Origin of the sequence: Paenibacillus sp. IHBB 10380 (assembly GCF_000949425.1) — a bacterium.
Taxonomy (GTDB): Bacteria; Bacillota; Bacilli; order Paenibacillales; family Paenibacillaceae; genus Paenibacillus_AQ.
The window spans coordinates 1,730,144-1,787,814 of the sequence record NZ_CP010976.1; the positions used below are offsets into that span (position 1 = coordinate 1,730,144).

General features: G+C 42.2%; 40 protein-coding genes, 1 pseudogene and 1 riboswitch (2 of these 42 running past the window's edge). Of the genes and pseudogenes, 33 read left to right on the plus strand and 8 right to left on the minus strand.

Translation table 11 applies throughout. The annotated features are described in order from the left end of the window. From UB51_RS07445 to UB51_RS07475, 7 genes are all read left to right on the plus strand, one after another. Positions 1–3,380 carry the 3' end of a non-ribosomal peptide synthetase gene (locus UB51_RS07445; RefSeq protein WP_044876769.1) on the plus strand. It extends 4,288 nt beyond the left edge of the window, so the window shows 3,380 of its 7,668 coding nt (coding positions 4,289–7,668); the start codon falls outside the window, past its left edge; the stop codon is at positions 3,378–3,380. Between the two features lie 206 nt (positions 3,381–3,586). After that, complete coding sequence (locus UB51_RS07450) at positions 3,587–3,766, plus strand: hypothetical protein (RefSeq protein ID WP_044876770.1); 180 nt, start codon at positions 3,587–3,589, stop codon at positions 3,764–3,766. Between the two features lie 389 nt (positions 3,767–4,155). Beyond that, complete coding sequence (locus UB51_RS07455) at positions 4,156–14,751, plus strand: non-ribosomal peptide synthetase (RefSeq protein WP_052675795.1); 10,596 nt, start codon at positions 4,156–4,158, stop codon at positions 14,749–14,751. Positions 14,752–15,121: 370 nt separating this feature from the next. After that, positions 15,122–15,844, plus strand: coding sequence for an ABC transporter ATP-binding protein (locus tag UB51_RS07460; protein ID WP_044876771.1), 723 nt, complete (start codon positions 15,122–15,124; stop codon positions 15,842–15,844). Next, on the plus strand, positions 15,844–17,034 hold the full coding sequence (locus tag UB51_RS07465; RefSeq protein WP_044876772.1) for an ABC transporter permease: 1,191 nt from the start codon (positions 15,844–15,846) through the stop codon (positions 17,032–17,034). The genes UB51_RS07460 and UB51_RS07465 overlap by 1 nt, the downstream gene beginning before the upstream one ends. 160 nt (positions 17,035–17,194) lie before the next feature. Continuing rightward, the gene (gene loaP / locus UB51_RS07470) at positions 17,195–17,785 is read left to right on the plus strand and encodes an antiterminator LoaP (RefSeq protein WP_044876773.1); all 591 of its coding nucleotides are present in this window, start codon (positions 17,195–17,197) and stop codon (positions 17,783–17,785) included. 106 nt (positions 17,786–17,891) lie between these two features. Next, positions 17,892–18,542, plus strand: a complete 651-nt coding sequence (locus UB51_RS07475; protein WP_044876774.1) for a DUF6483 family protein — start codon at positions 17,892–17,894, stop codon at positions 18,540–18,542. A gap of 349 nt (positions 18,543–18,891) precedes the next feature. Here the strand turns inward: UB51_RS07475 and UB51_RS07480 are convergent. Next, positions 18,892–19,083: pseudogene (locus tag UB51_RS07480) on the minus strand (helix-turn-helix domain-containing protein); the annotation flags it as partial. Between the two features lie 477 nt (positions 19,084–19,560). Between UB51_RS07480 and UB51_RS29390 the strand changes: the two are divergent. The 5 genes from UB51_RS29390 to UB51_RS07505 all read left to right on the plus strand — a co-directional run bounded on the left by UB51_RS29390 (position 19,561) and on the right by UB51_RS07505 (position 25,676). Further along, entirely contained in the window at positions 19,561–19,875 is a 315-nt protein-coding gene (locus UB51_RS29390; RefSeq protein WP_324607752.1) for an RNA polymerase sigma factor, read from the plus strand. 4 nt (positions 19,876–19,879) lie between these two features. Beyond that, entirely contained in the window at positions 19,880–20,461 is a 582-nt protein-coding gene (locus UB51_RS26300) for a zf-HC2 domain-containing protein (protein ID WP_052675796.1), read from the plus strand. Between the two features lie 223 nt (positions 20,462–20,684). Beyond that, positions 20,685–21,251 (plus strand): sigma-70 family RNA polymerase sigma factor, encoded by a 567-nt coding sequence (locus UB51_RS07495; RefSeq protein WP_044876775.1) that lies wholly within the window; start codon positions 20,685–20,687, stop codon positions 21,249–21,251. Further along, the gene (locus tag UB51_RS07500; protein WP_044876776.1) at positions 21,248–22,357 is read left to right on the plus strand and encodes a DUF4179 domain-containing protein; all 1,110 of its coding nucleotides are present in this window, start codon (positions 21,248–21,250) and stop codon (positions 22,355–22,357) included. The genes UB51_RS07495 and UB51_RS07500 overlap by 4 nt, the downstream gene beginning before the upstream one ends. 1,072 nt (positions 22,358–23,429) lie before the next feature. Then, positions 23,430–25,676, plus strand: a complete 2,247-nt coding sequence (locus UB51_RS07505) for a DNA topoisomerase 3 (RefSeq protein WP_044879959.1) — start codon at positions 23,430–23,432, stop codon at positions 25,674–25,676. 31 nt (positions 25,677–25,707) lie between these two features. On the opposite strand, the gene UB51_RS07510 is transcribed toward UB51_RS07505, so the two are convergent. Next, positions 25,708–26,469, minus strand: coding sequence for an HAD family hydrolase (locus tag UB51_RS07510; RefSeq protein WP_044876777.1), 762 nt, complete (start codon positions 26,467–26,469; stop codon positions 25,708–25,710). An 11-nt stretch (positions 26,470–26,480) separates the two neighbouring features. Continuing rightward, positions 26,481–27,398: a winged helix-turn-helix domain-containing protein gene (locus UB51_RS07515; RefSeq protein ID WP_044876778.1), complete on the minus strand. Its 918-nt coding sequence runs from the start codon at positions 27,396–27,398 to the stop codon at positions 26,481–26,483. Between the two features lie 118 nt (positions 27,399–27,516). On the opposite strand from UB51_RS07515, the gene UB51_RS07520 reads away from it, so the two are divergent. The 5 genes from UB51_RS07520 to UB51_RS07540 all read left to right on the plus strand — a co-directional run bounded on the left by UB51_RS07520 (position 27,517) and on the right by UB51_RS07540 (position 32,947). Further along, on the plus strand, positions 27,517–28,692 hold the full coding sequence (locus UB51_RS07520; protein ID WP_044879960.1) for an MFS transporter: 1,176 nt from the start codon (positions 27,517–27,519) through the stop codon (positions 28,690–28,692). A gap of 70 nt (positions 28,693–28,762) precedes the next feature. Beyond that, positions 28,763–29,488, plus strand: a complete 726-nt coding sequence (locus tag UB51_RS07525) for a phosphonate ABC transporter ATP-binding protein (protein ID WP_044876779.1) — start codon at positions 28,763–28,765, stop codon at positions 29,486–29,488. A gap of 36 nt (positions 29,489–29,524) precedes the next feature. Continuing rightward, positions 29,525–30,826: a hypothetical protein gene (locus tag UB51_RS07530; protein ID WP_044876780.1), complete on the plus strand. Its 1,302-nt coding sequence runs from the start codon at positions 29,525–29,527 to the stop codon at positions 30,824–30,826. Continuing rightward, positions 30,819–31,517: a response regulator transcription factor gene (locus UB51_RS07535; RefSeq protein WP_044876781.1), complete on the plus strand. Its 699-nt coding sequence runs from the start codon at positions 30,819–30,821 to the stop codon at positions 31,515–31,517. Before UB51_RS07530 ends, UB51_RS07535 begins: the two co-directional genes overlap by 8 nt. Beyond that, positions 31,514–32,947, plus strand: a complete 1,434-nt coding sequence (locus tag UB51_RS07540; protein WP_044876782.1) for a sensor histidine kinase — start codon at positions 31,514–31,516, stop codon at positions 32,945–32,947. The genes UB51_RS07535 and UB51_RS07540 overlap by 4 nt, the downstream gene beginning before the upstream one ends. Before the next feature lie 77 nt (positions 32,948–33,024). Here the strand turns inward: UB51_RS07540 and UB51_RS07545 are convergent, their stop codons facing one another. Beyond that, positions 33,025–34,248: a glucose-1-phosphate adenylyltransferase gene (locus UB51_RS07545; protein ID WP_044876783.1), complete on the minus strand. Its 1,224-nt coding sequence runs from the start codon at positions 34,246–34,248 to the stop codon at positions 33,025–33,027. A 216-nt stretch (positions 34,249–34,464) separates the two neighbouring features. Between UB51_RS07545 and glgB the strand changes: the two genes are divergently transcribed. Both glgB and glgA read left to right on the plus strand, forming a co-directional pair. Next, on the plus strand, positions 34,465–36,381 hold the full coding sequence (gene glgB / locus UB51_RS07550) for a 1,4-alpha-glucan branching protein GlgB (RefSeq protein WP_044876784.1): 1,917 nt from the start codon (positions 34,465–34,467) through the stop codon (positions 36,379–36,381). Positions 36,382–36,393: 12 nt separating this feature from the next. Beyond that, entirely contained in the window at positions 36,394–37,821 is a 1,428-nt protein-coding gene (glgA, locus tag UB51_RS07555; RefSeq protein ID WP_044876785.1) for a glycogen synthase GlgA, read from the plus strand. Between the two features lie 178 nt (positions 37,822–37,999). Here glgA and UB51_RS07560 read toward each other — a convergent pair whose 3' ends face one another. Together UB51_RS07560 and UB51_RS07565 are read right to left on the minus strand one after the other, a co-directional pair. Beyond that, positions 38,000–39,748 (minus strand): alpha-glycosidase, encoded by a 1,749-nt coding sequence (locus tag UB51_RS07560; RefSeq protein ID WP_044876786.1) that lies wholly within the window; start codon positions 39,746–39,748, stop codon positions 38,000–38,002. A gap of 293 nt (positions 39,749–40,041) precedes the next feature. After that, positions 40,042–41,217 (minus strand): M20 family metallopeptidase, encoded by a 1,176-nt coding sequence (locus tag UB51_RS07565; RefSeq protein ID WP_044876787.1) that lies wholly within the window; start codon positions 41,215–41,217, stop codon positions 40,042–40,044. Between the two features lie 201 nt (positions 41,218–41,418). Between UB51_RS07565 and UB51_RS07570 the strand changes: the two genes are divergently transcribed. From UB51_RS07570 to UB51_RS07600, 8 genes are all read left to right on the plus strand, one after another. After that, positions 41,419–42,891 (plus strand): ABC transporter substrate-binding protein/permease, encoded by a 1,473-nt coding sequence (locus tag UB51_RS07570; RefSeq protein ID WP_082063067.1) that lies wholly within the window; start codon positions 41,419–41,421, stop codon positions 42,889–42,891. Further along, entirely contained in the window at positions 42,878–43,600 is a 723-nt protein-coding gene (locus UB51_RS07575; RefSeq protein ID WP_044876788.1) for an amino acid ABC transporter ATP-binding protein, read from the plus strand. Before UB51_RS07570 ends, UB51_RS07575 begins: the two co-directional genes overlap by 14 nt. Positions 43,601–44,094: 494 nt before the next feature. Continuing rightward, on the plus strand, positions 44,095–44,766 hold the full coding sequence (locus UB51_RS07580; RefSeq protein ID WP_044876789.1) for a hypothetical protein: 672 nt from the start codon (positions 44,095–44,097) through the stop codon (positions 44,764–44,766). A 419-nt stretch (positions 44,767–45,185) separates the two neighbouring features. Beyond that, entirely contained in the window at positions 45,186–46,583 is a 1,398-nt protein-coding gene (locus tag UB51_RS07585) for a helix-turn-helix domain-containing protein (RefSeq protein WP_044876790.1), read from the plus strand. Positions 46,584–46,868: 285 nt separating this feature from the next. Then, positions 46,869–47,039, plus strand: coding sequence for an aspartyl-phosphate phosphatase Spo0E family protein (locus UB51_RS26935; protein ID WP_082063068.1), 171 nt, complete (start codon positions 46,869–46,871; stop codon positions 47,037–47,039). A 197-nt stretch (positions 47,040–47,236) separates the two neighbouring features. Next, a complete protein-coding gene (locus UB51_RS07590) occupies positions 47,237–48,058 on the plus strand; it encodes a hypothetical protein (protein WP_044876791.1) in 822 nt (273 codons plus the stop codon). Between the two features lie 217 nt (positions 48,059–48,275). After that, entirely contained in the window at positions 48,276–48,635 is a 360-nt protein-coding gene (locus UB51_RS07595; RefSeq protein WP_044876792.1) for a hypothetical protein, read from the plus strand. Between the two features lie 452 nt (positions 48,636–49,087). Then, positions 49,088–50,617, plus strand: coding sequence for a Ppx/GppA phosphatase family protein (locus tag UB51_RS07600; RefSeq protein ID WP_044876793.1), 1,530 nt, complete (start codon positions 49,088–49,090; stop codon positions 50,615–50,617). Here UB51_RS07600 and ppk1 read toward each other — a convergent pair. Further along, complete coding sequence (ppk1, locus tag UB51_RS07605) at positions 50,565–52,676, minus strand: polyphosphate kinase 1 (RefSeq protein WP_044876794.1); 2,112 nt, start codon at positions 52,674–52,676, stop codon at positions 50,565–50,567. The two genes, UB51_RS07600 and ppk1, sit on opposite strands and share 53 nt — an antisense overlap. Before the next feature lie 214 nt (positions 52,677–52,890). Continuing rightward, a riboswitch (cyclic di-AMP (ydaO/yuaA leader) is annotated at positions 52,891–53,068 on the plus strand. Here ppk1 and UB51_RS07610 point away from each other — a divergent pair. Continuing rightward, complete coding sequence (locus tag UB51_RS07610; protein WP_052675798.1) at positions 53,068–53,739, plus strand: 3D domain-containing protein; 672 nt, start codon at positions 53,068–53,070, stop codon at positions 53,737–53,739. (Overlaps the previous riboswitch by 1 nt.) A 47-nt stretch (positions 53,740–53,786) precedes the next feature. Here the strand turns inward: UB51_RS07610 and UB51_RS07615 are convergent, their stop codons facing one another. Then, entirely contained in the window at positions 53,787–54,611 is an 825-nt protein-coding gene (locus UB51_RS07615) for a polysaccharide deacetylase family protein (protein WP_044876795.1), read from the minus strand. Between the two features lie 152 nt (positions 54,612–54,763). Between UB51_RS07615 and UB51_RS07620 the strand changes: the two genes are divergently transcribed. From UB51_RS07620 to UB51_RS07640, 5 genes are all read left to right on the plus strand, one after another. Beyond that, a complete protein-coding gene (locus tag UB51_RS07620) occupies positions 54,764–55,018 on the plus strand; it encodes a hypothetical protein (protein WP_044876796.1) in 255 nt (84 codons plus the stop codon). Between the two features lie 206 nt (positions 55,019–55,224). Further along, positions 55,225–55,920 (plus strand): dihydroorotate dehydrogenase electron transfer subunit, encoded by a 696-nt coding sequence (locus UB51_RS07625; RefSeq protein ID WP_044876797.1) that lies wholly within the window; start codon positions 55,225–55,227, stop codon positions 55,918–55,920. After that, positions 55,913–56,845, plus strand: a complete 933-nt coding sequence (locus tag UB51_RS07630) for a dihydroorotate dehydrogenase (RefSeq protein ID WP_044876798.1) — start codon at positions 55,913–55,915, stop codon at positions 56,843–56,845. The genes UB51_RS07625 and UB51_RS07630 overlap by 8 nt, the downstream gene beginning before the upstream one ends. A gap of 42 nt (positions 56,846–56,887) precedes the next feature. Next, entirely contained in the window at positions 56,888–57,226 is a 339-nt protein-coding gene (gene lpdD, locus UB51_RS07635) for a prenylated flavin chaperone LpdD (protein ID WP_052675799.1), read from the plus strand. 97 nt (positions 57,227–57,323) lie between these two features. Then, positions 57,324–57,671 carry the 5' portion of a PspA/IM30 family protein gene (locus tag UB51_RS07640; RefSeq protein ID WP_044876800.1) on the plus strand. The gene runs 321 nt beyond the window's last position, so the window shows 348 of its 669 coding nt (coding positions 1–348); the start codon lies at positions 57,324–57,326; the stop codon falls past the right edge of the window.

Genomic DNA, 57,671 nt, shown 5'->3' on the forward strand with positions numbered 1-57,671 from the left:
AATTTGATGTGAGCGTGCAGGCCGTCGAAGGGGAAGGGAAACTCTACTTCCAGATGGAGTACGGAAGCCGGTTGTTCCGCCAAGAAACGATGGAGAGATGGAGCAGCCATTGGCTGAAGCTGTTAGAGCAAGTAGCGGATCAGCCGGAGATTAAGCTGTCGGACATTGAACTGCTAACAGAAGAGGAACGGGAGCAGGTATTGGTAGCGTTTAACAAGGCCGAGGCACCGTACCCGAGGGAGAAGACGATTAGCGAGCTGTTCGGGGAGCAGGCGGAGAAAACTCCTGGGCAAGTGGCAGTGGTGTACGAAGAGCAGGAGTGGACGTACGAAGAGCTGAATGCAAGGTCGAACCAAGTGGCGCGCATGCTGCGTAAGCACGGGGTAGGGGCCGAGACGATTGTGGGCATCATGGTGGAACGTTCGCTGGAGATGATGGTAGGAATCCTGGGCATCCTGAAGGCAGGAGGAGCGTATTTGCCGATTGACCCGGACTATCCGGTAGAGCGGATTGCGTACATGCTGGAGGATAGCGGGACGAAGGTGTTGCTGACGCAGAAGCGGCTGACGGACCGAGTGGTGTTTGACGGAAGCATTGTGGCGTTGGATGAGGCGGGCGTATATGCAGAGGAAGAGCGCGGGAATATCGCGGGCGAGCACACGGCTGCTAGTTTGGCGTACGTGATTTATACGTCAGGGTCCACCGGGAAGCCGAAAGGGGTACTGGTAGAGCATCGATCTTTGGTGAATTTGTCACTATGGCACCAGCAACAGTATGCAGTGACAGCGAAGGATCGAAGCACGAAATTCGCAGGATTCGGGTTTGATGCGTCGGCGTGGGAAATTTTCCCGTATTTGATTAGCGGCTCCACGATCCATATCGTCAGCGAATGGATTCGCAGCGATGTGAAGCAATTGCAGCAGTATATGGAGAGTAACGGGATTACGATTAGCTTTTTACCGACGTCGATGTGTGAAAAGTTTATGGAAGAAGAAGTCGGCTCCTTACGGTTGTTGTTAACGGGGGGAGATAAGCTACATCACTATAAGAGGCAGAAGTATGAGATCGTCAATCACTATGGACCAACGGAGAATACGGTAGTAGCCACCAGCTATGTGGTGGAAGAAGGGGCAAGCAATATCCCTATCGGAAAGCCGCTGCCGAATATGCAAGTGTATGTGCTGGGTGAAGCGAACCAGTTGCAGCCTATCGGAATCGCGGGAGAGCTGTGCATAGCCGGAGACGGGCTGGCGCGAGGATATTTGAACCGTCCAGAGCTGACGAAGGAGAAATTTGTCGAGAACCCGTTTGTCCCTGGAGAGCGGATGTACCGGACGGGGGACTTGGCCAGATGGCTGCTGGATGGGAACCTGGAGTACTTGGGCCGGATTGATGAGCAGGTGAAGATCCGTGGCTTCCGGATTGAGCTGGGAGAGGTGCATGAGCAGCTCATGAAGCATGAAGCGGTGGAAGACGCGGTCGTCGTAGCGCGGAAGGGAGAAGAAGGCCAATCGTACTTGTGCGCGTACGTGGTGACGGAAGAGGAGCTGCCGGTGTCGACATGGCGCAAGCATATGGGCCAAAGCTTGCCGGAGTATATGATTCCGTCGTACTTCGTGCGAATGGAGAAGCTGCCGCTGACGCCAAACGGGAAGGTGGACCGCAAGGCGCTGCCGGCACCGGAAGGGGCGGTACACACAGGCGTGGAGTACATCGCGTCACGAAACGACATGGAGGCGAAGCTGACGGACATCTGGTCGGAGGTGCTCGGTTTAGAGCGCATAGGGGTCCGGGACAACTTCTTTGAGTTGGGAGGAGACTCGATCAAGGCGATTCAAATCAGCGCTCGTTTGCATAAACAACAGTTGAAGCTGGAGATCGCGAACTTGTTCCTGCATCCGACAATTGAAGACGTGAGTCTGTATGTACAGCAGGTGGAAATGAGCATCGATCAAGGTCAAGTGAAGGGGCAGGTAGAGCTCACCCCGATTCAGCGATGGTTTTTCGAACAAGACTTTCAAGCGAAGCATCATTGGAACCAGTCGATGATGCTATATAGGCAGGAAGGCTTCAACAACGAGGCGCTGAGGGAGGTTTTGCAGGAACTGGTGGCCCATCATGATGCGCTGCGAATGAGGTATGAGGGCGAAGGAGACAGCATCGTTCAAGTTAACGCAGGGATCGAAGGGAACGAAATCGAGCTGAGCGTCGTGGAGATCGTCGGGGATGCAGAGGAAGCGGCCAGACGGATCGAGACGGAGTCGGAGCGTCTGCAAAGCAGCCTGAACCTGCAGTCGGGCCCGCTGATGAGAGCCGGATTATTCAAGACTAGTGAGGGAGACCACTTGCTGCTGGCGGTCCATCATCTGGTGGTCGACGGAGTCTCATGGAGAATTCTGCTGGAAGATTTGGCGCTCGGGTATGAACAGCGTCTGGCGAATGAGGAAGTGAGTTTGCCGGAGAAAACGAACTCGTACCAACAGTGGTCCAAGGAACTGAACGAGTATGCCAACAGCAGGAAGCTGCTGAGGGAGAAGCCATATTGGAAAGCGGTGGAAGAGGCGGAGATTGCAAGACTGCCGAAGGACGAGGAGGTTGAAGCGAAAGGGAATACATGGGGAGAGAGCCGAATCGAAATCGTGGAGTTCACGGAAGAAGAGACGGAGAAGCTGTTGAGAAACGTGCATCAAGCGTACCATACGGAGATGAATGACATCCTGCTGACGGGATTGGCACTGGCCGTGGAAGAGTGGACGGGAGAAGAACGAGTAGGGCTGACGCTGGAAGGACACGGAAGGGAAGAGATCATCAAGGGAGTGAACGTGAGCCGGACGGTGGGTTGGTTTACGAGCATGTACCCGGTGGTGTTGGAAATCCAGGGAAGGAAAGAACTGGGGAATCAAATCAAGCAGGTGAAAGAAACGCTGAGAAGGATACCGAATAAGGGGATCGGATACGGGATTCTAAAATACGTGACGGAGAAGGAAAGAACCCAGGAGCTGGAATTCAAACAAAGACCGGAGATTAGCTTCAACTACTTGGGGCAGTTTGACGCGGAGATGGGAAGCGGCGTATTTGAAGGCTCCGGGATGCCGACGGGAAGCGCATTTCATCGAGATTCGGAACGAGTACACAGGTTGGACATAGGCGGCGCCATTATGGGAGGCAAGCTGCGGATGAGCATCCAGTATTCGGGAGGAGAGTACCGGGAAGAGACGATCAAGGGATTGCTGGAGAGTTACCGAGACCACCTGTGCCGGATTATCGAGCATTGTGTACAAAAAGAGGATGCCGAAATGACTCCTAGTGATTTGGGAATCAAAGAGTTAACGATTGATGATCTTCAAAAGATTACAGACAAAGTCAACTTGCTCATTTAGTTCAGTACTAAGTTTAGTGCTTAAATATTCAAGTATTTTGCGCATATTGGCATATTCCAATATGGGTCTTCTAATTATCTCCATATGAGGTTGGCCATCTAAAAACTGGCTGACCTCTATTTATTAATGAGATTATAAGACAGAACGTTCAAGAATTAAGGACAAAGATCCCGTTACACAAACTGTTCGCAATGGCGAGCGAAGTTATGAGTGGCAAGAAGGATTGGGATTATCGGTTTGATATAAAAGAAGAGGGTGACGATGAACCCTGTAATTGCTCTGGTCTGGATGTGTCAGAAGGTGCAAACCACGCCCAAGCCTTTCTTGAGAAGAACAAGCCGTACGGCAAAACATTCGGTTTACTCATACAATTGAAGGGTTGCTAACTCTATTAGGACATTTTGAAATCGTTAGAAGTGGAGGTGCTTTGCGTCCTGCTATTATTCTAGAGACCACTGGTCATTATCATTTTCCGATTGTGGAAGTAGCTGACAAACATAATTATAGGCTATATCTTCGTAGCGGGCAGATTGTCTAGGCAGATAATGAGATACCCTGAAATACCGTAGTTTTTGCCTATTTAACGCACTGAACCAGAACTTGTCCGATTCGTTTTGTCGATCCACATGCGGCACGGCCTTTGTTCCCATCCAAATTGATGCCAATGTACCATCAGCCGAAGGTGTGACGTATACAACGCTGCTAGTGGTGAACTAAATGTTATGCTTATGGGTCAAAAAACAGGGTCATTAATTCTTATAGAGGAGCACATTAGATGAAAAAAAACATAAAATTGATTCAAAAGTTAAGCCCCCTTCAGGAAGGAATGTTGTTCCACTACTTGTTAGATGGGAATTCAACTACTTATTTTGAACAAATCGACTTCACTTTTGCAGGTGAAATGAGAATAGATTTATTTGAGGAAAGTTTAAATATTTTATTGAAAAAATATGATGTGTTCAGAACTATATTTATGATTGAAGAATTAAAGAGACCTTTGCAAATCGTTTTAACTGAACGCCCTGCAAAAATTGATTATGAAGATATATCTAACTATGAAGAAAATGAAAAACTATCGTATATCAAAGAATTCAAGAAAAAAGACAGGGAAAAGGGATTCGATCTTAGAAAGGATCTTCTGATGAGGCTGTCGGTGATCCAAACGGGGAAGGAAACGTATAGAGTCATCTGGAGCTATCATCACATCATTATGGATGGCTGGTGCACAGGAATCGTTCTGGGAGATTTGTTCAAGTATTACGTTCAATTGAAAAGCGGTCAGCGTGTGGAGTTGGAAAAAGCGTATCCGTACAGCGATTACATCCAATGGCTGGGGGAGCAGGATCAAGAAGAGGCGTTGGAGTACTGGGAGAACTACTTGAGGGGGTACGAGCAGCAGGCAAGCGTACCGGCGCAGCGGAAAGGCGAAGGAAACAGGGAGTATCGGCAAGAGGAAATGATTGTCACCGTAGGGGAGAAGGAGAGCGGCCAATTGAACAGGCTCGCCCAAAAATACCAAGTGACGATCAACACGATGATCCAGGCGATCTGGGGGATCTTGCTGCAAAGGTACAACCAAGCGAACGACGTGGTGTTTGGTTCGGTGGTCTCAGGAAGACCTGCGGAAATTGAAGGCGTGGAGAAAATGGTCGGGTTATTCGTGAATACGATTCCCATCCGAGTACACGCAGAGCCGACGGAACGATTTGCAGACCTGGTGCAAGGGATGCAGCACAGAGCGCTAGCCTCGGAGAAATACGACTACGTATCATTAGCGGATGTGCAGGCGAGGAGCCAGGTGAAGCAAGGGTTGCTGGATCACATTATGACGTTCCAAAATTTCCCCATTGATGAAGAGCTGAGGAATCAATCGGGAGGGGAAGGGCTAGAGTTAGGCTTCAAGATAGAGGGAGTCGAAGCGTTCGAGCAAACGAACTACGACTTTAACATCACGGTTGTTCCGGGGAAACAGTTGACGTTTAAAATGAATTACAATGCAAAGGCGCACGATCAGGAGTTTATCTGGAGAATCGGGCAGCATGTGGAGAGAATCATCCAGCAGGTAGTGGAGAATCCAGGGTTGCGGATACAAGAGATTGACATCGTAACAGAAGAGGAACGGGAGCAGGTGTTGGTGTCGTTCAACGAAACCAAGGAGCCGTACCCGAGGGAGAAGACGATTAGCGAGCTGTTTGAGGAACAGGTGGAGAAAACTCCTGGGCAAGTAGCAGTGGTGTACGAAGGGCAGGAGTGGACGTACGAAGAGCTGAACGCCAGATCGAACCAAGTGGCGCGTGTGCTGCGCAAGCACGGGGTAGGGGCCGAGACGATCGTGGGCATCATGGTGGAACGTTCGCTGGAGATGATGGCAGGAATCCTGGGCATCCTGAAGGCAGGAGGAGCGTATTTGCCGATTGACCCGGATTATCCGGCAGAGCGGATTGCGTACATGCTGGAGGATAGCGGGACGAAGGTGCTGCTGACTCAGGAGCGTTTGACGGACCGGGTGGTGTTTGACGGAAGCATTGTGGCGTTGGATGAGGCGGGCGTATATGCAGAGGAAGAGCGCGGAAATATCGCGGGCGAGCATACGGCTGCTAGTTTGGCGTACGTGATTTATACGTCAGGGTCCACCGGGAAGCCGAAAGGGGTACTGGTAGAGCATCGATCTTTGGTGAATTTGTCACTATGGCACCAGCAACAGTATGCAGTGACAGCGAAGGATCGAAGCACGAAATTCGCAGGATTCGGGTTTGATGCGTCGGTGTGGGAAATTTTCCCGTATTTGATTAGCGGCTCCACGATCTATATCGTCAGCGAATGGATTCGCAGCGATGTGAAGCAATTGCAGCAGTATATGGAGAGTAACGGGATTACGATTAGCTTTTTACCGACGTCGATGTGTGAAAAGTTTATGGAAGAAGAAGTCGGCTCCTTACGGTTGTTGTTAACGGGGGGAGATAAGCTACATCAATATAAAAGGCAGAAGTATGAGATCGTCAATCACTATGGACCAACGGAGAATACGGTAGTAGCCACCAGCTATGTAGTGGAAGAAGGGGCAAGAAATATCCCTATCGGAAAGCCGCTGCCGAATATGCAAGTGTATGTGCTGGGTGAAGCGAACCAGTTGCAGCCTATCGGAATCGCGGGAGAGCTGTGCATAGCCGGAGACGGGCTGGCACGAGGATATTTGAACCGTCCAGAGCTGACGAAGGAGAAATTTGTCGAGAACCCGTTTGTGCCGGGAGAGCGGATGTACCGGACGGGGGACTTGGCCAGATGGCTGCTGGATGGGAACCTGGAGTACTTGGGCCGGATTGATGAGCAGGTGAAGATCCGTGGCTTCCGGATTGAGCTGGGAGAGGTGCATGAGCAGCTCATGAAGCATGAAGCGGTGGAAGACGCGGTCGTCATAGCCCGGAAGGGAGAAGAAGGCCAATCGTACTTGTGCGCGTACGTGGTGACGGAAGAGGAGTTACCGGTGTCGGCATGGCGCAAGCATATGGGCCAAAGCTTGCCGGAGTATATGATCCCGTCGTACTTTGTACGAATGGAGAAGCTGCCGCTGACGCCAAACGGGAAGGTGGACCGCAAGGCGCTGCCAGCCCCGGAAGGGGCGGTACACACGGGTGTGGAGTACGTCGCGCCACGAAACGACGTGGAGGCGAAGCTGGCGGACATCTGGTCGGAGGTGCTCGGTTTGGAGCGCATAGGAGTCCGGGACAACTTCTTCGAGCTTGGGGGGCACTCGCTGAAAGCGATGATGCTGGTGTCGCGAATTCACCAGGAGCTACAGGTGGAGGTGCCGCTGCGCGAAGTGTTCAGGCACGCAACGATCGAAGCGATGGCAGGCTACTTGCAGGAAGCGGAAAAGACAACGCACACCCCGATAGAGAGGGTGGAAGCGAGAGCGTTTTATCCGGTGTCGCCCGCGCAAAAACGGGTATATGTGGTCCAGCAACTGGAAGGAGCAGGAGTCAGCTACAATATGCCGATGGTGCTGAAGCTGAAAGGAAAGCTGGACCGGGGTCGTCTGGGTGCGGCCTTGCAAACGGTGGTGAACCGGAACGAGGCCTTGCGCACGTTCTTTGATATGGCTGACGGGGAACTGGTGCAGCGGGTACACGCGGAAGTAGAACTGGCCGTAGCGTACGAAGAAGCGAGCGTTGAGGAAATCGAGCGTCTGATCGAAACGTTCATCCGTCCGTTTGATTTGAGTCAAGCACCGTTACTCCGGGCAGGAATCATACAGCTAGGGAAAGAGGAGCATGTGCTGGTGGTGGACATGCATCACATTATCTCCGACGGGGTGTCGATTAACCTCTTCATGCAGGAGTTCATGCAGGCGTATGAAGGAAGAGAGCTTGGGGAGCGAGGAATCCAGTACAAGGATTATGCGGTATGGCAGCAGGAGCGAATCCAGAAGGGAGACATCGAGAAGCAGGAGCAGTACTGGCTGGGAGCGTTCGCAGGAGAAGTGCCCGTGCTGGAACTGCCGACGGATTATCCGCGTCCGGCTGTGCAGCAGTTTGAAGGTGCCAGCGTAGGCTGCGTACTAGGGGAAGAGTACAGCCAGAAGCTGGTGAAGCTGTCGCGGGAGCGAGGAGCGACGCTGTATATGACCTTATTAGCGGCGTACACCGTACTGCTGTCGAAATATACAGGGCAAGAAGACATCGTGGTGGGCACGCCGATTGCGGGAAGAGGGCATGCCGACCTGGGTGAAGTGATGGGGATGTTCGTGAATACGCTGGCGCTGCGAAACCGCCCGGAAGGGGAGAAAACGTTCGTATCGTACCTGGAGGGCGTGAAAGCGCAGGTGCTGCAGGCGTATGAGAACCAGGAGTATCCGCTGGAGGAACTGGTGGAGAAGTTGGGGGTACGGAGAGATTTGAGCCGGAATCCGCTGTTTGATACGTTGTTTACGCTGCAAAACGTAGAGATGAAGGAGTTCGGTCTGGAAGGACTGAAGGTAAGCCCGTACGGATACGAAGGAAAGATTGCGAAATTTGATGTGAGTCTGCAGGCAGTCGAAGGCGAAGGGAAGCTCTACTTCCATGTGGAGTACGGAAGCCGGCTGTTCCGCCCGGAAACGATGGAGAGATGGAGCAGCCACTGGCTGAGGCTGTTAGAGCAGGTGGCGGACCAGCCGGAGATCAGGTTGTCGGACATCGAGCTGATGACGGAAGAGGAACGGGAGCAGGTGCTGGTGTCGTTCAACGAGACGAAAGCGCCGTACCCGAGGGAGATGACGATTAGCGAGCTGTTCGAGGAACAGGTAGCAAAGACACCGAAGCAAGCAGCAGTGGTGTACGAAGGACAGGAGTGGACGTACGAAGATTTGAATGCCAGATCGAACCAAGTGGCGCGTGTGCTGCGCAAGCACGGGGTAGGGGCCGAGACGATCGTGGGCATCATGGTGGAGCGTTCGCTGGAAATGATGGCCGGGATCTTGGGCATTCTGAAGGCAGGGGGAGCGTATTTGCCGATTGACCCGGACTATCCGTCAGAGCGGATTGCGTACATGCTGGAGGATAGCGGGACGAAAATGCTGCTGACGCAGAAGCGGCTGACGGACCGAGTGGCGTTTGAAGGAAGCATCGTGGCGTTGGATGAGGCGGGCGTGTATGCAGAGGAAGAGAGTGGGAATATCGCGCGCGAGCATACGGCCGCTAGTTTGGCGTACGTGATTTATACGTCCGGGTCCACCGGGAAGCCGAAAGGGGTCATGGTGGAACAGCGCAATGTTGTCCGGTTACTGTTCAACGACAAAAACTTGTTTGACTTTGGCGATACGGACACCTGGACGTTGTTCCATTCGTTCTGCTTTGATTTTTCCGTGTGGGAAATGTATGGGGCGTTGTTGTACGGAGGGAAGCTGATCGTGGTACCTCAACAGACAGTGAAAAATCCACAACACTTCCTTCAGTTGCTGAAGGATCAACAAGTAACCATACTGAATCAAACGCCAATGTATTTCTATCAGTTGCTGCATGAAGAAGGAAGTGAGGTTGGGGAGAAGTTAGCCGTAAGGAACGTGATTTTCGGAGGAGAGGCGTTAAGTCCATCCATATTGAAAGAGTGGAAAAGGAAACACCCAGATATACGATTGATTAATATGTATGGAACAACAGAAACGACAGTGCATGTTACCTACAAAGAAATCACTGAAGTGGAGATTGCTCAAGGGAAGAGCAACATTGGGAAACCGATACCAACCTTGAGGGCTTATATACTGGATAAGCAGCAACGAATACAACCTATAGGTATACAAGGGGAGTTGTATGTTGCAGGAGAAGGAGTGGCACGAGGGTACTTGAACCGACCGGAACTGACGGAGGAGAAGTTTGTGGAGAACCCGTTTGCGCCGGGAGAGCGGATGTACCGGACAGGGGACTTGGCCAGATGGCTTCCGGACGGGAACCTGGAGTACTTGGGCCGGATCGACGAGCAGGTGAAGATCCGCGGCTTCCGGATTGAGTTGGGAGAGGTGCACGAGCAGCTCATGAAGCATGAAGCGGTGGAAGACGCGGTCGTCATAGCCCGGAAGGGAGAAGAAGGCCAATCGTACTTGTGCGCGTACGTGGTGACGGAAGAGGAGCTGCCGGTGTCGGCATGGCGCAAACATATGGGAGAAAGCTTGCCGGAATATATGATCCCGTCGTACTTTGTACGAATGGAGAAGCTGCCGCTGACGCCAAACGGGAAGGTGGACCGCAAGGCGCTGCCAGCCCCGGAAGGAGCGGTACACACGGGTGTGGAGTACGTCGCGCCACGAAACGACGTGGAGGCGAAGCTGGCGGACATCTGGTCGGAGGTGCTCGGTTTGGAGCGCATAGGAGTCCGGGACAACTTCTTCGAGCTTGGGGGGCACTCGCTGAAAGCGATGATGCTGGTGTTGCGAATTCACCAGGAGCTGCAGGTGGAGGTGCCGCTGCGCGAAGTGTTTGGGAACGCGACGATCGAAGCGATGGCGGACTACTTGCAGGAAGCAGAGAAGAAATCATATACCCCGATAGAGCAGGTGGAAGCAAGAGCGTTTTATCCGGTGTCGCCGGCACAAAAACGGGTATATGTGGTCCAGCAGCTGGAAGGAGCAGGAGTCAGCTATAATATGCCAACGGTGCTGAAGCTGGAAGGAAAGCTGGACCGGGGTCGTCTGGGTGCGGCCTTGCAAACGGTGGTGAACCGGCACGAAGCCTTGCGCACGTCCTTTGATATGGCTGACGGGGAACTGGTGCAGCGGGTACACGCGGAAGTAGAACTGGCCGTAGCGTACGAAGAAGCGAGCGTTGAGGAAATCGAGCGTCTGATCGAAACGTTCATCCGTCCGTTTGATTTGAGTCAAGCACCGTTACTCCGGGCAGGAATCATACAGCTAGGGAAAGAGGGGCATGTGCTAATGGTGGACATGCACCACATCATCTCCGATGGGGTGTCGATCAACCTCTTCATGCAGGAGTTCATGCAGGCGTATGAAGGACGAGAGCTTGGAGAGCCCGGAATCCAGTATAAGGATTATGCGGTATGGCAGCAGGAGCGGATTCGCAAGGGAGACATCGAGAAGCAGGAGCAGTATTGGCTGGAAGCGTTCGCAGGAGAAGTGCCTGTACTGGAGCTGCCAAAGGATTATCCGCGTCCAGCTGTGCAGCAGTTTGAAGGTGCCAGCGTAGGATGCGTGCTGGGAGAGGAGTATAGCCAGAAGCTGGCGACGCTGTCGCGGGAGCGAGGAGCGACGCTGTATATGACCCTACTTGCGGCGTATACCGTGCTGCTGTCGAAATATACAGGGCAAGAAGACATCGTGGTGGGAACGCCGATTGCGGGAAGAGGACACGCCGACCTCGGTGAAGTAATCGGGATGTTCGTAAATACGTTGGCGCTGAGGAACCGCCCGCAAGGGGAGAAAACGTTCGTATCGTACCTGGAGGACGTGAAAGCGCAGGTGCTGCAGGCGTATGAGAACCAGGAGTATCCGCTGGAGGAGCTGGTGGAGAAGCTGGGGGTACGGAGAGATTTGAGCCGGAATCCGCTGTTTGATACGTTGTTTACGCTGCAAAACGTAGAGATTAAGGAATTCGGTCTGGAAGGGCTGAAGGTAAGTCCATATTGGTACGAAGGAAAGATTGCGAAATTTGATGTGAGCGTGCAGGCCGTCGAAGGGGAAGGAAAGCTCTACTTCCATGTGGAGTACGGAAGCCGGTTGTTCCGCCAAGAAACGATGGAGAGATGGAGCAGCCATTGGTTGAGGTTGTTAGAGCAGGTGGCGGATCAGCCGGAGATTAAGCTGTCGGACATTGAACTGCTAACAGAAGAGGAACGGGAGCAGGTATTGGTGTCGTTCAATGAAACGGAAGCACCGTACCCGAGGGAGAAGACGATTAGCGAGCTGTTCGAGGAGCAGGCGGAGAAAACTCCGGAGCAAGTGGCAGTGGTGTGCGGCGGGGAGCAGATGACCTATAGGGAACTAAATGAACGAGCTAATCAGCTAGCCAGAACACTACAAGCAGAATGCGTGAAGGCAGATGATTTGGTAGGGATTTTGGTCAACCATTCCCTGGAAATGATAGTTGGAATTCTTGGTATCATGAAAGCCGGGGGAGCGTATGTGCCGATTGATCCGGAATATCCTGAAGATCGAATTCGCTATATGTTGGAAGATTCAGGTGCTAAGTTATTGTTATTGCAAAATCAATTACAGCACCGCGTATCGTCGTTTGGCGGAAAGGTATTGGATCTGAACGACGTGAAAGTGTACAGCAAAGATAGCTCAAACTTGAAGTTACCAAGCCAAATCAACAATTTGGCCTATGTGATTTATACTTCGGGTACAACAGGTAACCCTAAGGGAGCTATGATTTCTCACCAAGGGTTGACGAACTATGTATACTGGGCGAAGAACGTGTATGTTAGAGGAGAAAAAAGTGATTTCCCGTTGTACTCGTCAATCTCGTTTGATTTAACTGCAACGTCTATTTTCACTCCATTAATAACGGGGGACGCCATCCGAATCTACGATGGAGAGGACAAAGCAACGTTAATTCAAAACATTATTTCGGATAATGAAGTGGATATTATTAAGTTGACGCCTACCCATCTAAGCTTGGTCAAAAAAATGAAAATTCCTCCTGGCTCAAGAATGCGAAAAATGATAGTAGGTGGAGAGAACCTCGACACAAGTTTAGCTGAAAGCATCTATCGTCATTTTAATGGCTCGATAGAGATTTACAATGAATATGGGCCGACAGAAACGGTAATCGGATGCATGATTTATCGATACGATCCAACAAATAGTATTGGCAAGTCTGTACCTATTGGAGTGCCGGCAGCGAACACGAGCATCTATTTGCTGGATGCACATCGTAAACCTGTACCGTTCGGAGTATCAGGGGAAATCTATATAGCTGGAGACGGGGTGGCACGAGGGTACTTGAACCGTCCGGAGTTAACGAAGGAGAAGTTTGTGGAGAACCCATTTGTGCTGGGAGAGCGAATGTACCGAACCGGAGACTTGGCAAGATGGCTGCTGGATGGAAACTTGGAGTATCTGGGCCGGATCGACGAGCAGGTGAAGATTCGGGGCTTCCGGATTGAACCGGACGAGGTCCGTCAGCAGCTTATGAAACATGAAGCTGTCGAGGATGCGGTCGTGATCGCCGAGAGAAGAGAAGGTGGTGAAGCGTATTTATGCGCGTACTTAGTAACGGAAGCGGAGCTGCCTCCGTCGGTGTGGCGTAAGTATGTAGGGCAAAGCTTGCCGGAGTATATGATCCCGTCCTATTTTGTGCTGATGGAGCAGCTGCCGCTGACGCCAAACGGGAAGCTGGACCGCAAGTCACTTCCGGCACCAGAAGGGTCGGTGCATATAGGCGAGGAGTATGTTGCACCGCGAAACGTGGTAGAGGAAAGATTAGTTGAGTTATGGGCATCCGAACTAGAAGTAGACAAAGCCAAGCTAGGTATTCATGCTAATTTTTTTGACTTAGGTGGAAATTCATTGAAAGTAATGAGGTTGCTGGTGAACAGTATAACGGAGGGTTGGGATTTAACTGTAAGAGATTATTATGTAATACCAACAATTAAGGGACTATCAGAAAAAATTCTAAGCAAAAGAGTGGTACTCAATGAAGATTACGGAAGTAAGATACAGTATAGTATCCCACCTCGGAGAAATAACGTTAGTTTGGAAACATCTTACCGGTTTGAAGATACTGAAATATTAATAACTGGAGCAACAGGTTTCTTGGGTATACATCTAGTAGATCAAATCATTAGCTCCACTTCTTGCAAGATATACTGCCTGGTCCGTGGAGAAAGTATAGAAAGTACAAAGAAACGGATGCTCAAATTATGGGCACATTATTTTTCAAAGAAAGTAACGCGTTATGAAAGTTTGCTAGATAGTAGAATAGTGCTAGTAAATGGAGATGTTGCTCTTGAGAATTTCGGTTTAAAAGAAGAGGAGTATTATCATTTAAAACAAAGAGTTAAAACGGTAATTCATACTGCTGCATTGACTAAGCATTTCGGAAACTATAGTGATTTTGAAAAGGCAAATGTACATGGAACAAAAGAAGTCATCAAATTTGTCGGCACAGATAAAAAGCTGCACTATATTTCCACTACTAGCGTAGGCGGACACTATGCATTGGGAGAAAATAAAGTGCAGTTTGGAGAAAACAATGCATTTATAAATCAAGACTATCAATTTAATGTTTATGTAGAAAGTAAATTTTGGGCGGAACAAGTAATATTCGAAGCAATTACTAGAGGTACGGATGCAATGATTTATAGAGTTGGGAATTTAACCAATCGATATGATGATGGCCAATGGCAAGAGAATCCTGACAGTAACGCATTTCAAAATCATTTGAAATTTATTCTTCAATATGAACAGGTACCGGAAAACGCGAAGAATCATATTGTGGAATTTACTCCAGTTGATGTTTGTAGTGATGCTATTGTAAGAATCATGAATTCTAATATTGATTCTAATGATCAGTATGTTTTTCACATAACTAATCATAATCGTATGAACGTAAGGGAATTCGTAAATATCCTAAATGATAATATGGAAATTCGCACAGTTTCTGATGAAACCTTTGGGCAACTGGTAATCGATATTTCCCAAAATAAGCTCTTGCAGACCGATTTAGTTCCTTTGGTGGCATCTATGTATGAGGTTGAAGAGCAATATAAAGCACTTGTTCAAGTAGATTCAACTTTAACCATAAAATACTTAGATAAACTCGGGTTTCATTGGCCTGCAATAGATGGAACCTACTTGAAGAAATTTGTAAGTGCTATGACTGCATCAGGAATGCTGAAATACGGAGAGAGCAAATCGGCAGTAGACGTCCACGCATGATTGGCAACGCGAACGCGATGATGATCGGGGATGTTCTCTTTTAAGGTTTTCGCAAGCAAAGTTGGTCCAGGCTAGTAAATGAAACGTACAAAGAAACCGCTCCTTTTGTATATGATGGGTCGAACTTCCATTCTACAAAAGAGCGGTTTCTTAATGTAAAAAGTACAAAAAGCTATCCTCTAGCAAAATCATGTGGCGTCTTCACTAGGCTGAAGAGTGCTTGATAAATAATTTCAATTAATATACAATTAATATAATGAATAACACATATTCATTTAAATACAAGAGAGTTAAAGAGACTCTAAATGTCAGATTGGATCAATTGTACTACCGCTCATTTGAGCGTTTTGAGAGGAGAGGAGAAGACAATATGATAGAAGTACAATCGGTAACTAAAAAGTTTGCAAAGTTTTTAGCGTTAGAATCTATTTCTTTTGAGGCGAGGCAAGGAGAAGTACTGGGTTTACTAGGAGAGAACGGGGCTGGGAAAACCACAACGTTAAGATTAATTTCCACAAGCCTAAAACCTACCTCTGGATCAATAAAAGTAGCTGGAATAGATGTAGTGAAAAATCCTTATGAGGCAAGAAAGAAAATAGGAATGTTGTTTGGCGGTGAAACCGGCCTTTATGAACGTTTGACAGCCCGTGAGAACATTGCTTACTTTGGCCAGCTTTATGGATATCAAAAACGAGAAATAAACCATAGAATTGATCAGTTGTCTGAAAAATTTGGGATGGATGGATACATAAACAGGAAGGTTGGAGGCTTTTCAAAAGGGATGAAACAAAAAGTGGCCATTGCACGCTCACTTATTCATGATCCAGAAATTATTTTATTCGACGAGCCTACCTCGGGTTTGGACATCACTTCGGCGAACACGATAAGGCAGGTAATTATGGACTTTAAACAGGAAGGAAAGACCGTTATATTCTCGAGTCATATTATGGGGGAAGTTGATCGGTTATGTGATAGATTGGTCGCTATCCACAAAGGAAAAGTTTGTTTTGAAGGCAGTATCGAGGAGATTTACAATCGATATCAACACCAGGATTTAGATTCTATTTTCACAAGATTGGTAGGTTCTGTATAATGTACCTAAAAGATGTAGGTGTGGTGTTTAAGAAAGAAATGGTTGATTTGCTTAGAGACAAGAAAACATGGTTAGCCGTTTTAATTATTCCCTTGTTGCTTAATCCTTTACTTTTACTATTATTCTCTAAATTACAAGGTAATATAAGCGGAGAAGTTAGCAAAAACATGCCAATAGCAGTTGTCGGTAGCCAATCCTCCATTGTTAATGTGCTGAAAAAGAATCCTGCGATAGCTATTTCCGATGAGAATAATCCGGTAGAACAATTAAAAACTGGGCAAATTCGAGCAATTGTCGAAATTGATGAGTTGTTTGACAAGAAGATAGATTCCAACGAAAGTGCCAGCATCAAAATTATATTTGATTCATCGAATCAGAAATCAATAGTTGCATCAGAACTACTAACAACTCATTTAAAAACGTACAATCAAGAGTTGGTTAACACAAGGCTTGAAAAGTTAAATATATCGTTATCCACCATGCAACCGCTGGTTGTAGAGACCGACAGTATATCCACCATTAGTAGAGAGCTTATGGTTCTAACATTTTTGCTTGCACTGATTCTAGTAATGAATTGTGTGTCTGGGGTTTCTGTAGGCGCCATAGATCTAATTGCGGGGGAAAAAGAACGGGGAACCTTGGAACAACTATTGATAACACCCGTAAATGGAATATCGTTATTAACGGGAAAATTAATAGCCACAGCATTATTTGGGGTAGTTAGTTCTTTAGTAACGACTTTAAGTATGGTTCTATCCGTGAAACTCCTTCCCACAATGGCAGGTAAAGCCGCTGCTAATTTTACAATTTCAGATGAATTTCTTACTATTAGTAATATTTTTATTATTATCTTGTTACTTGTCCTTCTTTCAGTTATGTTTGCTGCGCTGCTGCTAGGAATTAGTTCACTTGCTAGTACATTTAAAGAAGCTCAAACATACTTTACCCCATTTTTACTGGTTGCAGTACTTCCCGTATTTTTAACTCTAAATGTCAATGTGAATGAGATATCGACAGTCCATCTAATGATACCTGTTTATAATGTTGTTCTGGTTTTAAAAGAATTAATGTATGGCACCCAAAATTTTATCCATATCCTTGTGTCTGTTGGTAGTTCGGTATTATTTGTTTTATTATCTATTGTGTTGTTTGCACAAATGTTCCGGAGGGAATCTATCATTGTGAAGTGAAACTCCCTCGGGCATGAATGTTCGGTTTGAGACATGATGGAGCAAAGCTAGAAGCTAAACCAACTTACATCAGGAGGAAGGTAAGGTCAATTATTAGCTCCGTTTAAATGTTTACAGCAGGTACCCTAACCACACAAAAAAACAGAGATTGGGGACTAGTATGAGTTGGTATGCCTTATTTGTAGAATCTGGACAGGAAGACATTGTACAGCAAAGCCTGCGCTCACAATTTAGCCACTGCATTCATAAAGCTGTAGTTCCCAAAAGAATGTTGCCGGAAAAAAGAAACGGGGTATTTTACGATGTTACCAAGAAAATTTTTCCCGGTTATGTTTTTATTGAAACAAGAATGAACCCCAGAATTTTTTATGAATTACAAAGGCTTCCCAAATTTTATAAGCTTGTAAGAAATGCTTCGTATCTTATACAAAGGGCTAACAAAGTTACTCATAATAAAGAGTTTCTCCATGAAATAGATAGTGAAAACGATCAATACGATGATCTTTTTACTTATATAGAAGACGCAGAAATGAACCCTATCATACAATTACTTAGAAAAGATGATACTATTCATTACTCTCAAGTATCTTTTCAAGGAAATTTTTTAAGCGTAAAATCGGGGCCTTTGGTCGGATTGGAAAATAGTATAAGAAGGATTGATAAGAGAAAACGCAGGGCAAAAATTGGTCTCAACATAATGGGGGTAGAGAAAACAATAGATGTGGGCATAGAAATCATGAATTCAGACTAACAGGCCGTATATAGCCAGCATTTTGAAAGCACAACTTCTCTTAGGTAGTCACATAGCTTGCGGCTTCGCAGGACACTATTTTAACTTAAAGAAATGGAGTGCTCTAATGATGAATCAGCGTGACTACATACTTCGTTTAATCGAGAGTTTGACAGAAGGTATTGCATTTATGCTGGGTTTGAAAAAAGAAAAAAAAGAAGAGCAAGCGTTGGAATATCTTAACGAACTGATGATTCAATCTATTCAACTTAATTCTAAGATGGTTAATTCATTAAGTGAAAGAGATCTTTTAGGAATGCTTTCGATTAATGGAGTTCTTCGGATGGATAGTGTGGCGGGTATTGCATTATTGTTAAAAGAAGAAGGGGATATATATGAGCAGCTTGGACAACACGAGACAGCAGGCAAACGCTTGCAACGCGCATTGTCTCTCATGTTGGAAGTTATGATAAGAGAGCCTGACTTGCAATTCATTAATATTCGAGATGAAACGGAACAATTAATTGAACGACTTGGCCCCAGCCTACCAACTAAAATAGAACGAAAGCGATTTAGTTATTACGAAGTCATCGGACGGTATGATCTTGCTGAAAATGTGCTATTTCATCAACTTAGACTATCAGCTAAATCGGATTGGCTACAGGCGGGGAAAGCACTTTATGAAAGATTGCTACGACTGAAAGATGAACAACTTGTAGAAGGAGGATTGCCGCGAGACGAAGTACTGCAATCCTACTCTGAGTTGACTAATATGTAATGTGAAAGTATTACTTGGTAAACTTACAAAGCTTATTCCAACTTGAATGATGAAGAGGAATAAGCTTTTTTTGCATGCAAATACGATGTTGAAGATAAAAAAGCTGAGTTAATCGGTGCGGGATTCTAAGTTCCCCCAACATAATCTAGCCGCGAGCTTCAACCCGTCATGAGGACCAACACTCCTTGAAGTGGAGCATGTTAACCATCGAAATATCAGTAAAAGAAAGAGGGTTAGCAACACAATAAGCTGACGCTATTATAGCGTCAGCTTATTGTATTGTTAAGAAGATTAAATATCCTGTTTACTCCTGCAATGTGGGATCGTTTGTATTCTGAGTTAGCGCCTTTCTTCCAATTAAATAATCAATGGATACTTGGAATAAGTCAGCCAATTGTGTAAGTGTTTTAAAGTCGGGTTTTCTACGACTCTTTTCGTAGTGTGACAATGCCGCTCGACTGATTCCGATGGTTGTAGATAACTCTTCTTGCGTCCATCCCTTCTTTTCTCGTAGCTCTGCAATTCGATTTTCAAAATTCATTCATCTTCCTCCCTATAAGCATCACAACTCTATAAACATAAAGGCATAATAACTACTTAATATGATACAAAATGTATCGTAAGTTAACAATACGAAAAATTGATACAATTTGTATCATTATAACGTCAACAACATATATACACAACTGAGTACTAGTTAAATTCTCTTATTCAACTAACTTTATCCGTTAGTTGAATAAAGTCGGTTGCATTAATTCAACGATTTAAGCAGGCCTTACGCCTGCTAATTTTTTTTATAAATGTTGTAACGAAACTATCCATAAACAAGTCTAATATATGACGGAGGTGAGAATGTGACAGATTTCGAGAATATATACAATCAATATTTCAAAGATGTTTATCGATTTGTATTGTCGTTAAGCAGAGATCCAACAGTCGCTGAAGAAATAACACAAGAAACATTTTTCAAAGCTTAAAACAGTATTCATCAATTTAAAGGTAACTGTAAAATCAGTGTATGCTTTGTCAAATTGCTAAAAATACATACTTTTCTTATCGTGATAAGCAAGAGCGGTTTACAACAAATTGTTCAACTGAAACAGCAAGTGAGAACTGTATCGAAGAATCGCTACTTATTAAGGAAGAAGCTTTCCGTATTCATAAGGCATTACATGGATTAAATGAGCCATATAAAGAAGTGTTTACTTTAAGGGTGTTCGGAGAACTGTCCTTTGCCCAAATAATCCAAATTTTTGAGAGAATAGAAAGTTGGTCTAGGGTTACATTCCACCGAGCGAAAAGAAAAGTACAAGACCTTCTAAGGGAGGAATAGTGTCATGGGACAAATATCATGTGAGATAATTAAAGATTTACTGCCATTGTATTATGACGAGGTGTGCAGCAAAGAAAGTGCCGCAATCGTTGAAGAACATCTTGCAGCATGCCAGAGTTGCCAAATGGATTTAGATTCAATCAAGGCAACTATCAGCTTACCTGAAGAAGTTGTTGAACAAAATTTTAAGGATAGTAATGCTTTAAAAGGTATTGCGATCTCATGGCATCGTGCTAAATTAAAGGCATTTGTCAAAGGACTCATTGGTGCGACGCTAGTGTCAATTGCCGTCATTGGTTGTATGGTGCTATTTCAATGGGATATTATGAAAGTAGCATCTGACGTTGTAGAAATTACCGATGTAAGCAAATTATCCAATGGCAGTATCGTTTATCATGTAAAGTTAACAGATGGTTATGGCGTAGATAGATTGAACTATGATATGGATGAAAACGGGAACTTTTATGTGACGCCGTTACGTCCAATCATCAAAACAAAGACTAAATTTGATATTGGTTTTCAAAATGAGTATTATACGTTAGGTGAAATTGAAAAAAAGATTTTATCGAGAAAAATATGGCGATGACGCAGAAGTAAAAGCGTTATATATCGGAACTTCAGATGATAATATTCTAATCTGGAAAAAAGGAATGGATTTGCCAGCAGCAAGGGATGAAGTTGAAGCAAACTTCCATGAATAATATGAGTAAGCGCATCACAAACACATAAATACCGCCAAATTGGTGGTATTTGTGTGTTTGCTATAAGGTGTAAAAGCGCTTTCACAAAAAAATAAGGGGAATCGATACATGAAGTCTAATGATACAAATTTTATACGACGATTACAGCGACAAGAAGAAGATGCATTAGAATTCATAGTTGATAAATATTTGCCATTAATCAAAGGGGTAACTTATAAAATTCTCGCTCCCCTTAACAACAATGGTGTCATGGAAGAATGTATTAACGATGTTTTCCTTTCAATCTGGAACAATTCGAAAAAGTTCAATGGAGATTCGAATGATTTTAAAAAATGGATTTGTGCCATTGCTAAATTTAAATCCATTGACTATTACAGAAAAGCTAGTAAGAAAGTGGAGTTCACCTCAGATTATATAGATTTGAATACAGGAAAATCAGCAGAAGATGAACTAATGATGTTGGAAGATAGAACTGAACTAATCACGCTAATCAATCAATTAGAGCCTGTTGAACGAGATATTTTTATCATGAAGTTCTTCCTAGGTTTAAATACTGAGGAAATATCAACAAAACTCGGTATGACAAAAGCCGCGATAGATAATCGGATTTATAGAGGAAAAAAGAAACTTAATAAAAATGCTATAAACCTTATGTTGGGAGAGAGAGGAATATGAAGGATATTTATGAATTATTAAATGATATAAACATAGACGAAACTGAATTTGAGGAAATCGAAGTAAATGAACTTGAGAAGGCTAAAGTGAAAAGTGCTCTAAAAAAATCATTAAGTATGAAGAAGAAAATAAAGAGTTGGAAAAAGAATGTTGCTGTAGCTTCCATTATAATCATCTTATCATGTACAACGTTCGGAATAACGTTCCCTGCTTATGCTAGTAGCATTCCTGTAATAGGAGACATTTTCAGCTTTTTGAATAATGGAGGAACTGGTTCAAGTCTTTATAATAATTATAAGGAACATTCCACCGAAATGAATGTGACAAAAGAAAGTAAGGGCATCAAAGTAACGATGAATGATGCGATTTATGATGGGAACACCGTATCATTAACTTATTCTATAGAAAGTGAACAAGATTTAGGCGAAAACCTCATGATCCATGGCAATCCAACGTTTGAAGAGTCCAAAGGGATGGCAGGCAGCTCAAAAATTTCGAAAGTGGATGAACATCATTATGTAGGCATTTATAATGCTACAAACTTAACTAGTAACATGGAAGATACAGTAAAAATAAAATGGGATTTAGACAGCATCTTCATTCAAGATATGCAGGAAGAGATCATAGGGGATTGGGAATTTGATTTTACTCTAAAAGCTACGGATAGCAGAGTGCAATTCATTGCTCAAAGTGCAGAACAAGATGGAGTAAAAGTAAATATAGAGAAAATATCTATCAACCCGATGTCTTTTATTGTATATTACGGCCAACAGGTTTCTGACGAGGTAAGAAACAAATGGCACGAGGTATATGTCGAATTAGAAATTAAAGATGATTTAGGGAATTTCTACTCTGGTGAAGGTAATGGAGGATTAGGCAAAGATTCTTATACGATGAGCTTGAGTAAAACATTCGAAAAGTTGGAACAGCATGCAACGAAGCTTATAGTAACTCCCCATATCACATTAAGGAGTCACAATCCTGATAATTATGGTTCTGTAGAAATAACGGAAAGTGGACCAAAGGAAATTCCAATACCAACAAAATCTGGTGTGGGGAAAGAAGACTTTGTATTACAAGACATCATTATTGAATTAAAGAAATAGCATAATATGCTGAAAGGACTGCCTTACTTACTAGGGCAGTCCTTTGCATTGTTAGAACATAAAGTATTACATTAGCCCAGTTTATCTACTCGAAGTATAGTATGGATAATCCATCTTTTCTTGAACTTGTTGAACCATATGAAATAAAAAGGTATCTGATCTAAGATCAAATACCTTGCCCAGGCGTACAGCGTTATGAATATGTGCTCCCTCGTGGTTATCTACGTTTACGCTAGTTGAACGTACCAGATATTTACAGTATTGTATCTGGAAAATTAATTTAAATCAAGGACAATTTCGCATTATATAGGAATAAGCGAACGTCCAAGAACACACGTTGCTCCGGTAACAAGAACGTTCATAATCATGTCTCCTTTATTTTACTGATTTTATCCGATGTAGTTTTGGGTTGCTGATATAGCAGACAAATAGAAGGCAACTTTTGTGACATTTGGGCTTCTTAAACCAAGGGTGTTATCGGTTGATTTAGCGTGTGGCACAGGCAGAGCAACCATTCCCTTAGCCAGTAAAATACAACAATAAAAAAAATTAAAAATATTGAAGACAAAATAGAGTTCTAATTCATAATCAGTTCTTTTGAAATTGGAATTTTATGCTAATCGTAGCGGAGTGGATGGAATTGTCGTGTAGAAGCGAAGCGTTCGCCTTTGCCCCTGAATTTTAACCGCAAACAGCGGTATATTCAAAAAATTTGGGGGCAACAGCGATCGGAAGGACAATCCATCCGCGTAGCGGTCATTTATCAGTACTATGAATGGATTTGTGATTTTGAATATTTACGAGGATTGGAATGAAACCCCTATAACAAATGATAGCTATGGAATGGTCTACATATGTAAGAAACGTAGGTATAATGGATAGGATCGTACGTTCGTAAAAAAAGAAGGCGTTACTCACAGGAATCGGACAAAATTCGGTATTTTGTGCTATAATGGACAATACAGCAAGGAAGAGAAGAGGACTTTTGCATGTCGCAAAGGTCCTTTTCTTAACGGAGTGGGGCCTTTATTATAAAGTGTTTACCGCAACGGAAAGAGAGGGGATTTTCCGCTTGAAGACGCTTGTTATCGCCGAAAAACCAGATATGGGACGTAATATTTCTGCCGTGATTGAACCACGTGCGAAGAACTCTCGTACTTATTTGGAAGGAGACAATTATATTATAACGTGGGCGATTGGACATCTTGTTGGCTTAGCAGAGCCTGATGCATACGATCCCAAATATAAGAGATGGAATTTTCGTGACCTACCGATCTTACCAGAATCGTTCAAAATTGTGCCGCATCCTAAAACAAAGGATCAGCTTAAGACGATTGGGGAGTTGGCTAAGCGATGTGACCGCATTGTCAATGCCTGTGATGCCGGGAGAGAAGGTCAGTATATATTTGCATTGATACAGCAACAGCTAGGCCTTAAACAGCCTGTGAAGCGGCTCTGGATATCTGATTTAACCTCAGAAAGTATTTCGCGTGGATTCAGAGAGTTAAGGGACGGGGCAGAATTTCATGATTTAACACAAGCTGCACGTGCACGGAGTGAAGCAGATTGGTTAATCGGAATGAATGCATCACGAGCTTTTACAACGCGTCATAACACATTACTGTCAGTTGGACGAGTCCAGACCCCTGTTTTGGCGCTCATTTATGATCGCCAGAAGGAGATTGAAGCTTTTGATTCGTTAACCTATTACGATGTCAAAGCGAATTTTAGGCAGGGGACGTTAGAGTATATGGGTTCGTGGCAAGGGGATCGACTAACTTCAAAGGAAGCAGCTGAGAAGATCTCTACCAAAGTGAAGGGGAAGAAGGGGACGATCGATAAGTATGAGGTGAAGGAGACGAAGGAGTATCCTTTTAAATTATATGATCTGACACTGCTGCAACGGGAAGCGAATGCTAAATACAGCTTCTCCGCTAAGCATACCTTAGATATCGCTCAGGCACTTTATGAGAAACATAAAGTGATCTCGTACCCACGTACTAACTCTAACTATGTGACAGAACAGAATATTGAGGGTATGCATAAAGCTTTACATATGCTGAAATCGACCTCATACAAAGAAATGGTAGAAGGAGCAGATGCAAGCCTTGTTCACAAAAACAACAAGTCAGTCTGTAATCCAACCAAGGTAGAGGATCACCATGCGATTCTACCAACACTGAAGAAGCCCGGCTCACTAAGTAAAGATGAGCAGCAATTATATGATCTAATCGTTATTCGATTCTTATCACAATTCTACCCACCTGCGCTATATAAGCAGCACACTGTCCTTTCCTTAGTCGAAGGAGAAACGTTCAAGACGGGCATCAAGGAACTGCTTTCATTAGGCTGGAAGGTTCTGATTAAGAATGAGAAGACGGCGAGTAAGTCGGGTAAGGGTGGAAAGAACGAGGAAGAAGATGAGAATGTAGAGTGGAACGATCGTGTCTTCACAATCGATAAGGAGCAATCCGTGGATTGCGTCGATAGTGAAGCGAAAGAGAAGGCCACACAGCCGCCGAAGAGCTTCACCGAGGGTACACTTCTGAAAGCTATGGAGAGTGCTGGGAAGAGCATTGAGAATGATGAGTTACGGGATGCTATGAAGGATAGCGGACTTGGAACACCAGCTACACGCGCGGCAACCATTGAGCGTCTTAAAAAAGTAGGTTATATTACGATGCAGGGGAAAAGAATAACGATTACCCAAAAAGGTAGATCAACGATTGAGTTGATTCGTCTAGCAGGGATTGAATTACTTACATCGCCAGAAATGACAGGTCAATGGGAACGTCGGTTGCATCAGATTTCTAAAGGGGAAGCTGCCTCTGAGAAATTTATGGATAATGTTCAGAAATTCACGATATCTATTATTGATAAAGTATCTACACAACGATCTGCCCCACCTTCCTTATTCGGTAATGAAGACAATGGGAAGCAGGAGAAGGGGAGTCGTGCTATTTCTACGGCGACGAGAAAAACATCCACATCTCCATCAACTAAGGCTGCTGCATCCTCAGTTCCAACTCAACCTGGAGAAAGACAGGAGTTAGGTGAATGTCCTAGAGAGGGTTGTGTAGGGCATATTATAGAGGGCCGTAAAGGTTATGGCTGTAATCGTTTTAAAGAAGGTTGTGGGTTCGTGATATGGAAGGAATATGAAGGCAAGGTAATCACGTTATCTATGCTTAAGTCACTACTGTCTTCGGGACGAACACAGCTGCTGAGTTTCAAAGATAGCGATGGGGAATCTTACAAAGCCCGTATTGGGTTAGAGGATCAGGCTACGGGTAAGCTTAGGCTTGAACTGCAGATATAGAATAAAAGTGGCTTATGACAACAACGGACCCTTAATTTAGGGTCCGTTGCTTAGTGTCATTTGTTATTTTATGTTGAATGGCCTCGGGAACTTCTTCAATAGAACCCACTGTATATAGAATGTGATCAGGTGTCTGTTCTAGATCTACAATGTTATACTCCCATTCGTTGGAAATTTTGATGTAGATACTGCATAATCCAGCGGTGAGTGCGGGGATCACATCGGTTCTAAGGGAATTTCCAATCATCCATGTGGATTCACGGTTGAAGTTCCCATTGCTAATAATTTGTTCAAGGCTACTCACGTTTTTATGTTCTCGAATATAGATTCGATCATCGAAATACATACTTAATTTCATTTGATCGATTTTCCGTTGCTGAATAGCCGTTTCCCCACCTGTATATAGGTAGAGATGATGACCCTTACTTTTTAAGGACTCGAGCGTCTCCACCATCCCTGGATAGGGCTCCACTTCTTGGTCATAAATACTTAGGCCGAGTTTATGAAGGTACACTTCTTCGAGACGATCCATTTTGCGGTTATATTTGTTGCTGAAGAAACGATAGGTTTCAATGAGAGAACGTGGAAAGTTTCCACTCTTGAATCCAACGTTATGGACAGAAGCAATGTCAATTTCGATCTGCTTTTTCCTGATGTCTTCGGTTGTTATTTCATGATCAGCGAACCATTCCTGAATAACTTCAACGAATTGCCCGAGTATGAGTCCAAAATACTTATTACAGTGGATGAGTGTATCATCCAGATCAAATAGGATTTGCTGCCTTGTATTCAAATGATTCACTCCTATAGACGAATATAAGATTCTAGAAATATTTGGAGTTCTGCTGCTCCTTCAGCTCGGATGCTAAATCTATCATTATTATGTTCACCTAGATGGATACGGAGTAGGCCAGCTACTCTTAGAATCATTAAGTGATGCATGAGTGTATCCACGGGTTGGTCCAATTCATGCTTCATATCCATCAGTGATTTAGGTTGTTCTCCGACATAGCGCAGTATACGTAGTCGCGTAGAATTAGAGAGTGCATAAGTCATACGTGTAAGGCACATCGGTGGTTCATCATCTATCTTTTCCGGTACATCTACGGGATATTGGATAAGTAGCATGCCAGTATAGAAACAGTATGTGTTTATAGGTCTATTATGAACAGTAGGGAAGAGAACAACCGTATTTAGACCCGGAATATCTTCAATGACCAATCCACCTGAAGCATATTCTATTAAATTCTCTGGGTCCATCTTACTCAAAAGAGTTCTTTTCTCAAGTGCATCTTCTTCAATTAGTGGAATAATTTCATCTTCTATTTCTTTAAAATAATGTTCATACCACAACTTGAGCACAGGTACGTAATCATCTCTGATTCGTCTGGCATCAACTAGCGCTAATGTTGGAAGATAAGGTGAGACCCTATCGAATAGCTCAATATCAGAAGACTTTAGTAACTGTTCTAGAAAAGCTTCAATGGAATTGCCATTATGTCTTTGACCAGCCCATACGTACAAGACATCATAGTCGGAGAAGGGCCAAGCCGATGCGGTAGCCAAAATCGAACGAATCTCTGGGTTGAGACGCTGCTCCACATTATGGACCCATCCAGGTCCCATATCTAAGTTGTCGACCCATTTGTTCGAGACATATACCATAAAGCTTCCCAGTAGTTCATAGATCGGGGATACATCTATTTTAACTTCATAGTTCATGTAATCCATACCTTTCCGTGAAATATTACACTTCTTTCATTATGCTTGTCCTGTTAGGGGTTGTCTACTATAATGTGTATAGTTTAAGGGGGACCGATTCGTGTCTGCAAATAACATCATGAGAAACAACATTGAAGACAATAAAGGAAGGCTACATTTTTTCGTTCTAATTACGGTAATTATCATCGCTGGATTAAGTCAGGGATTCCTGTTACCCGTGTTAGCTATATTTCTAGATCAGATGGGGGTATCGCCGTCCGTCAATGGTTTGAATGCTGCTGCACTCTACATGGGTTCGTTTGCTATGACTCTTGTAGCTGAGAAAGTACTTAGAATCATTGGTTTTAAAAAACTTATTGTGGTTGGTCTAGTTCTTGTTATGCTCCCACTGCTTGTTTTTCCATGGATTCCGAATGTGAATTTATGGTTTGTATTAAGATTCATTGTGGGTGTAGGAGTGAGTGCTTTAAATTATGCAGCCCAGTTGTGGGTGCTCATGGTGACTCCTCAGCGTAATAGAGGGAGAAACCTATCGCTTTATGGAATGTCTTACGGTTTGGGATTCAGTCTAGGCCCACTAGGTATCAAGTTACTTCTATATGGTATGGCTGTTCCATTTATTCTGATGAGCACTATTACATTACTAGTACTTCTGTTAGTTATAATTAAACTTCCAGATCAACGTCTAGAAAGATCACCTGATCAAGAACAGCAAAAGCATCGTTATCGTCGTAGTTACCGTATAGCATGGTATGCACTTATCCCTGCGTTTTTATACGGGTATATGGAAGCTAGCATGAATAGTAATTTTCCGGTATATGGATTAAATATTGGGTACAATGAGCATCAAATTGCAACCCTATTACCCTTTATCGGCGTAGGAGGACTACTGCTGCAATTTCCGCTTGGTTTGCTTAGTGATAAGTTGGGACGCAAAAAGATATTAATGATTTGCGGGATTGCGGGAGGAATTATTTTTCTAATGCTTCCTCTAATAGGTACTCACTATGTTGGAAGTATGATATTGTTGCTGATTGTCGGAGGACTTGTAGGTTCGTTTTTTTCTCTGGGTCTGGCTTATGCCGCTGATATTTTACCACGTGCTTTTCTCCCGGCAGCTAACGTAATCGCATCTGTCCAATTAAGTATAGGTAGCGTGGTTGGTCCTAATGTAAGTGGTGTTCTGATGCAATATGGTTGGAGTGGGGGCATGTTTATTTTGCTTGGAGTTACGTATATACTTTTTGGTCTAGTGGGATTTCGCTTCCGACCTAAGGAATCAGAACAAGAATGAATGTTCGCATAGAATTTAGGTGTCATTTCCAATACACTAGAGGAAAGGCACCCAGAGGAGAGTAAAATCTATGATTAAAGTTCAACATTTAACCAAGTTTATAGGTGTAGATAAAGTAGCTATTCTTCACGATATTAATATGGACATATTCAATGGAGAAATGATTGCACTTGTAGGTCCGAGTGGAAGTGGCAAAACGACGTTACTACGATGTCTAGCTGTTCGCGATAAATGGGACCAAGGGAATCTTATTGTAGATGGTGTGAGTGTAGTTGATACGGGGATAATTGGTAAAAGCAGAATCAAGCGTGAGAGGGCATACTTAGAACAAAATCCTCAGCTTAATCTGAGGAGGACAGCACTTAAGAATGTCCTTATTGGTCAGTCCAGTCAGACTCCATGGTGGAGGATGTTGACAGGCATGGTTCGCTCTGATGATTATATGGGGGCAATGGACGTTATTGAGAGCGTAGGCTTACTGGAGAAAGCCCATTCTAAGAGTGACCAGTTAAGTGGTGGTGAGCGGCAGAGAATCGCCATCGCACGTGCTTTGGTTCATGGAGCAAAGGTCATATTAGCAGATGAACCTGTGATTGGACTTGATCCTAAATCTGCGGAAAGTGTGCTGAGTCATTTACAGAAGTTATGTGAGGAAGATAAAGTGACGATTATTGCCGTACTTCCTCTAGAATTAGCAGAGCGATATGCGAGCCGAATGATAGGGCTTTCTGGCGGAAAAGTGGTATTTGATGTGCAGGGTAGACGTCTTACCGTGCGAGAGAAGAATATGCTCTAATATGCAAGAGCTATTTATAGAAAAGAGTGATAGTGGGTGAACAAATTTAAGGTAATAAGGATATGTGCCGCCTACTTAGTAGTATTGATACTCGGAGGCTGCACGATCATCAGTGATCCGATTCTAGATATGAAAACACCGCAAATATCAGCAGATAAAGAATCGCTTCGACAATTTATCGAAACTCAATTACCGGAAGGTAATAAAAAAATTCGCGCTCGCGAAACAGATGATACCAGTCTTATCCGTTTCGTAGATCTTAATAATGATGGCGTAGAAGAGACGGTTGTTTTCTATGAAACACCGGATCAAGATGTATTATTGCACGGCATGATATTTGAAAAGCTGAAAGATGGAACGTGGATTAAGAAGGTGACCTTTGATGGTGTGGGTAAGGTGCTGGAATCTTTGAAGTTTGTAGATATAACGAATGACGGCAATATTGACATTATAGCGGGTTACTCTCGAGGCGAGGATCTGGATAAAGCGCTTATTGTATACTCGTATCAAGGAGATAGTGTTGAAAAGGAACTCGAGTTACCATACACTGAGTTTGTAGTTGATGATTTAAATAGTGACACTATGAATGACCTTACTATTGTTGCTTTGACGCCGAGTGAGCTCGCAGTTATGACAACTTATCAGTACAACGAAAGTTTTATAGCTTTGGATAGAATTGAACTGAATCCGAATGTAGAAAGTTATTATAATGTTGTATCTGGAAAAGTGGCCAAAGATAAGAAGGGGATCATTTTGGATTCCTCCATTGGGGTGAATTCTTCATATTCTGAGATCGTAGTGATGGAGAATAACAAGCTGAAATTGGTTATGGATCAAGATCGCACCTACAAAGAATTACGGGTTACAAGTGAAGATGTGAATAATGATGGTATTTATGAGATTGGTATGCTAGAGATTCCTAAGGGTTGGGAGCTCTTTAACTTTGACGAAATCCCGTGGTTCTTCTCTTATTATCAATGGGACGGGGAGGAAGATTTGATCTTCGTCCGACAGCAATATCAAGATTTGAAAAATCATTTTCATTTGAATTTCTTCCCTCCAGAGTGGCATGGCAACATTACAGTAGATACGAAATCTATTAAAGATGAGTATTTGAGGTTTATTATGTTGGATACGGGTAAGACCGTTGCGGAGATCAAATTCTTTACCGTGCGTCAATGGGAGAAAGATCATGGAGATTGGGAATTGTTGATGAAAGATAAGAGCAGAGTCATGGGCTATAAAAGTTATGATGATCATCTTAAATTAAATAAAAGCAAGGAAAGGGACAGTACCGAGGTTCCTCTGATAGAAAGGAAGGGAATAAAAGGTGAGTAAAGTATTGATTATGGAAGACGAAGAGTCCATCCGCAGTTTTATTGTCATCAACTTGAAACGTAATGGATTCGAAGTTATTGAAGCTGCTGATGGATACGAAGCGCTCGAGAAGTTGAAAAGTGTGCCTGATATTGATATTGCATTGTTAGATGTTATGGTACCCGGCATTGATGGATTCGAAGTATGTCGAAGAATTCGAGAAAACAACGAGCGGATCGGCATTATTTTCTTAACCGCGAAAGTACAAGAGCAAGATAAAGTGTATGCATTGTCAGTAGGGGCTGACGACCATGTTAGTAAACCATTTAGTCCAACGGAACTTATTGCCCGAATTCAATCATTACTGCGTCGTGTCAATGTGCATCGTGAGAACTCAGCTAAGGTGAGTTTCCATTCTGGACCATTCGCTTTAGATCTAATATCGAAACAATTTAAGAAGAATGGTACAGCAATTGAGCTTACGCCAACGGAGTTTTCTCTGATTCAATTCTTTCTGGAAAAGGAAAGCACACCACTCAGTCGCGATGTGTTATTGGATCATGTCTGGGGCAAAGAGTATATGGGAGATCCCAAAATTGTTGATGTGAATATCCGCCGCTTGCGTCAGAAGATTGAGAATAACCCGTCAGAGCCTGAATTTCTACAAACGGTATGGGGTCATGGATATAAATGGAGAGGTCTTGTCCAATGATCAAAAAGGGTATACGCAGACAGATTGTTCTGCACTATTTCATTGTAGTGTTTACTGCACTTTTAATAGTGGAGGTCATCTTCTTACTTGCGATACGGACCTATTATTATGATAGTATATATAGCCATATTAAGTCTCATATTGGGGCTGCTGATGAATTCTATCAAGCAACCCGTTCCTTGGCTTCAGAAGACAATCCTAACTTGCTGCCAGACATGCTGCGTAATTATGAATTGACGAATACAGAACTGCAAATTTTGGATACCAATGGAAATATTCTTATTAACTCCACGGGATACCAACCGGATATGACGATTCAGACAAGTGATATTCCTCAGGCTATATCAGGTAATATAGGCAAATGGGTAGGTCGTCAACTGACTACAGATGAAGATATTATTGCGGTCTCTAAAATGACGCAAATTGCAGGTCAAGATTCAGGTTCGTATATTTTGAGATATGTAACGTCATTAGAACGAGTGAACGAGAAATTATTTAATGTAACGTTAATTTCTGTTGGTATTGGTGTATCCGTAATGGCTGTAGTCTTAGCGTTTAGTTTAGGGCTTGCTAATTCTATCGTAAAACCACTCAATAATATCACTGCAGTCTCGGCTCAAATGGCCAAGGGTAAATATAAGGTGAGGGTTAAAGGGAATTACAGATACGAATTGGGTGAACTAGCATCGACCTTGAATCATATGGCCGAAGAGATCATCCGAAGTAATCAGATCAAAGAGGATTTCATTTCGTCCATATCTCATGAGCTAAGGACACCCTTAACGAGCATTAAGGGATGGAGTGAGACACTGGATTCCGGAGGTTTTGATCCAGATGAGACTAGGATTGGTATGGGGATCATTTCTAAGGAGACAGAACGCCTGATTGGGCTGGTAGAGGAGATTCTAGATTTCTCTAAGCTCCAGCAGAATGAAATGAAGCTTGTGATGGGAAAAGTACTTATTAAAGAGCTTCTGCAAGAAATCATGCTGAATTTGTGGACCAAGGCAGAGAAGAAGAATATTAAGCTCATTCTTGAATCTGATGACAATCCTACGGTTATGGGGGATGCGAATCGTTTGAAGCAAGTTTTTCTGAATCTTGTCGATAATGCGATTAAATTCTCACCTGAGCAAAGTAATATTTATCTTCATGTGACAAGTTTTCCTGAATTAGTGGAGATTGAAGTTCAAGATTCAGGAATAGGCATTAGTGAAGAAGATGTTAACAAGGTCAGAGACAGATTCTTCCAAGTTAATCCACTTAACGGTGGAACGGGACTTGGGCTTGCGATTACGCAGCAGTTAGTAGAACAGCATCAAGGAACGATGGAAATACGCAGTGAACTGAATAAAGGAACGACCGTAACAATCGTTCTTTTGTTAGCAGAAGAACAGCTTTCCATGACTGATCATAACGATATATCGTAATCAGAAGTCTGGATGGTTATAAAAAAAGATCCAATTCCATTTGTGGAATTGGATCTTTTTGGCAATATGCGCTATATTTATGAAGACAAACCTTCAGCACGTAAACGCGTTGACTTCTCATAAACTTCTTGAAGTAATCGAGATGGCTGAGTTCGTATCATTGGTTTAGGGAATACGGTTTCATGGGGCGCAATAACTATAACTTCACTTGAGGAGCCCTTTATGATGGTTCCGTCTTTAATGACTGCTCCTTCACCAATGATGGCTCTTTCAATGACAACATTACGACCGATTTTAACATTCGGCATAATTACACTATCTTTAATACTTGAATTTTTTCCGATTTCAGCGCCACAAAAAACAATTGATTTCTCAGCAGTACCATCATGAGAACAGGAATCAGATATTAAGCAGTTCAATACTGCGCCGTTCTTAAGTTTGGTAGCATTAAATCGTGTTATCCAAGAGCGGCTGTACATAGGCCACTCCTTCTTTTCTAGATCAAAACCTCCAGTTTCATCCAATAAGTCCATATGTGCTTCCCAGAGACTATTCACCGTGCCTACATCTTTCCAGTATCCGTTAAAACGATAAGCAAAGAGAGGGTCTGATCCCGTAAGCATATATGGAATGATATCCTTCCCAAAGTCGTGACTAGAATGAGCATTGGCAGCATCTTTGAGTAATACCTCTTTTAAATATGCCCATTTGAAAATATAAATACCCATAGAAGCTAAATTGCTTTCTGGCACAGCCGGTTTCTCAATGAAATCAGAAATTTGTGATTCAGAATCAACGTTTAGCAGACCAAATCGACTCGCTTCTTCCCAAGGAACCTCCATGACTGAAAGCGTTGCTGTTGCATTTTTATTACAATGGTATTCAAGCATTTCACTGTAATCCATATGGTAAATGTGATCACCGGATAGAATGAGTACCTGCTCTGGATTCTGTTGATCTATATAGTCAATATTCTTATAAATGGCGTCAGCGGTACCTAAATAATCACTACCTGTTAAAGTAGATGGAAGAAGTGATACGCCTTGATTGCTGTCTGAATGATTATGTAAACCCCAAGGCTCACCTTTGCCAATATGCTCATGAAGAGATTCTGCCTCATACTGGGTGAGAACGCCAATGGTTTCAATTCCTGAGTTAACACAGTTGCTCAGAGGAAAATCAATGATGCGGTAATGACCACCAAACGGCACAGCAGGTTTGGCCATCACAGAAGTTAAGGGTGCTAATCTTCGGCCTTCGCCTCCAGCTAGCAGCATAGCGATACAATTCTTTTTATTCATTTTTGAATTCCCTCCGATATTTTGAATAGGTTTGAATTTGTTTAGTGTTGAATAGCTTAGTATTTATATAAACGGATTTTACTCACTTGAAAAGATTATATTGAAAAATTATTGAAACATTACAAATTTATTTTATAAATGTCATTTTATTTTCAAATTGGCTAGAATAGGTTAATATCATACAGGTATTATATTTATATAAAGCGGGTGATAATTTTGAATGATCATTACAATACTGAAGAAATAATTACTCAAGAAGATATTTATTTATTTCATGAAGGTACATCTCACCATAGTTATCGCTTCTTAGGTGCTCATCTATCACATGAAGATGGACTAGATGGTGTCCGGTTTACGGTCTGGGCTCCTAACGCGCGTCATGTAGGTTTAGCCACAGATCATAATAACTGGGTTGGTGCAAATGATCCTTTAATTAAGATACCCGAATCCGGATTTTGGACTCGCTTTTTTGCAGGTATTAGCCTTGGAACATTATACAAATATGATATTACCGGTCCAGATGGAGAACACTTCCTAAAGGCAGATCCTTATGCTTTCCAAGCAGAGGTTAGACCAGATACAGCATCAAGAGTAGCCTCTTTAGAAGGGTATAAATGGGAAGATGCAACATGGCGTCGTAAAAAAAAGAATTATTTACAAAAACCTCTCAACATTTACGAAGTTCACTTTGGGACTTGGAGACAGAGATCGGATGGTTCATTGTACTCTTATCAAGAGATGGTGGAGTTGCTTATCCCGTACGTTAAAGAAATGGGCTACACGCATATTGAATTTATGCCACTTAGTGAACACCCATATGATTTGTCTTGGGGATATCAAGTAACGGGATTCTACGCGGTAACCAGTCGATTTGGAGCACCACATGAGTTCATGTTCTTGGTTGATATGTGCCATCAAGCAGGCATTGGTGTTATTCTGGATTGGGTACCTGCTCACTTCGCTAAGGACGCACATGGACTGAGATTGTTTGATGGTACACCCCTTTTTGAATATGGTGATTCTTATAAGGCAGAGAAGCCAGGATGGGGAACGTTATCTTTTGACTATAGTAAAAAAGAGATATCCTCCTTCTTAATATCTAATGCACTCTTTTGGATGGATATGTATCATATTGATGGTTTGCGCGTTGACGCAGTCACTAGTATGATTCGCCTAGATTTTGAGAAGAGAGAGGATCAATATCAACGAAATGAACAGGGTGGACTTGAGAATATTGAAGCCATTGGGTTCTTACAACAGCTGAATACAACGGTGTTTCATTACTATCCTTACGCTTTAATGATGGCCGAGGAATCTAGCGCTTGGCCCGGGGTTACAGCGCCGGTTGAAGACCATGGACTCGGGTTTAATTACAAATGGAGTATGGGCTGGATGAACGACACATTGGATTACATAGAAAGTCACTTTGACAACAGACCTTCGAAACATAACTTACTTACTTTTCCTATTTGTTATGCCTATTCTGATCATGCAACATTGCCCCTTTCGCATGATGAGGTTGTGCATGGTAAAAGGTCACTGCTTAATAAGATGCCCGGTAGTTATGAAGAGAAATTTGCAGGATTGCGTATTTTGCTTGGGTATCAGATGACTCATCCTGGGAAGAAATTGTTATTCATGGGCGGAGAATTTGGTCAGTTCATTGAGTGGAAAGATCAAGATCAATTAGACTGGTTGTTAATGGATTATGATAGTCATCGGCAAATGAAGCGTTATACGCAGGTGCTCAATCATTTCTACTTACAGGAAAAAGCACTATGGGAACTGGATCATCAGGTTGAAGGATATCAATGGATTAGTGCAGATGATCAAACACAAAGTGTCATTTCGTATATCCGGAAGGGTAAGAAACCTGTAGATGATTTGATAATCATTATTAATTTCCAATCTATTCGGAGAGAGAATTATCGGATTGGAATTCACCGAGCTGGCCATTATAAATGCGTTTTTCATACAGATGAAGATTCATTCGGAGGAGAAGTCTCCATCCATGAGTCTCTAATCACAAGTGAGAAGATTCCTTGGCATAATCAGAAGCAGAGTTTAGAGCTAAGTTTGCCTCCACTGTGTATGTTAATTTACAAAAGAGAGCCCCGTCGAAACAAACAATAGGAGGAATGCACAATGAAAGTATTGTTCGCAGCAGCGGAGTCTACCCCTTTTATCAAAACAGGTGGATTGGCTGACGTTATAGGAGCGCTTCCCAAAGCTCTTAAGCAGAGCGGTGAGGATATATGTGTAATTCTGCCTAAGTATCGTGGGATTCCAAGTGAATATAGTGATGCTATGAGTTATGTGGGTGAAGTGAATGTGCAGGTGGGTTGGAGAAGTCAATATTGTGGGATTAAGATTTTAACTCATGAGGACATTCCCATCTACTTTATCGATAATGAATATTACTTTGGGCGTGATGCAGTATACGGATTTATGGACGACGGAGAAAGGTTTGCCTTCTTTAACCGTGCTGTTATAGAGGTTTTACGCGTTATTGACTTCAAAGCAGATGTGGTTCATTGCCACGATTGGCATACAGCTATGATTCCGCTGCTTCTTGAGGCTCAATACCGGCATGATGCTTTTTATCACGATATGAGAACCGTATTAACGATCCATAACTTATTGTATCAAGGTGTCTTTCCTTATGAGGTAATGTGGGACTTATTCGGTTTGAATAATGATTATTACATGGGAGTAGAATATTATGGCAATATGAACTTCATGAAAGCAGGGATTTCCTACTCAGACCATGTAACTACCGTGAGTCCCACGTATGCAAAGGAAATTCAAACGTCGTATTATGGGAATGGTCTGGATGGATTACTGTCATCACTTGGAGACAAGTTAAGCGGGATTGTAAATGGTATTGATACTAAGAGCTATAATCCAAATCAAGATCCTCACATTTATGTGAAATATAGATCTAATTTGGCTAAAAAGAAAAAAAATAAGGTGGAGCTTCAACGTGAATTAAACCTTCCTGTCAAGCCGGATATTCCCATGATTGCAATGGTTACGCGTCTCGTCGAGATGAAGGGATTAGATCTAGTGATCAGAGTTCTTGATGAACTAATCCAGAATGAGGACATACAGGTGATTATATTGGGTACTGGGGATTATGCATATGAAGATTGGTTCCGTGAAGCTGCTTATCGTTATCCAGATCAAGTGTCAGCCCAAATTCAATTTAGTGAAGCTCTGTCACGCAAAATATATGCAGCCAGTGATTTGTTCCTTATGCCTTCAAAATTTGAACCTTGTGGAATTAGTCAGCTATTGGCACTGCGCTATGGTAGTATCCCAATTGTACGCGAAACAGGTGGTTTGAACGACACTGTGCATGCTTATAATGAGTTTACAAGCAAAGGCAATGGCTTCTCGTTCGAAGCCTATAATGCTCATGATATGATACATACTATTAGAAGGGCCGTATCGTTCTATTATCAGCCAGAACATTGGCGTCAAATTACGAAGAATGCCTTCAACGGGGAGTATAGCTGGGATATTTCAGCTAGGGAATATACGGACATATATCATAAAATAACGACGTTCTGAAACCCTTATTTAAGTGATGTAAATAAAGAATAAAATTAGATATTTATGAATAAATATTATTATATGAAATAAATTGAATTTAAAAAAGAGCCTTAAATGGCTCTTTTTGCTTTCGTATAGCGGTTGACATTATACAAAAACCCGATGGAAGGAGGTCCCTATCAGGTAAATGTAAGCATTATGAAATTAGATTGCGATACAAGATCCGGTAACCATAGGGATCAAGATGAATATTCATGATGCCATCTTTAGGCTCCACATGATCTCCAGTCAGAGCGTCCTTCCAATCACGTGTAACCATGGGGTGAGATAAAGTCTGTGATTCTTCTGTGTTATTCATCCATATCGTAAAGTGGATTTTCTCATCAGCTCGTTCATATACAATTCGACCATCATTGGAGTCTGCTTTTAAGAACCTGAAGTGACCTTCACGTAATGCGCCATTCTGCTTACGTAGTGCAATCATAAGCTTGTAGAAATCATATAATTCGCGATCTTGTTTATCATGATCCCACTGCATGCATTGACGACAGTCTGGATCGTCGCCCCCAGTTAATCCAATCTCATCACCATAGAAAATACAAGGGGTTCCCATGAATGTAAATAAGAAAACAACAGATAATTTTAGTTTGCGCTTGTCATTACCAACTCGATTTAACAGTCTGTCTGTATCATGACTACATAACATGTTGAATACAACCTCATTGGTCTGTTGAGGATAACGCATGAGGATGGAACCCACACGATTGGCAAAAGTAATACCGTCCATACCGCCATTGAAGAATTGAAGTACCTTATCTGCGAAGGGGTAATTCATAACGGAGTCGAACATATCTCCAACTAACCAAGTCAGTGAGTCACTCCAGACTTCTCCAACGATATAGGCTTCGGGATTAGCGTTTTTCACTACCTTACGAAAGTCTCGCCAGAAATGATTATCCACTTCGTTAGCTACATCAAGTCGCCATCCATCTAGCTTGATTTCTTTAATCCAATATTCAGCGACATCAAGTAAGTATTGCTTCACTTCAGGGTTGGCTGTGTTAAATTTAGGCATATTCCCATAGAATCCGAACGTATCGTAGCTAGCTATGCCATTGTTTACTCGGGCAGGAAATTGGTTTACATGGAACCAATCCACATATTTAGACTGCTCACCATGTAGCACTACATCCTGGAAGGGTGGGAATTGCTCACTACAATGATTGAATACAGCATCAAGCATGACTCGAATGCCTCGTGAATGACAGTTCTTCACTACTTTTTTTAGGAGAGCATTATCACCGAACTGCGGATCTACTTGTTTATAATCCACAATGTCATATTTATGATTGGAAGGAGAGAGGAAGAGTGGAGTGAAATAGATCGCGTTAATTCCTAGCTTAACCAGATCATCAAGATGATCTAATACCCCTTGAAGATCTCCCCCAAAGAAATTATTTAACTTAGGTCTGCCACCCCAGGGTTCCGTATTCGGAGGATCGTTACTTGGGTCGCCATTGGCGAATCGTTCAGGCATGATTTGGTAGAAAACGGCTTCTTTTGCCCAGTCAGGAACTTTAAAGACATCAATCTCGTGTATGTAAGGAAACTCATAGTAAGATCCAGTGGGCTGAGGACATTCATAATAGATACCATTATCTAACATGTAGATCGTTTCACTTCCAGCACTTACTCTATATACATAACTTAATCTTTTATATTTAGGTCGAACGGATGCCTCCCAATAATCAAACATTTCGTCAGAAGCGGCTTTTTCCATCGTAATTTCGAAATAAGTAGAAGCCCAATCGTATTTATCACCAGTCATGGCAACGACAGAGTCGACATCATCTCTTTTGGAACGTACACGCAGATGGATCGTGGAACAATTATAAGCATATGCCCATTTACCCCGAGGGACGTGATACAAGGCTTCTAACAGCATGAACAACACCCCCATATTTCACATCGGTTTTAGACCTATTTAACCTATTTCATGTACTGATGAACCAAATTGTAAGGTTTCTTAATATTAATCAAGATTAGATAACGTACAGATGTGTAATATATATTATGGAAAAAAAACATCTATGTGCAAACAAGAAGAAACGGCTTCGCCGCCCTTAAAGGGACGGTGAAGCCGTTTCTCGTAGAAAGATAAGCAAAGTATAGTGAATACATATGCTTCTTAAAAAACAGGCATTAGAGAATGCCCACTTATATATAAGATGTAGTTATTTATTCTTGTTCGCGTCCATGAAATTCAGAGCGAATTTGTTCCAATAATTCTGGATCAGTAATGACATCGTAGGCAGTTCCAGCTAGTGCTTTAGCAGCTAGAAGCATGCCATCTAGGGCGAGATCTTGCATGGCTAGATCACGGAATTCATTCGTGTGAAGCGCATGTTTCTGATCGATAACTTTAATGTAAGGATGAATAGCAGGGCAACATAAGGATATATTTCCAATATCCATCGATCCATGGTCATTCCCAATCTGTATTTCATCCGGATGAATACCTAGATCGATTAGGTTAGACGTAAATACATCCGAAAGCTTCTCGTTTGTATTCATTTCATCATAGGAGGTTTCATAGTTGGATATTTCTATACGACAACCTGTTTGTAGTGCAGCTCCTTGGGCGATCTGTTTAACTCGATTCGTAAGAATATCTACTTCTTTACGGGAAGAAGCACGTACATAGAATTGAGCGGAGGCATAATCAGGAATGATGTTAGCCGCTTGCCCTCCGTTATTGATGATTCCATGAATACGAACACTGCTTCTTACTTGCTGACGATAAGCGTTAATACCATTAAAGGTCTGAATGACAGCATCAAGTGCATTTACACCTTCGTGAGGACTTGCAGCCGCATGAGAGGCCTTACCGAAAAATTCGAATTGTATAGCATCTATGGCTAGCGACTTTCCAGATTTCTCATAGGCATAGAAGGGATGGGTCATCAAAGCGATATCACATGAGTCAAAAAGACCCGCAGCCGTCATAGGTACTTTAGCACCGGATGTCTCTTCTGCTGGAGTGCCGAATACCTTAATGGTTCCGCCAATGTCGTCGATGACAGATTTCAGGCCGATGGCGGCTCCGAGGCTCATCATACAGATCAGGTGATGACCACAAGCATGTCCAAGATCAGCAAGTGCATCGTATTCACATAATAAAGCTATAGTGGGGCCAGGTTTGGTAGCAACATAGGTACCAATAAAAGCTGTTTCAAGTCCTAGGATAGGAGCTTCAACACTAAAACCATGGTAAGCAAGTTCTTCCTTGAGTTTAGCCGACGCAAGAAACTCCTCGTTTCCAAGTTCAGGGTTTGCTCCAATATATAATGAAATATCCTTGAAACGGGAAGCATATTGGTCAATTGTTTGTTCGATTTGGGATTTGTCTTTCAAGGTTAGTGCACTCCTCTGTATGTAATATAAATGATAATATAGGGTTCATTATATCACGTGAAGCCGTTTATGCAGTTTTTTCTCATCGTTAGGGCGTAATGGTAAGGTAATACATTGCATAATAATACATTAACACTTATAATAGTCCAGTTGTTAAATTTATCATCAAATATATATACACAGGCAAGGGGAGAACAAAGGTTGAAGAAAATGGTTCGTCTTATCGTATTTCTGGTTACGATCGTCATATTCCTTACTGCTGGTGTTCCTACGACGAACATCGTAAGCGCCACAGCCGGAGAACCGGTTACGAATAAAAAGCTCATTCTTGGAACAAGCGCCGAATTTGCGCCTTATGAATTTCACAAAACAATAAATGGCAAAGACCAAATTGTAGGTTTTGATATTGCTATTGCCAAAGAGATTGCAACGGACATGGGTGCCGAGTTAGTCATTGAGGATATGGGGTTTGATAGTCTGTTATCGGCGCTCCAAAGTGGGCGTGTGGATCTCGTTATTTCGGGATTAACACCTACAGATGAGCGTCGTAAAAGTATAGATTTCTCCAATAACTATTATCAGTCTCATCAAGTAATCGTGGTTAGAGCTAAGGATCAGGATAAGTATCCTACGATGAAAGAGCTTGAAAACGAGAAGATTGGTGCACAAAAAGGATCGATCCAAGAAGAGATTGGTTTATCTATTGTAGGGGCACAGCTAACCTCATTGGACAGAATTCCAGATCTGATGATGCAATTGCAAACGAATCGTGTGAATGCGGTTATTTTGGAGGACACAGTAGCCATAGGTTATCTGGATTCCGACACGGTACTTGCTGGAGCCGTTCCCGAGGATTCTGAAGCACAGGCAGCCATTGGTATTCGCAAAGGAAATGAAGCACTTCTGAATACCGTTAATGATACGCTTGCCAGATTAACTCAAGATGGTGAGATTGACCGGATGGTTAAAGAGGCAAGTCTTCTAGCCGCTGATATAGAAGGGCAATCAGGAGGCAATATATTCTCAACCTTTTGGAAATATCGTAGTTATTATGCTATGGGTATAGGATATACGTTATTACTATCTGCCCTAGGTGTTCTGTTCGGGTTCATTATTGGATTATTCATCGCTCTGATGCGTATGAATGACTTACGTATCGTGAAATGGCTAGGAACGACTTATGTTGAGATTCTGAGAGGTACACCGATGCTCGTGCAACTCATGATCATTCACTATGGTCTGGCATTGACACTTGGCATTAATTTATCACCACTGCAATCAGGTGTTATTACATTATCCATTAACAGTTCAGCTTATCTCGCTGAAATTTTCAGAGCAGGTATTCAAGGGGTGGACCGTGGCCAAATGGAAGCGGCTCGCTCGCTTGGGATGAATCAAGGCGCTGCTATGCGTCATATCATTTTACCGCAAGCTTTTAAATCCATTCTGCCCGCGATCGGAAATGAATTTATTACTATCATTAAAGAATCGTCCATTGTCTCCGTTATAGGTATGGCAGAAATTATGTATCAGGCACAAGTTATCAAGAATATTACGTATCAAGGTCTTAGTCCATTTATTATTGCCGCAGCTATTTATTTCGTCATGACGTTTACCCTGTCTAAGCTGCTAGGTATTGTAGAAAGGAAGTTGAGTGCTAGTGATAAACGTTAAGGATCTTCATAAATCGTTCGGTAAATTAGAAATTCTTAAAGGCATTGATATCGAGATTAGCAAAGGTGAGGTTGTAGTCGTGATTGGACCTTCAGGTTCAGGTAAGAGTACCTTTCTGAGATGTCTGAATCTGCTTGAACAGCCAACGTCAGGTGAAATATTGTTTGAAGGGGCGTCCATAACAGCTCCTAAGCACAACATTAATGCAACACGTGAGAAAATGGGGATGGTGTTCCAGCAATTTAACCTCTTTCCTCATAAGACCGTAGGTCAGAATATCGCACTTGCACCACAAACGGTGAAGAAACAGTCTGCATCTGAAGCGGATAAGGTCGTTCAAGACTTATTACGTACGGTCGGATTAGCAGATAAGAAGGATGTTTATCCAAATCAATTATCTGGCGGACAGAAACAACGGGTGGCGATTGCACGTGCGTTGGCGATGAAGCCACATGTGATGCTATTTGATGAACCGACCTCTGCACTGGATCCGGAAATGGTCGGGGAAGTGTTAGAGGTGATGAAGAAGCTAGCTGACGATGGGATGACGATGGTGATCGTTACTCACGAGATGGGTTTTGCACGTGAGGTAGGGGATCGGATTATATTCATGGATGGCGGCACAATTATAGAGCAGGGTGTTCCAGCCGAACTTTTCGGGAATCCAAAGCATGTACGAACTCAGGATTTCCTAAGCAAAGTACTGTAAGAGCATTAGTTTTTTACTGATTATGTATATGCTACAAAACAAAAATGCACCTATGCGAACAAGAGGGTGATGGGAGTAAGATTGTAACCATCCTACCTAATTTGCAAGGTGTATTTTTTTCATAGATATATGCTTAGAGATGTTGATAGAGGGGCTATTCTGAATGAGAAATAAGTACATAAAATATGGTCCTAACAAAGCATAGATAGACAGGATTTTAATCTCGCGTATATTCAATGATTTATGAAATTATTGAATTGTTTTACAAACAAGTAGGTGCACCAAATATACGTATTACAGTAACAACTGAAAAACTAATAGTAGAGGTTAAAAAGGCTGTTTTATTTGGAGTTTTTCCAACGACGCACAGCATTAGAACCAAATGAAGTTAATACTCCAGTTCTTATATTGGGTGCAGGGAACTGTTATGATTTTGACCTCCCACTATTGGCCCACAACCATAAAGAGCTTTGGTTAGTTGACATTGATAAACAATGTCTCGAAAGCGCAATAAAGCGTCATTCGGGAATTCAAAACATGGGAACATTCGACTGTACAAAAGAGATCTTGTTGGTTTATATAACGAAGATACAGATAAGATAGTAAAAATAACGCTCGATAAGGACGACAAAAATCAAACACCGAAAATATCAAAAATAATAAATAAATGGAATAAGAGGGTCTCTTCTTATTGCCGACCTATCCTCAATCAAAAGTTTGATCTTATTGTATCTGCGAATGTCTCTACACAACTATGTTCATTGGCTTCATATATCGTCTCCCAAGTGAGGGGAAGTCACATTTATCAAGATAATATGCTTCAATTCATTCATGATGTCTCCAAACAACACGTGCAACAAATTAAAAAGATGTTAAGTACTAATGGCCGAGCAGTCATTACATCAGAACAGTATGAATGGGCTGACCCCTATATACATCCACTAGCTCATAAAACTGGTATTTACCAATATGTTAAAGATCCAAGGGATATGCTACAGATTGAAATTCAAAACAATATTGAACTGAAAAAAGATACGGTACCAGGGAGGGTTACTGAAGATATGCTGGATGGTGTTACTATTCTAGAGAGAAGAGAGTGGATTTGGACCTTTAATGATGGTCGTCATTACCTCGTAAAAGGCTGGGTCGTTCAAGGTAATTCATAACATGCGCCATGGTTTTCTTAAGGGGGACCTTTTTTTAAAAGAAACACTCCTTGGAATGTGTGAAGTTCCCCCCGTTAGAATAGACATTGGAAAAACCCCCGAGTTTCCAAGCAGGATTTCCATCCGTTAAACTTCACAACCTAAGCTTGGTTGCACTGAAAGTTAAGAAATAACTGTATAGAGAAGGCTGTTGCGGCTGTTGCATCAGGGTATGTCAATCCATAACCGATGCAACAGCTTTTTTTTGCGTTTTCTTGTTTAAAAAATATTGTAGTATATCCACATTTCATAAAAGTACTTATTTCAATAAAAAGGGATTATATGTTATATTTGTTATTGACCGATGGTATAATTAACTATAATGTTATTAAAAATACAATATTTCTATTTAATGGAGCGATGGAAGGGTGGCTTTGACAATGAAGCAGACGACCATTCGTGCAGAGCTGGAGGACTATCTAAAGAGGAAAGGTACAACGATTAACCAGTTTGCAGTAATGGCCGGAGTTAATTCGGGAACGATCAGTAATATTATCAATGGGAATCGTCCTATTGCGATGCAGCAACTAGACCGTATCACTGATGGCATGGGGCTCCCTCAAGGTAACTTCTATGATTTATATGTAGATGAGTGCTTCATACACTCTAACCCTAATTGGCGGCGTATTCGTCCATTTTTATATCGTTGTACAGAGCTGAACAAGCTGGAATGTATTCGGCGGGTTGCAGGGATGATGATGGAGAATTTATCTTATTCTACCGTATTATTTGATACAGCAGAAGCATTCTTTAAGCAAGGGAAGAACGCAGCCGCTGTGCTACTGTATGAGAGTGTGGCTGAAAGTGAAAAGTACCAGCATTCGGAGCGATTGGCTCTTTGTCAGTATCGCTTGTTTACTCTTGCATTGGGTGATGATCAGGATGCGAATTTACGAGCTTCTGTGCAATTTGAAGGTTATGTTGATCGGCTCGATGAAGTAGACCAGCTCGATGCGCTGAAGGCTTTAGCAAATATATATATTTCTTTGCGCCGATGGGAAAAGGTAGATAGATACGCCAAGGGAATGGGACGTAAAGCTACTATTCAATATACAAACAGATATGGGCAGGTGAAGAAAGACAAATTTCAAAAGGAACCGGCCATGCCATTGTTTTCATATATACTATATTCACATGTACTATGTTCATCCGTTTGTGATGAGCGAGGAGATTATGTCCAAGCGTTACATTACGTTTCTCTCTACTCGGAAATGAGTTGGGTAAAAGAAGATACACAGGAAGCACAAAAGCTAATGAAACAATGTAAAGGTTGGGCGAAGGCAAATACCTATCTCTACAGGCTCCTAATGGGGGATATCGAAGTGCTTCCGGAATATGTGACGTATATTGAACAACAGGAAGAGGAAATCCTTCCAGCGTTATTTAAGATCATTCAAGCTGCCAATCGCTATCAGTTTAATGTCGATGATGTACTGTTGCGTTTTGAAAAAGGTATTTCTTCGTATAGAGATCTAGAGGGGGAAGTAGGGACCTACAACCGGCAAGTCATAGCGGATCGTTACGCTCACTTTATGGCCGAGGTGGCTTCCTATTATTTCAGCAGGAAAAAATATGATATGGGTACAAGTTGTATATTAGAAAGTTTGTTATCCTCTGTTAAAATTTATAGCGAGTCATGTGTTATTAGGTGTGTCGGTTTGTTTGAACAATTCAGACATGCTATATCCCTTGAAGCGCAAAAGGAATATCAAAATTTGATAAGTGAGGTGCGGAAACACTATGAGAAGAAAAATGGTTTTGTTATTGGCAACGTTTAGTTTATTAATAGTAGTCCTTCCTGTGGTCGCTTCTGGCGCAGTTTCGGCAGAAAATGTAGTTGTAGTGCAATTTCTTACTCATGGTTCAGGAGGCTGGTAACTGGAACCCGTAAATAACAAGAGTAAGGCGTTCCCGGAGTGATCCGAGAGCGCCTTTTTTGTGAGCAGTTTATATATAAATTGTTGAGACCCATACCCTATGGGGAGCTCTTCGGTTATGCATTCTGCATAAAAATCTATATTTTGGCATTCACCTCTAAAATATTACATAGGGAGGTAGTGTTAATGAAGAAACCGGAAGTTATCCTAGAGAGAATAGATGTTGCTAGATCAAAACTTTATCAGATGGAAAAGAAGCATGGTGGATTTCTACACCCAAATGTGATTAAACAATCTATGAGATTAGATGAATTAATCAATAAGTACAACAGGTTTTACTTGAAAACCAAAAATTGATCAACATATAATTTGCTATCAGAATGAGACCCTTATCACTCTTATTAGGAGAATCATTCAATATACTCCTTTGTGAAAAAATGATCCCATAGACATGACACTCAACGTGGAGTGTTGTTAATGTATAAATATGACTTCTCTCTTATAGGAGGAGGAGTTGAAGATTAAAACAAAGAGTAATTATCGGGAGAGTACACATGGAAATCGCTAAGCTATTTGATCAGGACATACTGATCGCAAAAGAATGGTTTGAACACAGTGAAAATGGAGTGCCCCAAGAGAATATTGTCTCCCTATTAGAGGAGAAGTACCGTATCCACTCAAAAAAGAAGGCCTTTTCATGTATTTGCTGTAATCAACCGGTGAGTATGGTTCTTCGTATAGATTCGCCTCACTTTAGACATCAAGGAGACTCTTGTCCAAGTGCTCAAAATTTTGAGCGTTACACGAATCGCGTTCAGGCCGTCGAAGAACCGACCAAACATCGCGCCGGTCGCGCTATCCTACGTACGTATTTAGAGGGGCAATTAAAACCCTACTCGGTTGTCGTACAAGATGGGTACCTAATCCGGACGTTGCTTAAGATGGTTCCAGATTTTATTTTAACGTTCCCAGACGGAACGAATTGGTCGATTGACTACGTCACGGGATCGCGGCAGGACGAGTCATATCACAACTACATTCAAAAACTCTCAAAGACATATCGTGCAGCAGGATTCAAACCATTTTTCTTCATTGATTCCTCATGGCTTGCGGAAGTTCCGGATTGCTCGATCGTCTCTTTCTATAAAGCGGAACAGCAGATGACAACAAAAAGCGAAACAGATCTGCAATGGAGTGCTTTTGTTTCAGAGTTTATCAGTGCCATTGGCAAACCATTTGTTTTACGGGAATGGTTTGGTGTGCGGAATTACTTTGGTCATGATGCAATCCAAACGAGCGATGTGTTTAGCCTTGCGTATGTCGATCTTGGAGCGGGTAAGGCCTTCATCCAACGATTGGTGGTTGATGAGATGTAGGGCATGGGCTAGCTCTGGTTTTCTTTATACAACACCATCTGACGTAACTCAATCTATCCAAGATTACAATATCAAAACAAGTTCTACCAGCTCAAATGTGTTTAAATTTTACTCCTCTGCGGGTAAAAAGGCAACAGTAGCAGGATTACCTGTTTACACTTTTGAGACTAATGAAATCACACTAAAGTAGTTACTTCTAATTAGAAGGGATGAATCTATGAAAAACGACTGGAAAATTTTACAGATTTTAATCATCATACTCATTATATTTAATGGGTATGATGATTATATGAAATTTATTACTAGCGATGAATCCATTCGTTTTCCATTATTGATATCCTTTATCCTTGCCATTGTCACATTGATCACAGGTTTGTTTTTCTTTCTAGGAAAACAAAAGGCAGGAAGACTCTTAGGTGTACTATTTTTTATACACGCTGGATTGATGTTAGGTTATGTGATAATCGCAGTACCTTATTTTTCTAGCATTTGGTATTTAGTAATACTAAATCTGATTTTTGTATATTTAGAAATACTAGTGGGGAAGAACTTAGTCAAGAAGACAGATTCTCGTTAATGAGAGTCTGTCTTCTTTATTATTAGATATTTTAAGCTCTAAGTAGGTAACGAAAACCAGTAGGTATAGCCATCATTAGTAAGTATTCTTAGAATCTTAAACAAAAATACCAATTAGAGAAGCGCACTATCACCCAATAAACGGGGATAGTGCGTTTTCTTTAATATATACAAGTAGATTCCCTAAAAGATCATATAAAAAACTCCAATCTCGTACACCAAATCAACCAAGGAAGCGTTGCAGCACACTATATAGATGGAACAGAATATAATAATTACCTAGAGCTACTTAAATCTTCGCCTAGCACAATAATTTCGGGCATACTCGGGATGATGGTTTCAGCAATCATTAATTAATTTAATTAGTCGCGTTAATTCAAGTCATATAATTGTTCCTTTAGGCTATCACTGATACAATATGGTGAAGTATTAAATTTTAAGGAGTACACCTAAATGATCGTTAAGCCATACCGGATCGGTATTATCGATATCGGTTCCAATTCCATTCGATTAGTTATTTATGATACGACCCCCGAAGGGGGCTACAAAGTGGTTAAGGAAATAAAACAGGCTGCTCGATTAAGTGAAAAGATTAGTGCTCAGGGTAGACTGGAAGAAAAGGAACTATGGTCAATCATTCCGATTCTCAAACAGTTTAAACAGGTCTGTACCACATTTGAAGTTGAACAGATTCGTGCGGGTGCGACAGCTGCGATTCGCAATGCACCTAATGCTAATGAAATCATTGAATTTCTCTCTAGAGAGTCAGCGATTGATATTAAGATCATTACGGGCGAAGAAGAGGCATATTTCGGATTTCTAGGGGTTATTAACTCTTTTGACATTCAGGATGGCTTTGTTGTTGATATAGGTGGAGGGAGTACAGAAATCACCCTGTTTCAAAATCGTAGATACCAGAATAGCATTTCTTTACCTTTTGGAGCTGTCAATACGAACGTTAAGTATGGTAATAATGGGAACTGGGACGAGGAACAAATTCATGAGCTACGCACTCATGTACTGGAGAAACTTCAACAAATTAGTTGGATGAAGTCAAGACCAGATTTACCTGTGTTTGGTTTGGGTGGAACGATTCGATCGTTGGGTAAAATCGATCAAAAGAATCGTCATTATACGATGCCTAATTCTCATAACTATGTGATGGATACGGAACAAGTAAATCATATGTATGAGATGCTTCCCAGCATTCCGTTCGAGAAACGTAAGCATGTGGATGGACTTTCTAAGAGTAGAGCGGACATTATCGTCTCGGGGCTAATCATATTTCATACCGTATATCATTATATTCAGGCGAATCGATGTCTCATTAGTGGAGAGGGACTTCGCGAAGGTATGTTGCATGATTTGATAGATCCTGAGGGAGCGGTGAAGCCTAGCGCATTGGAGTACAGTATTAAGACCTTACTGACCTTTGAAGCAGAAGTGTCACGGAAGCATTTGAATCATGTATATGGGCTTGTACAAGTGCTATATGAAGCGCTTCAGGATGGAAGACAGCAGGAGGAACACCAGAAGCTGTTATATGTCTCATCGATGTTATATCGTATTGGAGGACACATTAATTATTATCAATATAATCGGCATACACAGTATTGGCTGATGAATGCTTCAATTAGAGGTCTAACCCATCGAGAGATTATTCTATGTGCGTTAATTGCTTCTTATAATACAAAAAGTCGGAAGCAGAAATTATCCCAAAAACATAAGGATATATTGCTAACTTCCGACGAGGAATGGATTCATAAGTTAGGATCATTGGTGCAACTTGGTATTGCTCTAGATCAGAGTGAGACACAAGCTGTTCAATCCATTCAAGCTAATCTTAACGACAAAACCTTATATCTTACCGTTGTTAGTGATGGGGAGACATGGATTGAACGAGAAGAAATAGAAAGTGCCATGAAAGTGTTCAAGAGTGCATGGGACCTGAAAATGAGAATTGATTACTCTTCCATTTTTTAACATTCAATGCTTCGAACTGGCTCCTAAAGGGAGCCAGTTTTTCATCTGCGAACTCATAATTCCCATTGTTTTGAAGAAATCTAGCCTTCACATTATCCTTAAGCGACAGGTCAAGAATTTGGACGATCAAATTACGAATATGCTCATCATACACAGGACACATCAACTCAATACGTCTAGTCAAATTTCGTGTCATCCAATCTGCGCTAGAAATCCATATTTCGGGATTGCCACCGTTCTCGAAATAATATATTCTCGTATGTTCGAGAAATCGGTCTACAATACTCCGAACTGTAATTCGCTCACTTAAATTAGGAACTCCGGGACGAAGACAGCATACCCCACGTATAATCAGATCAATTTGAACACCAGCTTGCGATGCGCCACACAGTTCGTCAATCATTTCCTGATTAGATAATGAGTTCATCTTCGCAATAATTTTTGCAGGCCTTCCTGCTGCTGCGTGCTTGGATTCTCTCTGCATAAGCATGGAGAGGCTATTACTCATGTTAGACGGTGCTACTGTTATGGCATCCCATTCATGATTGGTTGAGTAGCCTGTAATTTGATTAAATAATTCAGAAGCGTCCAGACCGATAAGATGATTGGATGTAAACAGACTTAAATCCGTGTATACCTTAGCGGTACTGTCATTATAATTTCCTGTACCTACATGCACATATCTACGTAATTCACTGCCTTCCTGACGGACGACGAGTGTGACTTTGGCGTGCGTTTTTAGACCCACTAAACCATATACGACATGACAGCCTGATTTCTCAAGTTTGCGTGCCCATGCGATATTCCGTTCTTCATCGAATCTCGCCCTTAGCTCCACTACGACGGTAACCTGCTTGCCTGATTCAGCAGCGAAGGCTAGAGCTTGAATCAAGGGAGAGTTACCGCTCACACGATACAGGGTCATCTTGATTGCCATGACATGCTCATCCTCAGAAGCTTGAATAATGAAATCGGTCACCGAGTCGAAAGATTCATAAGGATGATACACAAGCACATCACGTTCGTGTAACACTTCGAAAAAGTCTTCATTCTCGTCGAATTCCAGCGGATACACAGGTTCGATCGGTGCATAACTTAATTTGGGATACCCCTTCAAAGATCCCGCGAAATTACGGAGAAAGCTTAGATCTAAAGGACCTTCAATATCAAATATGAAATCAGTGATTTCGAATTCTGTTTGTAATTGACTTAGTGCATAAGGATGTATCCCTTTTTGAACCTCCACCCGGACTGGAGCTCCCCATCTTCGTTTACGGAGTTCTTTTTCGATCTCCTCCAGCAAGTCTTCCGCACCTTCCTCATCTATCGTGAGATCGGAATTACGAGTGATTCGGAACTCGTGAACAGCGACAGGCTCATATCCACTGAACAAGGTATGAATATGCTGTTTAATAACCTCTTCTATAAAAATAAACTGGCGCTTCTTGCTGTTTGTACGATGGGGAAGTGGAATACATCTAGCAAGGTTAGATGGAATTTGTAAGATTGCGAAATAGGGATCCTCTTCCAAGCTATCCTTTCGATTAAGCACAACGGACAAATATACATACTGGCTGTGAACGAGCGGGAAAGGTCGGCTCTGGTCAACTGCCATGGGTGTTAACACAGGGAAAATAATATCTTGATAATAATGTTCCATGGCCTGTTTCTGGGCGATATTCAAATCTTCATAGCTAGAAAAAACAATGCCTTCTTTGTTTAATTGTCTAGAAATATCACGAAAAGTTCGGTATTGCTCGCTAATCATTTTGGATATCCGTTTCATTAGGCGTTTGTATAATCCTGAAGGGGTGTAACCTGTAAAATCCTTCTTGGTATAACCTGCCCTAATCTGATCTTGAATACCTGCGACTCGAACACTCATGAACTCATCTAAGTTAGTGGATACGATAGCTAGAAATTTAGCTCTTTCCAGAAGCGGATGATCAGCATCCTGTGCTTCTTGAAGAACACGCCAGTTAAATTCAACCCAGCTTAAATCACGGTTTAAGTAGACGGACGTTGTTGTGCGGTTTATCGTTTTTAGGTCTTCCATCATAGTGCCTCCAACAGGTTCATTCATATGTTTTTTTTAGTATCTATATTATTCTACTATATTTTGGTATCACAATTGTAAAATCAATGTTAAATATGATTAACGCTGTGTAAAGTACTCCTTTTAGTGTATGAAATAGTCACTTCAAAAATAATAAAAATCATAAAAACATCAAAATGGTAACAATTTCATGTGTAATAGTTACAAAGTTGTGATATATTCATACATGCCAAAACTTTTTGATTACAAAAAAGTGTGGGGGACTTATTGATGGAGCATAGGACGATGATACATCGTTACCTGTATCCTTGGGGTGAATCGCGCATAGTGCGTGTAGGGTAAACTTCCTTACCCAAACCCGACAACTAACTCCGCAGGCATATAAGGAGGAAATATGAAGAAATTTAATACAATCAAAATTATGACAGCCATTATAGGCATTACACTAGCTGTGCAAGCCGCTCCGGTTCATGCGGATAAGATTCATGTTGCAACCGATGGAGATACTTTTTATAGTGTTGCTAGGGAATACGGTGTAGACATGAATAAAGTGATTAAAGCCAATCCTAAGGTGAGTGCCACGAATATTTATGGAGGCATGAATCTCAACATTCCAACATCTACTCAGGCTGTTGCTTCTGCCGCGACTCCAATCACAGCGAAACAAGCTACTACAAATACAACAGGCGTTCTTAACGTCATACCCGAAGATCGTAAGGTTGAAGCATGGGGCAAAGTATTTAACTATTCTAAGACGATCGATGTGAAAGCATCTGCATATTCTGCTGCTGTAAGTGAGAATGGGAAGTGGGGCGCAGTTGATTATTTTGGTAATCCACTAGAACTTGGTACTATAGCTGTAGATCCAAGTATTATTCCTTTAGGTACGAAAGTGCTAGTAACGGGACATAGTCATTCAGGTCTTCCTAAACAAGCGTTTGTGGCTACAGCAAGAGACATTGGCTCTGCTATAAAAGGCCATCGAATTGATATTTTTATTCCCGGAAGCCAAGCTTCTGTACGTGATTTTGGATACCAGGAAATTGAGCTGTATCTCATTAAATAAAAACTTAATTCAGAAGAGCCTTTCTCGATCTTTCGAGAGGGTTCTTTTTACTTGTTCATCGGGATATGAAGCATCTCAGCCACGGTAACAAACGTATAGCCTTTATTTTTTAATGTCTCAATGATCTCAGGAAGAGCTTCAATGCTACCGTTTAGATTAGAACCTACTCCACCACCAGCATGCTGGAGAATAATAGAACCAGGACCTACAGAGGACAGTATGTTTTTCTTGACTTGTTCTTTGTCGAGACCTTTCCAATCTAAGGAATCTACGTTCCAGTTAATCACTTTATACCCGTTTTTTTTTGCCCATTTCAGCTGAGATTCTGTGATATCACCGTAGGGTGGTCTGATAAACCTAGGGCTGTATCCTGTAATATGTTTGATAATGTGTTCTGTTTTTAGAATCTGATCTTGAAAGCTATCGAACGATAGTTTACTGAATTGAGGGTGGTTATAAGAATGGTTACCTATAATATGGCCTTCTCGATTCATTCGAGCCACAATCCCTGGATACCGCTTTGCTCGTTCACCAATGACAAAAAAAGTTGCCTTCACATGGTACTTGGCTAACACATCCAACACTTTCCCTGTAAACCTTGGATCTGGAGCATCGTCAAAAGTAAGTGCGATTTGTTTGGTTCTTGCGCCCTTTGTTTTGATCGTCTCGGGGTATTTATGATATAGCTGTCCTAAGGATGATATTTTTTTATCTCTAGCTGACTTTTTATCACGATCAGAGTTTACAGGTACTGAAGTGGGAGGTCTTTCTTGTGATACAGTTGGCTCGGAAATATGTAAAGTCGGTTTTGCTAAAGTCACTTCGCACATAGAAAGAAGAAGAACTATACAAATAAATAACCTCCTAAGCATAAATGATGATCTCCTTTGTTATGTAAGTTTGGTAAGACAATATCTCTTTTGTTATTTCCTAAGGAGGCGTCAATTATGCTTATACATTTGAATAGGTCTTTATTTATTTCATAAAGTTAGATGATATAATAATAATTAGGGGGAGGTATTCAGTGAAGTTATTCTTGTTAGTGATCATTGCGTTCATTGTTGTACTGATCATGTCCTTCGTTGCGTTAAGAACTAGGAAATCGAGTGGGAATGTAATTAAGTTCCGGAAAAAGAATAGTAAGCAGGATTTGCAGAAATGTACCTATTGCAAAAAAAGAAACAAAATAACTTTCTATGCAAGTGATGATGGAACTGTAGTAGGTGTTTGTAAGGAATGTAGACCAAAGGCAGACTCCCGAGACATGCTTCCTATATAACGAGAACAACTTTATCAATCCCGATTGGCTCTAAGGAGACTAATCGGGATTTTTGTCTATCGAATACTTCATCCAGTAAAACAAAGAGACGAACGTATCTACTGAGGCCGTCTAATGACACCTATAGTGAAATAAGTCACAGACCACTCCTATAAGGATAAGGCATGTTTAAAAGAATGGATTGTTATTATGGGAGGTTCAATGATATGGGAAAGGTAGTATCTAACGTACAAGTAGCTGAACAAGTGTACTTGTTACGAGTAGAAGGCAATTATGAAGGCAGCATGGGACAATTCTATATGCTACGCGCGTGGGGGCACTATCCGCTACTCTCTAGACCCATTAGCATATTTAATAAAGATGATGAAAGTATAGAGTTTCTATATCAGGTTGTTGGTGAAGGAACGACACTCTTAGCTTCGTTGCGTCCTGAAGACACCATTCAATTGGATGGGCCTTATGGCAATGGTTTTCCTATTCCTGAGGGGCGAGTCGCTCTCATTGGTGGGGGGATTGGAATAGCACCCTTATATTACGTTGCACAGCAAATGACTCATACAGATATTTATCTCGGGTTCAGTAAAGAAGCTTATTTGCAGGATGCTTTTCGGGAAGTGACAAGTTCACTTCATATTAATGTCGGCGGATATATTGTCGACGATGTTGATTTCGAGCAGTATGACACGATTATGGCATGTGGGCCACACATGATGATGAGAGCTGTACAGACGAAATATCTTCAGTCCAATCGTCAAGCTAAGGTGTATATTTCGCTTGAGAATCGAATGGCATGTGGGATTGGTGCATGTCTTGTCTGTAGCGTCTCTTGCTTGGATGGTCGTAAAAAAGCATGTACAGATGGTCCAGTATTTGAAGCACAGGAGGTAACATTTCATGATTGATTTAACCTGCAGTGTTGCCGGGATATCGTTTAAGAATCCTATAGTCATGGCATCGGGTACTTTTGGTTTCGGGAGAGAGTACGGGAAGATTTACGACATTTCAAAGTTAGGTGGCATCAGTGGCAAGGGTCTTACCTTACATCCCAAAGCGGGCAACGAAGGATTACGTGTCTATGAGACACCGTCTGGAATGCTGAACAGCGTAGGGCTTGAGAATCCTGGTGTTCCATATTTTCTAGAGCATGAATGTAGTGAATGGGAGACGCTTGATACCGTAAGAATTGCTAATCTAGGCGGAAATACGTTGGATGACTATGTACAGGGGGCTATGTTGATTCAACAGGATCATGATCGAAGACAAACACTTGGTAGACAAGCAGTCGATATGATTGAACTGAATATTTCTTGTCCTAACGTCAAAGAAGGCGGTATAGCTTATGGAGTGAAAACTTCAGCAGCTAGGGAGGTTGTCCGATCCGTTAGAGAAGCAACGAAACTACCTTTAACTGTGAAGTTATCTCCTAGTGCAGAAGATTTAGTTGAGATGGCCGTGATGTGTCAGGAAGAGGGCGGAGATGCTATTTCACTCATCAATACGATATCTGGTATGAAGATTGATGTAAGGCGCCGTGCAAGCGTCTTTAATAATATGTATGCAGGTCTTTCGGGACCAGCGATCAAGCCGATTGCGCTAAGAATGGTGCATCAAGTGGCCAAGCACGTAGATATTCCCATTATAGGCATGGGAGGGATAACTTCGGCTACAGATATTATCGAATTCATTATGGCAGGTGCTTCTGTGGTTCAGGTTGGAACGTATAACTTCATGAATTTACGAGCAGGCGAGCATCTTATTGACGGTTTAATTCAGTTTATGCAAGAAGAGAACATTAACAATTTGGACGAAATCCGCGGAATCTTATAGAATAGAAGGATTACCATTTCTCTTAAGAAAGGCGGAGACAAGTTGCAGCCCTATGATCCCGATGATATCACCTTAGTTGAGGTTCCAGTAGGCCGAGATACCTTATTGATCATTACAGGTGGAGTAGCTCATATTGGTGCTGTTGCCACAGCTTATGTAGGCCCTGAGGGGATCGGAGTACAGACTTCAAGAGTTCCAGCACATGAAGAACATAGTATAGTTGAGAAATGTGCACGTAAAGCAGCTGCTGCATTAGGGAGAACGGTCACTGTAGCAGCGGGAATCCATTATGATGATATTACCAAAGAGCAGATTATCGCTGTTGTATCTACTGTAGATAAATTAATGGATGAGTATTTACAGCGGGTATTAAATGCATGACACTGAAATAAATATAATTAATAAAATGTTGAAACGTTATTGATTATCGTGCGTAAACCATATCAAGAAGTTAACAAACTCTAGGAGGAAACGAATGATGTCTATATTTAAAAGATTACGTGATCTAACCATGTCGAATATTAACAGTATTATTGATAAAGCTGAGGATCCAATTAAAATGACGGATCAATATATTCGTGATATGCATGAAGATTTAGAAGATGCAGAGAAAGCAGTTGCAGCTCAAATTGCGATTGAGAAGAAATTCAAGCAACTTTACGAAGAGCAAGAAGCTCTTGTCAACAAACGTGAGCAACAAGCGCATACGGCTGCAAAGGCTCAAAATATTGATCTTGCACGTCGTGCTTTAGAAGAGAAGAAAGCTGCTGAGCTGAAGATGACAGAGTACAAAACAAGCTATGACCAGAACAAAGCAGCGGCTGAC

Bases quoted from the DNA above. Each gene is read 5' to 3' on its own strand.
- glgA (WP_044876785.1), top strand. From the start codon at position 36,394: ATGAAAGTATTGTTCGCAGCAGCGGAGTCTACCCCTTTTATCAAAACA.
- loaP (WP_044876773.1), top strand. From the start codon at position 17,195: ATGAGTTGGTATGCCTTATTTGTAGAATCTGGACAGGAAGACATTGTA.
- UB51_RS07600 (WP_044876793.1), top strand. From the start codon at position 49,088: ATGATCGTTAAGCCATACCGGATCGGTATTATCGATATCGGTTCCAAT.
- UB51_RS07465 (WP_044876772.1), top strand. From the start codon at position 15,844: ATGTACCTAAAAGATGTAGGTGTGGTGTTTAAGAAAGAAATGGTTGAT.
- UB51_RS07450 (WP_044876770.1), top strand. From the start codon at position 3,587: ATGAGTGGCAAGAAGGATTGGGATTATCGGTTTGATATAAAAGAAGAG.
- UB51_RS07580 (WP_044876789.1), top strand. From the start codon at position 44,095: ATGTCTCGAAAGCGCAATAAAGCGTCATTCGGGAATTCAAAACATGGG.
- UB51_RS26300 (WP_052675796.1), top strand. From the start codon at position 19,880: ATGGGACAAATATCATGTGAGATAATTAAAGATTTACTGCCATTGTAT.
- UB51_RS07515 (WP_044876778.1), bottom strand. From the start codon at position 27,398: ATGAACTATGAAGTTAAAATAGATGTATCCCCGATCTATGAACTACTG.
- UB51_RS07585 (WP_044876790.1), top strand. From the start codon at position 45,186: ATGAAGCAGACGACCATTCGTGCAGAGCTGGAGGACTATCTAAAGAGG.
- UB51_RS07595 (WP_044876792.1), top strand. From the start codon at position 48,276: ATGAAAAACGACTGGAAAATTTTACAGATTTTAATCATCATACTCATT.
- UB51_RS07615 (WP_044876795.1), bottom strand. From the start codon at position 54,611: ATGCTTAGGAGGTTATTTATTTGTATAGTTCTTCTTCTTTCTATGTGC.
- UB51_RS07560 (WP_044876786.1), bottom strand. From the start codon at position 39,748: ATGCTGTTAGAAGCCTTGTATCACGTCCCTCGGGGTAAATGGGCATAT.
- UB51_RS07500 (WP_044876776.1), top strand. From the start codon at position 21,248: ATGAAGGATATTTATGAATTATTAAATGATATAAACATAGACGAAACT.
- UB51_RS07520 (WP_044879960.1), top strand. From the start codon at position 27,517: ATGAGAAACAACATTGAAGACAATAAAGGAAGGCTACATTTTTTCGTT.
- UB51_RS26935 (WP_082063068.1), top strand. From the start codon at position 46,869: ATGAAGAAACCGGAAGTTATCCTAGAGAGAATAGATGTTGCTAGATCA.
- UB51_RS07610 (WP_052675798.1), top strand. From the start codon at position 53,068: ATGAAGAAATTTAATACAATCAAAATTATGACAGCCATTATAGGCATT.
- UB51_RS07495 (WP_044876775.1), top strand. From the start codon at position 20,685: ATGAAGTCTAATGATACAAATTTTATACGACGATTACAGCGACAAGAA.
- ppk1 (WP_044876794.1), bottom strand. From the start codon at position 52,676: ATGATGGAAGACCTAAAAACGATAAACCGCACAACAACGTCCGTCTAC.
- UB51_RS07455 (WP_052675795.1), top strand. From the start codon at position 4,156: ATGAAAAAAAACATAAAATTGATTCAAAAGTTAAGCCCCCTTCAGGAA.
- UB51_RS07625 (WP_044876797.1), top strand. From the start codon at position 55,225: ATGGGAAAGGTAGTATCTAACGTACAAGTAGCTGAACAAGTGTACTTG.
- UB51_RS07630 (WP_044876798.1), top strand. From the start codon at position 55,913: ATGATTGATTTAACCTGCAGTGTTGCCGGGATATCGTTTAAGAATCCT.
- UB51_RS07545 (WP_044876783.1), bottom strand. From the start codon at position 34,248: ATGAATAAAAAGAATTGTATCGCTATGCTGCTAGCTGGAGGCGAAGGC.
- UB51_RS07475 (WP_044876774.1), top strand. From the start codon at position 17,892: ATGATGAATCAGCGTGACTACATACTTCGTTTAATCGAGAGTTTGACA.
- UB51_RS07590 (WP_044876791.1), top strand. From the start codon at position 47,237: ATGGAAATCGCTAAGCTATTTGATCAGGACATACTGATCGCAAAAGAA.
- UB51_RS07525 (WP_044876779.1), top strand. From the start codon at position 28,763: ATGATTAAAGTTCAACATTTAACCAAGTTTATAGGTGTAGATAAAGTA.
- UB51_RS07460 (WP_044876771.1), top strand. From the start codon at position 15,122: ATGATAGAAGTACAATCGGTAACTAAAAAGTTTGCAAAGTTTTTAGCG.
- UB51_RS07540 (WP_044876782.1), top strand. From the start codon at position 31,514: ATGATCAAAAAGGGTATACGCAGACAGATTGTTCTGCACTATTTCATT.
- UB51_RS29390 (WP_324607752.1), top strand. From the start codon at position 19,561: ATGCTTTGTCAAATTGCTAAAAATACATACTTTTCTTATCGTGATAAG.